This is a genomic window from Dokdonella fugitiva, from assembly GCF_004342425.1.
Lineage (GTDB): Bacteria > Pseudomonadota > Gammaproteobacteria > Xanthomonadales > Rhodanobacteraceae > Dokdonella_A > Dokdonella_A fugitiva.
In genome coordinates this window covers 1-57,671 of sequence record NZ_SLWQ01000006.1, presented here as the reverse complement: position 1 = coordinate 57,671, position 57,671 = coordinate 1, and the positions used below count along the sequence as shown (strand labels likewise).

The window sequence follows — 57,671 nt, the reverse complement described above, 5'->3', positions numbered from 1 at the left end:
TGCGAGCACCGGCGCGGCCGGGTTCATGGCGCGGGTTGCTCGCACTCGATGCGTGCCGCTTCCTCGGCGAGCAGTTCGGGGTGGAGGTCGAACTGGTCGCTGAGCAGCAGTTCGCGTGCGGCGGGTTTCACCTCGATGCGCTCGGCCTGCAGCAGGTCGCCGTCGCGGAACAGTTCGATATAGCTGTCGAGCACGCCGCTGAGCGTGCCTTGCGCCGTGTCCGGCGCGGCGAGCACGAGCTGCAGGCCGAGCGAGCGCAGGTAATCGGTGGTCGCGCGCGCGTTCTGCGCGTCGATCTTGTCGCCGAACTCGTCGAGCAGGATCAGGCCAAGCCCGCCCGGCTGCGATTCGCTCTTGCCGTACGCGGCCGCGAGCGCGGCACCGGCGATCACGTAGAGCGGCGCGCGATGCTCGCCGCCCGAACCCGACCGCATGCGTTCGCTGAGCGTGCCGATCACGCGATCGTCCTGGCGGATCTGCACCTCGAAGCGGAAGAAGCGCCGATAGTCGTCGAGCGGTGAGGCGGCCGCGCGCGCGGCCACGTCGCCTTCCATGAGGTCGCGAAACGCCGGCGGCACTTCGCCCGCGTTGCCGAACAGGTTGTCCTCGCCGCCGACTTCGGCCGCGCGCTGGATGAAGCGGTGCAGGTCGCGGAAATCAGGCAGTACCTCGTAGTGGAACTGGTAGCGCTCGTTGTTGGAAAACGCCGGGCTGCCGCGCAGGGTGCGGTTGAGGGTTCCGATCTGCGCGCGCAACTTGCTGAAGTTGTCGAACAGGGTCGAGGCGACGTTCGCGCGGAAGGTCTCGACCGCGGTCGCGTAGGCCTGTTCGGCTTCGCCCTGGTATTGCACGAGTTCACTGTCGCGCAGGCGCGCCAGTTCGCGTTGCAGCAGGGCGCGCGCAGGGCGCCATTCGTCGGCGGCGAAGTCGAGCGCGAGCGCATGGTCCTTCGCGTACTGTTGCAGCGCGCTCCATGCCTCTGGCAGCACGCGCGCGAGCTGGTGGTCCGCGTCCTGCGCGCGTTCCTCGCAGCGGCGACGGCGCTCCTCGAGCATGTCGAACTTGCCGTCGAGCTCCGCGCGCTGGCGCTCGATGCGGTTCGGGTCGACGTCCGGATGCGCGAAGGCCTCGACCGCGCGGCGCGCGACGAGGTCTTCCTGCGCGCGCAGGCCGTCGAGCAGGCGTTGCGCGTCGGCGACAGCGCGTCCGGCCAATGCTTCTTCGCCGACCAGGCGTTCGACCGCGCGTTCGCTCTCGCCGGCGCGCTCGTGCAGCTCGCGCACGCGTTCGGCGAGGCGCAGCAGGTCCGGGTCGAGCGTCGCTTCGCGATCGTCGAGCGCGTTGCGGTAGCGCTGCGCCACCTGCTGGTGTTCCAGTGCGCGCTGGTGCAGTGCCCGTGCCGTGGCATCCGGATCGGCGAGCTGGGCGAGGCCGCGCTGGCAGTCGTCCGCCCGTCGCACTTCCGGCTCGAGGCGGCGCAGCTCCGCCTCGGCGGCATCGATGTCCTCGCGCAGCGCGCGTGCGCGCGCGCGGTTGTCGGTCGCACCGATCTTGAGGTCGGCCGCGACCGGCAGCCGCAGTCGTTCGATGCTGCCGCCCTTGGCGAGCACGCCGTCGCGGGTAAGGCCCTGGCGGCTGCGCACGAGTTCCGCTTCGGTATCGACGCAGCGCAGCTCGCCCAGCTGGCGGCGCAGGAACGCGAGCGCATCGGCGTCGTCGCCCGCGAGCAGGGCGGCGACGCTGTCGGGCGCAGGCGTCGACGCCTGGTTGGCGCGCGCCTGGCTCGCGAGCGCGAGCTTGACGCCGTACACCGAGCGGCCACCCTGCAGCGAGCGGTAGAGCTGCACCGCGCGCTCCTCGTGCTGCACCGGCACGAGCAATGCCTCGGTATTGCTGCGCAGGTAGGCCTCGATCGCCGGTTGCCAGGCGAGGTCCTTCACGCGCACGAGGTCGCATACCGGTTTCGCCTCGATGCCGGCATCGTGCAGGTAGCCCATGAGGCGCACGGCCTCGGGGTTGAGTTCCGCCTGGCCCGCGGCGAGGCGCTTGTGGTTCTGGCGCGCGGCGCGCAGCCGGTCCTGCGCCTTGTCCATCGCCGCGTGGCGTTCGCGCGCGTGACCGTCCACTGCCGCGACGATCGGCGCCGCGGCCGCGAGCGCCGCATGCGCCTGCGCATGCATGGTCTCGGGCGTCCATGGCAGCGGCGCGTCACCGGGCAGGGCGGCGAGCGCGTCGTACCACGCATCCCATGTCGCCTGCGCATTGGCGAGCATCGCGGCATCGATGGTCGGCAGGGCGAGCCTGCCGGCTTCGCGCAGGCGCTCGCGCACGAACACGATCTCGCGCAGCAGGTCTTTCTTGACCTGCGCGAGGCGTTCCTTGTCGCGCTCGGCGAGCGCGTCGAGCTGCGCCTGCTCGCCGTATCCATGGCTTCCCTGCAGGCGCGCATTGGCCTGGGCATGCTCGTCGCGCGCGAGGTCGCGCGCGCCGCGCGCCTCCTCCAGCGCGCGCCGCGTGGATGCGAAGCGATCTTCGGCGTCGCGCCGCGCGCCCTCCGCCTGCTCGACCTGCTCGGCGAGCAGGTCGCGCTCGTATTCGGCGGCGAGCGCACGGTAGGAAGCGGCGCGCACGGCTTGCGCGGCGATCTTCGCGTACTGCTGCTCGACGCCGTCGGCCGCGTCGATGCGCTGCTTCACCTGTTCGATCTTCTCCTTGATGTCGCGGAAGCTGTCGAGCAGGGCGCGGAAGCGCGCGACGTCGGTCGGCCGGTCCTCGGCGACCAGCGTGCGCACGAACAGGTCGACGTCTTCGACCCGTTGCAGGTTCAAGGCATTCTGGAACGCCTTGCGATAGGCATTGACGTCGGGGTGCGCGGATGGCGACGCGCGCAGGCGGAACAGCAGGTCCTTGACGAAACGCTCGCTCGACGCATGCGTTTCGAGGCCGCTGCCGGCGGCGCGGCAGCGGCTGGCGGCGAGCTCGCGGAAGCGCGCCCATTCGAGCGGCAGCTCGCGCCCTTTCACGCGCTCGACGTGGTCGTCGAGTTCGAGCGCGACGCCGGGCAGGATGTACAGGCCGTACTGCCGATGATCCGGCTCGTCCGCCGAAGCGCCGAGCGCGATGCCTGCGGTCAGCGGCAGGCCGCTCGCTTCGTCGCGGAACACGAGGCTGATGTAGGTCGTCGCGGTGCGGCGCTTGCGGCCGTCCTCGCCGCTGCGGTAGACGCCGAGGCAGTAGTCGCGGATGCTGCGCGCGCGGTGGCTGCCGCCTGCCTGTGCGTTGAAGCGGATGCGGCTGCGGTCGGCACCGAGCAGCACGATCTGCAGCGCGTCGAGCAAGGCGCTCTTGCCGGCACCGTTCGGCGCGATGATCGCGCTGGTCGGGTCGAAACGCAGCGTCTGCGCCTCGAACAGGAAGAACTGCACGAGGTGCACGCTCTCAAGCCGCTGCATCGTCGTCCTCCACGGCGTCTTCGGCGTCGTCGTCGTCGCGATTGTGCTGGTCGAGTCGCTGCAGCCACTGCTCGCCGGCGATCTCGACGATCGCCGGACGCACGCGCAGGTGGAACGGTTGCGGATCGTCGGGCTCGGATTCGACCAGTCTGCATACGCCCCAGCGCTTGAGCGTGCGCGCGAGGTCGCGCAGGTCGCCGACATCCGGCATCGCGCGCGAGGCCAGCGCCTGGTACGCCTCCTGCAGTTCGGGGAGCTCGACCACGACCTCGCCGTGTTCCTCGAGGCGGCCCTGCCGCGCCGCCTCGTCGTAGCGCTGGCGCAGCACGAGCACGAGCAGGGTTTCGGCGAGCGTCACCGGCGTGCCTTCGCCGTGCGTGGGCAGGGCGACGATGTAACGATAGTGCGCATTTCGCTCGAGGCGGATACCGAGCGGCTCGAGCGCGGAGACGAAGTCGCCGAAGTGATCCTCGACGATCGCGTAGGCCGTGCGCGCCATGCGGTCGTTCGCGTAGAGCACCTGTTCGACGACGAGGCGATAGGCGGCGCGCTCGAAGTCCTGCACCGTGTAGAGGCCGTTGGACATCTGGCTGAGGGTGTTCCAGCTGCGTTTCATGCAGTACTCCGCGAGGGCGTGGCGCTGCGCCGGACGATGAAGCGGGGCGCGCGCAACCAGCCGTTGTCGTGTGCCGTCCCCGGGTCGAGCAGTTCGACGCGGAAGCCGCGCAGCAGGCGGTTGAGCGGATCGTCGCGGCGCAGGCCGCCGATGCGGTGGCTGCGCAGCGCGAGGGTGAGCAGGGTCTGCCAGGCGCGCAGGTCCGCGATGGAGGCGATCGACAGTGCATCGGAACCGATCTCGCCGCTCGAGGCGAGATGGCGGCCGACGTAGCGCGCCATGTCCTCCGGCGTGACCAGGCGCGCGCGCTTCATGCGTCGCAGCAGGGACAGCCGCGCGAGTTGCTCGGGCGTCGGCTGCTGCATCGCGTTCGCGCTGCGCGCGATCGGTTGCGGCTTCTGGCGCGGCTGGCGCAGGCGCGTATCGTCCATGAGCGGGCCGGGTGCGACCGGCAGGCGCAGGGCGTCGGCGGGCGCCGCGAGGGCGCCGCGGCAGGCGCGGCGCAGCAGCACGTCGAGCTTGTCCGGTGCGCGCAGGCGGTAGTCGAGGAACGCGAGTGCGCGGCGGTTCGCCTGGCGCACGTCCTCGTCGAGGCGCCCGAGGTACTCGTCGATCCGCTCCAGCTCGCGCAGCCGGCGCAGGCTGCGCTGCAGGCGCAACTCGGCGCGCGCGGCGTCGTTCCCCACGAGATGCTCGCGGTACCAGGCGAGCACGCCGTCGCGCAGCCCCGTTCCTTCGATCTGCGCCGCCATCGCGAGGATCGCGCTGCGCCGCGCGAGCGGATGGTCGGTGCGGTGCAAGTCGGCATAGTCGCCGATGAAGAACTGCCCGACGTAGCGCTCGAACCACTGCCGCGCGAACTGCGCGGTCGTCTCGGCGCGGCTGAGTTCGGGCATGAGGTCGCGTACGGTCAGGCTCATCGACGACAGCGAAACGAGCAGCCGGCGCGCCTGGTCGGCCGCCTCGTCGAGTGCGTCGCCGCTCGCCTTGCCGTCGATCACCTGGCGCAACTGGCTCTCGATCGAACGCACCTTGGCGGCGACGAAGGTCGGGCCCTGTTCGCCGAACTCGATCAGCATCGACAGCAGCTGCGCGACCAGCCGCACCATCGTCACCATCTCGCGCGCGCCGATGCGGTCCTGGCGCAGCCAGCCGGCCGCGCGGAAGCGCTCGTAGATCATGTTCGCGCGCACGTTCAGGGGCGCGTCGGGCGCGTCGCCTTCCTCGCTTTCCCATGGATCGTCACTGAGCAGGTAACGCTCGATCGCCGCGGTGATCTCGCGGCGCGCGATGCCATGGCTCGGCGGCATCGGCGCGTCGGCGCCGAAGAACTCGTCGAACAGCCGGCACAGGATCAGCCAGTAGTGTTCCCGGTTGGGCGATGCGAGCGGGCCGAACAGGCCGGGTGGAACGAGCGAAAACAACGCCGGATGGTCCTTCTCCGTCATGCCGGGGACGTGGCTCCTGTGCGTGCGCCACGGCGGCGCAGGAGCGGTAGGCTACACGGTTTGCCGGCCGGATCGCGCGTCGCGGCCATTGCCCCGGCGAAACGCGTACACTGCGCGCCCGCCGTCGCGCGGCTCCACCCGATACCCGGCATGAACGCACCGACGCCTCCCGACGACGCGCGCAGGATCGCGGCCCTGCGCGCACGCGCCTCGCTGTACGCACTGGTCCGCGCGTTCTTCGCCGCGCGTGGCGTACTCGAGGTCGAGACGCCGATCCTCGGCGAAGCCGGCAACACCGAGCCGAACATCGAGAGCTTCAGTACCCTGTTCAGCGGTCCCGTCGACGCCGGCTTGCGCGAGCGCTGGCTGCGCACGTCGCCCGAGTTCCCGCTCAAGCGCCTGCTCGCCGCGGGGATCGGCGACTGCTACGAACTCGGTCGCGTGTTCCGCAACGGCGAAGCGGGCCGGCGCCACAATCCCGAGTTCACGATGCTCGAGTGGTATCGCGTCGCCTGGGACCACCGCCGCCTTGCCGAGGAGACGATCGAACTCGTGCAGGCCGCGCTGGCCACCACGCAGGGTAGCGTGGAGGTCGTCCGCTGTTCGTACCGGGACCTGTTCGTGCAAAGGCTCGGCGTCGATCCGTTCACTGCATCGATCGATGCGCTGCAGGCGGCGCTGGGTGACGTGCGCATCGACGGCGAGGGGCTTGCGCGCGACGACTGGCTCGACCTGCTGCTCACGCATCGCTTGCAGCCTTCGTTTCCGCGCGATCGCATCACCGTCGTGAACGACTTCCCGCCGAGCCAGGCGGCGCTGGCGAAGATCCGCGACGACGATCCGCCGGTGGCCGAGCGCTTCGAGCTGTACCTGGGCCCGTACGAACTCGCGAACGGTTACCACGAACTCACCGACGCGGCCGAACAGCGCGCGCGTTTCGAGCGCGACAATGCACGCCGGCGCGAGCGCGGCCAACGCGAAATCCCGGTCGACGAGCGCCTGCTGGCCGCCTTGCCGTCGATGCCCGCCTGCGCAGGCGTCGCCCTCGGCATCGAACGCCTGCTCATGTGCCTGGCGCGCACCGACGCGATCGCCGACGTGCTCGCCTTCCCGTTCGCCGACGCGTAGGGGCCAGGGCGGATCGAGCGCGCAGCGCGAGTCCCGCCGCGGCGTGCGGCAGCGTCGGACGTCTTTCAAGCCTGAAACAGGGAGCACACGGAGCCCCCGGCCGCGGCGCGAGCCGCGGCCGGGGCGCGGATCACCGCAATGCCAGTGCGCGCTCGCGGCGCTCCTGCACGCTCATGTCGGCCTGGTTCACGAGCCGGAGGTCGCGCAATTCCCACGGGGCGCCGAGCGCGACGGTGGCGGTGTCGTAGCGCAGTTCGAGCTGGCCATGGCCGGCCTCGAGCCAGGCGGCCGATTGCGCGAGCGCGGCCGGATGCAGCGCGCCGTCCTTGCCCGTGCCGTACAGCACGCCGCTGATGCCGTAGCGACTCGCGACGGTCGCCTGCACGCCGACCGCGAGTGCGATGCCGTTTGCGTCATCGCGCGTGACGCTACCGTCGAGGCGTGCGACGGGCAGGCTGACAGCGAAGGCGGTTTTCGCATCGCGCGGAATCGCGAGCTTGCCGGAGGCGACGCCGAAGGCGTGCACCTCCCACAACCCCGGTCCCCCCGCGTGGGCGACGTCGGGCGTCACGCTCGCGAGATAGCTGCCGTCGCGCTGGCGCACGAAGTCGATCGCCTGACTCGCGCCATCGGGCGCGCTGACGAGTCCGCCGAGCCGGGCGAGGCCGGCCGCGCCCTGCAGGTTGGCGCGGAAGCGCAGCGAATCGCCGCCGGCGATACCGTCACGGTCCGCCGCGAGTTCGAGCACGAGCGTGCTGGCCGGCTCGAACACGTGCACGAGGTAGCTGCCGCGTGCCGTCGGCACCGCGAGTTCGATGCTTCCGGCGGCGACATCGTCGGCGAGGCGGAGCACGGTGCTGCCCTGCGGCACGTCCATGCCGGCGGTGCGCATCGCCTCCGCATCGGCTGCGCTGCGCAACGCCGTCGCATGGTCGAGGCGGCGACCCGCGCTGCGCAGTTCGACGTCCGACGCCGCGATCGTCGCGCCGGCGTTGCCGCCGTGCGGACTCAGTCGCACGACGGCGCCCGGCGCGCTGAGGGCGAGGCGCACGCCGCGCTGCAGTTCATCCTGGCTCGCGTCGATCCAGTATTCACGGCTCTCGGCGACGTGCACGCGCGGTCGTGCATCGAGTGCTTGCGCGGGGTCGAGCGGCCAGGACAGCGCGACGGGCGCCCGGTCGAGGTGCGCCGTGTGGAGTCGCGCCGCTTTCACGGAGTCCAGGTGCGGCGGGACGAGGTCGTGTGGCGCGCGTGCGAGCAATTGCAGCGCTTCGCCTGCGACGGCGTGCGGCGCGAACACGCCGGCGGCGAGCGCGACGGCGACCATGAAGACGCAGTAACGGTGCTGTGCGATGGGCATGGTCGTGTCCTCAGAGGTCGTTGCGCAGGATGGTGTCGAGCCCGAAGCAGGCGCGCCGGCTCTGGTTGTGGCTGAGCGGTTCGCCACCCGCCATGCGCGCGGTGTCGTAGAACCACACACGTCCCGCAGCGGCCGCGCTGCTGCATTCGATGAAGCCGTCCGAGCAACTGTTCAGCCACGCCTGCGTGATCTCGAGGCCGACGTTGAGCGTGTAGCCGCCGCAGTAGCTGTCCGAATCCCACACGGCCGTTTCGACGTCGCTGCCGATCACGTCCCAGAAACCCTTCGGCAGCGCCGGGCGCCCGGACGTGCCGTAGAGGTTGTTCTGGTTGTAATAGGCCATCCAGCTCGTCTGCTGTTGGCGCACCGCGTCGCTCTGGTAGCCGAGCAGCCAGCCGACCGCGTTCTCGAACACGTTGCCGGCGATCACCGCGTTGGCGAGCGGCGTGCCCGCGCTCGACGGCGCGAGCGCGTTGACCCAGCGGATCCTGCTGATGATCGCCGGATAGCGGCTGTCATAGGTCGGGTTCGACATGATCCAGCGCATCACGTTGCCGCCGTTCGAATGCGTGATGACGACGAGATCGGTGATGCCGCGGCTGTTGATGAAGCTGGTCAGCTGGCCGGCGAGGCAGCCGGCCGCGCGGCTGTCCCACATGTACTGGTTGAAGTCGCAGTTGATGACGACGTAGTTGGCCTGGTTGACGAGGCCCTGGCGGACCGAATTGACCATCGCCGGTTGCCAGTAGTCGTTGTACGCATTGGTCTGGCTGCCGGTGCCGTGCACGAAGGCGACGCCAGTGGTGGCGGTGGCCGCGTGCACGGTCGTGGCGGCTGCGGCGAGCAGCAGCGCGAAAGCAGTACGTAGCATGTCCTCTCCCTCCCTGGCCGCGCGGCAGGGCGCGCGACCGTTTTCGGGCCCACGGCGTTTCGTGGCGGAACGCGTCCCTGCGGCCGTCGACGAAGCGGCCGGAGCATGAACGGAAAGCACGCGCCGAACGGGATCTCCCCATTCCGTACGGCCGCGTATTGACGAAGGTATCGTTGTGGAAACGGGACGTCAATTTGCGGGTGCAGCATCGGAGGGCCGAGGGCTGACGGCTGGAGGCCCAAGGGAAAGGGCCGGGGGCCGAGCGCTGAGGCCGCACGGGGCTTGGCGAAGCGGCGTCGCGGATTGGTCGCGCGAGCGCGTTCGCCTGACGGCGTTGCACGCGGGTGCTCGACCATGCCGTTCGCGCTGGGCGGGCCCGCGAGAACGAGTCGAAGCGCCCACGCGACAACCCGCGTGTGCCGCAACGCGGCCCTTCGACTCCGGCCTTCGGCCTGCGCTCGGTGCGAACGGATGAGAGGCTGCGACGCCGATCGCCGAGCGCGATGCGCCTCAGCCCTCGGCGCGCCCGCGCAGCGCCGCCCAGCAGATCACCGCCGCCAGCGCCGCGATGCCACCGGCAGCGAGGAATGCGGTGCGTCCACCATCGACGTGCCAGAGTGCGCCGGCGAGCCAGGCGCCGAGCACGCCACCGCCACCCGACGAGAAACCGTAGAACACGCCTTGCGCGTGCCCGTTCATGCGGCCGGGGAAGAAGCGGGCGAGCAGTTGCATGCAGGCGGCGAACAGCGCCGCGAAGTTGAGGGCGTGGGTCGCCTGGGCGAGCACCATCAGCGGCACGTTTTCCGGCAGCAGGGCGGTGACGCACCAGCGCAGTGCCGCGGACGCGAGTGCGACGAGCAGCACCGTGCGCGCGTCCCAGCGGCCGAAGATGCGCGCCGAGGCGAAGAACAATGCGATCTCGACCGCGACGCCGATCGCCCAGTACGCGCCGAGCGAAGACGGCCGGTAGCCGTGCTGTTCGAGGTAGATCGAGAAGAACGTGTAGTAGGGCCCGAACGACATCTGCGCGAGCAGGGTGACCGCGAAGAACGCGAGGACTTCGGGCCGCAACAGGCGCTCGCGGAAACCGCTGCCGTCGTCGGTCGCGGCGACCGCGGCCTGGCCGTAATCGTTGGCGAAGCTGCTCGCGAGCAGGCCGGCGAACAGGGGCAGCATGAGCCATGGCAGCCAGGTGATCGACACGTGGTCGAACGCGACGCCGAATCCGGCCACGACGGCGATGAAGCCGATCGAACCCCAGACGCGGATCGTGCCGTAGCGTTCGCTGCGCGGGCCGAGATGCGACAGCGTCAACGCCTCGTACTGCGGCATCACCGCGTTCCACGCGAAGCAGAACACCAGCATCGTCGCGAGCAGCCCACCGAACCCGAGCGGCAGCAGGAAAGGCAAGAAACTTGCGAGCGTGATCGCGCAGCCGATGCGCAACCAATGCACCGGCGTCGCCGAACGCGCCGCCAGCCAGCTCCAGCTGCTCGGCGCGACGATGCGCGTGCCGTACCAAAGGCTCATGAGCAGGCTGATCGCGGCGACGTCCTGGCCCCGCGCCTTGAGGAACAGGCTCCAGTACGGCGAGAACGCGCCGAGCGCGGCGTAGTAGGCGAGATAGAAGCTCGCGAGACGGCGCGCGGGAATGGGGTCGATGCTCATGCGGATCCTTCCGCGCCCGTGCAGCCGGCGCCGTGCGGCTTCAGAACTCGAGCTCCACGGCCGCGCACAGGTAGTCGATCATCGGCGCGATGCGCTTGTAGGCGTCGACGACGTGCGGCAGCAGTTCGTCCGAACAGGCGAGCGCGTCGTCGAACGGCTGCCCCGCGGCGTAGTTCTTGCGCTTGAGGTCCTCGACGAGTTCGTGCGCGGGGTCGACGCCGCGTGGCGGCCGCACGAGGCTCTCGCCGTAGAACTCGAACTGCTCGCGGAATGCCTTGCCGTGCGTCGCCTTCTTCCATGCCGCCGGATTGCCTTCGAGGAATTCGCGCACCTTCTTCAGGGTCGCCGGTTCCGGGTGCCAGATGCCACCTCCCGCGAAGCAATCCCCGGGCTGGATGTGCAGGTAGAACGACGGCGCCTCGATCTCGCGCCGGCGTTCGTGCGCGAAACGTGCACCGGCCCAGGTCTTGTACGGCGTCTTGTCGTTCGCGAAGCGCGTGTCGCGGTGGATGCGGAACAGCGAGCCGCCCTGCGCGCGTGGATCGGCGACGTAGCGCGGGCTGATCTTCGCCAGCGGTGCCTGCAGGTCGCCGATGAAGCGCAGGAACGGCTGGCGCAGCACGTCCTCGTAGCGCGACTTGTTCGCCGCGAACCAGGCGCGGTTGTTGTTGCGCGCGAGGTCGCGCAGGAACTTGAACGTCGCGGCGGAAAAGTAGGTCGTGGCCAAGGCGGCGAAGCGGGGCAGGCGGAAACCGCCATTGTAGGGCGTGCGGCGGTCGGGTGGCGCGCACTCAGAGTTCGCGGCCCCAGCGTTCGAGCGCATCGAGCAGTGGCACGTGCGCGGCCGGCAGGCCGGGCATCGCGCGCAGGCGTGCGATCGTCGCGAAATACTCCTCGCGCGTGAGCGCGGTCATCGGCGTCGCCGTGTCGAGCCGGCGGCGACGGAAGCCTTCCCAGCGCTCGTGTTCGATCGCATCGAGCGTTTCTGGCCAGTTGCGCGCGCGGTAGCGGAACAGCAGTTCGGGATAGCGCGGATCGCGGAACGGGAACGCGCGGGAACCGAGTTGCTCCGGCGGCGTCTGGCGCACGGCGCGGAACAGGCGCTTGTCCGCTTCCGATGGAAAACCTTCGTACAAGGCGAGCTCGGGATCGGTCGCCGCGGCCGGCGTGCGCACGGTTGCGAATACCCGCTGCAGCTTTTCGGCGAGGCCGTCGGCGGTGCGAAGCCGTGCGAGATGTGCCTGGGCGCGATCCGGGTCGAGCGCGATGCGCGCGAGGTCGACGCCCTTGAGCACGCCGAGCGGCGCGAGCGCGGGCGAGCGATTGGCGTGGATCGCCTTGAGCGGAATGCGTTCGACGCCTTCGGGCAGGTCCGCGCGCGGGGTGAATACGCGATCGGCGATCTCGTCGGATTCGAGTTCGAGCAGCGCGGACGGATCAGCCTCGAGGTCGTAGGCGATCACCGCGTTCGGTTGCGTCGGGTGCTGGGCGAGCGGCGCGATGATCGCGATGCAGCCGCGGCTGGCGGGATAGCGGGAAGACACGTGCAGCAAAGGCGTCATGCGCGGGACGTCGAGCAGCTCGAACGCGCGCTGCTTGCGCCGCAGCGCGAAGTAGAAGTCCCACAGGCGCGGCTGGCGCACGCGCAGCAGGCGGGCGAGGCCGATCAGCGCTTCCACGTCCGACACCGCATCGTGCGCGCGCGCCTGGGTGATGCGGTTGGCGCTGGCGAGGTGCTCGAGGCGGAAGCTCGGCGAGCCGTCTTCGCGGAGCGGCCATTCGATGCCGTCGGGGCGCAGCGCATAGCTCATGCGCGCGAGGTCGATGAGGTCCCAGCGCGAATTGCCGTCCTTCCACTCGCGTTCGTACGGATCGTGGAAATTGCGGTAGAGCAGGTTGCGCGTGAATTCGTCGTCGAAGCGCAGCGAGTTGTAGCCGACGTTGCAGGTGCCGGGTTCGGCCATCTGCTCGTTGACGCGCGCGGCGAACTCCGCCTCGATCACGCCGTCGCGCTGCATCTGCTGCGGCGTGATGCCGGTGATGAGGCAGGCCTCCGGATGCGGCAGCACGTCGCTCGCCGGGCGGCAGAAGAACGAAATCGGTTCGCCCACCGGCTCGAGGTCGAGCGTGGTGCGGATCGCGGCGAACTGGGCCGGGCGGTCGCGGCGCGGATCGGCGCCGGTGGTCTCGTAGTCGTGCCAGAGGAAGGTCTGCGTCATCGAGCGCAGCATAACGCAGGGTTTCCTCGCGCCGGGGCCTTGCTAGACTCTGCGATACGCCGCCAGGAACGACTGCATGCGAACCCCGGACGAGAACAACCTGATCTGGATCGACCTGGAGATGACCGGGCTCGATCCGGACACCGATTCGATCCTGGAGATCGCCACGGTCGTCACCGACAAGGATCTCAATGTCCTTGCCGAAGGCCCCGAGTTCGCGATCGGCCATCCGCTCGAGCGGCTCGAGGCGATGGACGACTGGAACCGCAACCAGCATCGCAAGTCGGGGCTCTGGCAGCGCGTGCTCGATTCGAACATCGACCTGGCGACGGCCGAAGCGTTGACGATGGAATTCCTCGTGCAGTGGGTGCCGCCGGGCAAATCGCCGATGTGCGGCAATTCGATCTGCCAGGATCGCCGCTTCCTGCATCGCCTGATGCCGCGGCTCGAGCGCTTCTTCCACTACCGCAACCTCGACGTCTCGACGATCAAGGAGCTGGCGCGCCGCTGGGCGCCGGAAGTCAGCCGCGGCTTCACCAAGGATTCGGCGCATACGGCGCTCAGCGACGTGCGCGATTCGATCGCGGAGCTGTACTACTACCGTCCGTTCATGGGACGCCTTGCAGGTACGCTCGAAGCACCCTGAGCAAGCGCCCGATGCCCGCGCCGAGCACGGCGGTCCCGACGGGACATGCTGGCGAAAAAGCGTGACGCGGAGCACAAGAACGGGTACTTTGCGCGCTGTCGCACTGGCCGAAATGGGGAGCCGGCGGCGGGTCTGGGGGTCGCCCTCGCGGCGACGGCGCAAAGCGCAACTTGGGGAAAATCGCGTGACGTGCACGTTCCGACGTTCGTTGTGGATGGCGGCCGCTGCCGCGTTCGTTTTCATTTCCGGCTTCGCGGCGGAACCCGCGCAGGCGAGGGCACGGCCCAAAGCCGTGTCGTCGGCCCCATTCGAATTCGTGACGCTGCCGGTAACCGACGAGCAGAAGGGCGTTGCACCCACGCGGCTTCCGTCATCGGCTGGCCCGCAGGTCGCGTACGCGCCGTCGTCACCGCTCGGCCAAGGGTTCGGCGGGGAGGTCGAACCGAACGGTACGAGCGCGACCGCGACGCCGCTTGCCGGCAACAACGTGGTCGTGCACGCGAATCTCACTCCGAACGGCGATGTCGACTTCTTCTCGTTCAACGCCAACGCGGGTGATCGCGTCTACGCGGCGCTGATGACCTCCGGCTCGGCCGGCAGCAGCACCGACAGCCAGCTGACCCTGCTCGCCTCGGATGGCACCACGACGATCGAATTCGACGACGACAACGGCACCTTCGCCGCGCTCTCCTCGTCGATCGCGGGAGCGACGATCCCGACCACCGGCACCTATTTTCTCAAGGTCAACGACTTCACCGCGGGCACGACGTCGGAGCGCGGCTATGACTTGCACCTGCGCGTGCAGAGCGGCGCGCCGACGCCGGAAGTGGAGGGCAACGACACGCCCGCGACCGCCACTCCGCTGCCGGCCAACGGCTGGGTCAGCGGCGCGCGCAATCCGGCCGCGGCGACCGAGCAGGACTGGTACAGCCTCAACCTCAATGCCGGCGACACCGTCTACCTTGCGCTCGATCTCGACCCCGAGCGCGATGGCGTCAGCTGGAACGGCCGCCTCGGCTTCGCGCTGTTCGGCGACGCCGGCAACCAGATCCTCGTCGTCGACGATGCCGGCACCGGCGACGTCACGCCGAACCCGAACATCCCATCGGAGGCGATGTTCTTCACGGTAAAGGACGCCGGCACGTACTTCGCGTTCGTCGATTCGGCCAGCGCGGCCGTCGGCGGGCCGACCGCGACCTATCACCTCAGCGTCACCGTGCACCCGCACGTCGACGAGGGCGTGAACTGCACGACGTACACGAGCACCGACGTGCCGAAGGCGATAGGGCCCGGCACGGGCCTCGTCAGCTCGACCATCACGATCCCGGGCAATCCGCGCATCGCCGACGTCGACGTCGCGATCAACCTCAATCACGCGGTGATGCAGGACGTCGATGCGCACCTGCGTTCGCCGGCCGGGAACGACATCGGCTTGTTCACCGACATCGGCGCGGCGGCGACCGGCGGCCAGCAGGTGATGGACGTCGTATTCGACGACGAAGCGGCGATCCCGCCCGCGTTCACCGTGTTTAAGGGCACCCAGCTCAAGCCCGAGAACAATTCTACGGCAGGCACGGCCAACGCGTCGGGCGCCTATCGCCTCGCTGCATTCGACGGCGAAAACGCGGGCGGTACCTGGACGCTCGACCTGCGCGACGACACCGCCGGCGCGAACGGCGGCACGCTCAACGCGTGGTCGCTGCGCGTCTGCGAAGCGCCGCCGCCACCGGCGTGCCGGCGGGATTCGCGGCGCAGACCGTGTATGGCACCGATTTCGAATCGGGCGCGGCGGGCTTCACGCATTCGGGCGCGCAGGACGAGTGGGAGCTCGGCCTTCCGGCGACCGCGGCGACGACGACGGCGAATCCGATCGCCGCCTTCAACACGTGCAACAGCGGCGTCAATTGCTGGAAGACCGACCTCGACAACACCTACGACGCGTCGTCGTCGCAGGACCTGCTGTCGCCGCCGATCGACCTGTCCGGCCTGTCTCCGCCGATCGTCGTGACCTGGGCGCAGCGCCACCAGATCGAAACCGCGAACTTCGACCATTACTTCGTCGACGCGCAGCAGGTCGGCGGCGCGACGCCGGTGCGCCTGTACGAATGGCTCGACCCGACGCCGATCAGCGCATCCGGGGGCACGGGCAATCCGCAGGTCAATATCGGTGGCAGCTACGGCTGGGGCGTCATTTCGCGCCGCGCCGACAGCCTCGCGGGGCTCAACGCCGAACTGCGCTTCCACCTCGACAGCGACACCACCGTGCAGTTCGCCGGTGCCGCGATCGACGACGTGAGCGTGACCGGTTGCCGCGCGCTGTCGTCGGACCTTTCGATCACCAAGACCGACGGCGTCGGCACGGCGACGCCGGGTGGAAGCGTGACCTACACGATCAACGCCGGCAATGCCGGCCCCGATGCGGTCAGCGGCGCGACCGTCGCCGACACGTTCCCGGCGATCAATACCTGCACCTGGACCTGCGTCGGCGCCGGCGGCGGCACCTGCACCGCTTCGGGCAGCGGCAACATCAACGATCCCGTCGACCTGCCGGTCGGCGGCAGCGTGACCTACACCGCGAGCTGCGCGATCAGCGCCTCGGCGACCGGCACGCTGAGCAACACGGCGACGGTCAGTTCCGCCGTGACGGATCCCGATCCCGCCAACAACAGCGCGACCGACACCGATACGCTCACGCCGAACGCGGACATCTCGATCACGAAGACCGACGGCGTGACGACGGCGACGCCGGGCGGCAGCGTGACCTACACGATCACTGCGTCCAACGCGGGGCCCAGCAATGCGCCCGGCAGCACCGTCGCCGACACGTTCCCGGCGAGCGAGACCTGCACCTGGACCTGCGTCGGCGCCGGTGGCGGCACCTGCACTGCGGCGGGCAGCGGCAACATCAACGACGTGACGAACCTGCCTGCGGGCGGCAGCGTCACGTACACGGCGAGCTGCGCGGTATCGGCCGCGGCGACGGGCACGCTCGGCAATACCGCGACTGCAGCGGCTCCGCCCGGCGTCACCGACCCGAATCCGACCAACAACAGCGCGACCGACACCGACACGCTGACGCCGAACGCGGACATCTCGATCACGAAGACCGACGGCGTGACGACGGCGACGCCGGGCGGCAGCGTGACCTACACGATCACGGCGTCCAATGCGGGCCCGAGCAATGCAAACGGCGCGACCGTCGCCGACACGTTCCCGGCCAGTGAAACCTGCACCTGGACCTGCGTCGGCGCGGGCGGCGGCACCTGTACCGCGTCGGGCAGCGGCAACGTCAACGACGTGACCAACCTGCCTGCAGGCGGCAGCGTCACCTACACCGCGTCATGCACGGTGTCGGCGGCCGCCAGCGGCACCCTCGCGAACACGGCGACCGTCACTGCGCCCGCCGGCACGACCGATCCGAATCCGGCGGACAACAGTGCGACGGATACCGACGCGCTCGTGGCCACGGCCGACGTCTCGATCACGAAGACCGACGGCGTCACCAGCGCGACCGCTGGCGGCAACGTGACGTACACGATCACCGCATCGAACGCGGGTCCGAGCAACGCGCCGGGCAGCACCGTCGCCGATACGTTCCCCGCGAGCGAAACCTGCACCTGGACCTGCGTCGGTGCGGGCGGCGGCACCTGCACCGCGGCGGGCAGCGGCAACATCGCCGACACGACGAACCTGCCGGCAGGCGGCAGCGTGACGTACACGGCGAGCTGCGCGATCTCCGCGTCGGCGACGGGCAGCCTCGTCAACACAGCCACCGTCACCGCGGGCAGCGCGACCGATCCCAACCCGGGCAACAACAGCGCCACCGACACCGACGCGCTTGGCGCCTCGGCCGACCTGTCGATCACCAAGACGGATGGCGTCACCAGCGTGACCGCGGGTGGCAGCGTGACCTATACGATCACGGCATCCAACGCCGGCCCGAGCAACGCGAGCGGTGCGACCGTCGCCGATACATTCCCCGCGGACGAAACCTGTACCTGGACCTGCGTCGGTGCGGGCGGCGGCACCTGCACCGCGGCGGGCAGCGGCAACATCGCCGACACGACGAACCTGCCGGTGGGCGGCAGCGTCACGTACACGGCCAGTTGCGCGGTGTCGGCGTCGGCAAGCGGCAGCCTGGGCAACACGGCGACGATCGCGGCGCCCGCCGGCACCACCGATACGAATCCGGCGAACAACAGCGCAACCGACGTCGACACGGTCAATCCGGCTGGTGCGGACGTCGGCGCGACGAAGGTGGTTTCCGGCGTGTTCGCGCCGGGCACGACGGTCACGTACGCGGTCGTTCTCACGAATGGTGGCGGCGCCCAGGGCGACAATCCGGGTGACGAGTTCACCGACGTGCTGCCGGCGGGCCTCGCGCTCGTTTCCGCCACCGCGACGGGCGGCACGGCGGTCGCGACGGTCGGCACGAACACGGTGACGTGGAACGGTGCGATCCCGGCGGGTGGCAGCGTGACGATCACGATCACCGCGACGATCGACGCCTCGGCGAGCGGCACGATCAGCAACCAGGGCACGGTGGCCTACGACAGCGACGCCAACGGCACCAACGATGCGGCGCGACCGACCGATGACCCGTCGCTGGGAGGTGCGAGCGATCCGACTTCGTTCGTCGTCGGCGGCAGCATCGCCGACCTGTCGATCACCAAGACCGACGGCGTCACGGGCGTCACGGCGGGTGGCAGCACGACTTACACGATCGTCGCCGCCAATGCGGGCCCGAGCGATGCGATCGGCGCGAGCGTCACCGACACGTTCCCGCTCGGCGAGACCTGCACGTGGACGTGCGCCGGCGCCGGCGGTGGCGCCTGCGCCGCCTCCGGCAGCGGCGACATCGCCGACACCGTGGACGTCCCCGCGGGCGGTAGCGTGACGTACACGGCGACCTGCGCGATCGCGGCGTCGGCGAGCGGCACGCTTGTCAACACCGCGAGCATCGCCGCACCCGCGGGTGCGACCGACCCGAATCCGGCCGACAACAGCGCGACCGACGTCGACAGCGTGACGCTCGTGCCGGGTGCGGCGGTGGCTGCGACGAAGACGGTCGCGGCCGGCAGCGGCGGATTCACGCCGGGCTCGACGGTGACCTACACGATCGTGCTCACGAATTCAGGTGCGGGCGCGCAAGGCGACAACCCGGGCAGCGAATTCACCGACACACTGCCGGCTGGCGTGGGCTATGTCGCGGCGACCGCGAGCAGCGGCACCGTCGGCTTCGGACCGGGGACGCTCGTGCACTGGGACGGCGCGATTCCCGCCGGCGGCAGCGTCACGATCACGATCACCGCGACCGTCGTCGCGACGAGCGGCACGGTCGTGAACCAGGGCTTCGTGTCGTACGACGGCGATGGTGACGGCAGCAACGAGAGTTCGGCCCCGACCGACGATCCGGCGGGCGCAGGCGCGGCCGATCCGACCGCGTTCGCGGTCGCCGCTGCACAGGGCGAGACGATGCCGGTACCGGCGCTCGATCGCTTCGCGATGCTGCTGCTGATCGGCGCGCTCTTCACGTTGGCCTGGCGTTCGCGTCGGCAGACGCGCGGATGAGCTTGCGCGCGACGATGTGACGATGGGTGGGCCGATGGCCCACCCGCGTCACGCGCGTTCGGCAGCGAGCGGGTGACGTCCCGGCACGCTGCCGTCATTCCCGCGGAAGCGGAAATCCCCAGGGACGAAGCATCCTGCGCACGAAAGCGCATGTCGTCCAGTGCACCGGCCGTCAATGGAAATCGCGCGAGGCGAACGCGAGTTCCGGCAGCAGCATGCTGTAGTCGTGCAGTCGCCTGGCGATCAGGTGGTGCACGCCGTCGCTCGCTTCGAGCACGCCGTCCACGGCCATCACCGTCGCCTCGAGCAGCACGCGGTGCTGGCGTTCGGCGAGCGCGCGCCAGACGACGACGTTGACGATGCCGGTCTCGTCCTCGAGCGTGACGAAGGTGACGCCTTTCGCCGTGCCCGGATGCTGGCGCACGGTCACCAGCCCGGCGCACCGCAGGCTGCGGCCGCGGTTCACCGCATCCAGGGTGATCCGCGCGGGCGACACGCGACGGCGCGACAGTTCGGCGCGCACGAGGGCGAGCGGATGCCCGTCCAGTGACAATCCGAGCGTGGCATAGTCGGTCAGCACGTCCTCGCGCACCGAAGGCTCGCGCAGTTCGACCGCTTGTTCCTGCAATGCCGCCGCCGCGAGCACAGGCAGCGGTATCTCGGCACCGGCGCTGTCCCAGCGCGCACGGTAGCGGTGCCCGCTGAGCGACTGCAGCGCGCCTGCGTCGGCGAGCCGCGCCCGTTCCGCCGCCGTGACCGCTGCCCGCCGCGTCATGTCGTCGACGTCGGCGAACGCTCTTTGCCGGCGTGCAGCGACGAGACGTGCGGCGAGTCCTTCGGACATGCCGCGCACCTGGCGGAAGCCGAGGCGCAGCGCGATCGGGTCCATGCCGTGCACCACGGCTGCGGCGGGTAGCGGTACGAGCGTGCAGTCCCACTCGCTCGCGGCGACGTCGACCGGCAGTACGCGCACGCCGTGCGCGCGCGCATCCTGGATCAGCTGCGAGGGCTGGTAGAACCCCATCGGTTGCGAGTTGAGCAAGGCGCAAGTGAACGCGGCCGGGTGATGGCACTTGAGCCATGACGAAGCCCAGGCGAGCAGGGCGAAACTCGCTGCGTGCGATTCCGGGAAACCGTATTCGCCGAACCCCTGGATCTGCTGGAAGATGCGCTCGAAATACGCTTCCTCGTAGCCGCGCTCGATCATGCCGTCGCGGATGCGATCGTGGAAATGGCCGAGGCCGCCACGGCGCTTCCAGGCCGCCATCGCACGGCGCAACTGGTCGGCTTCGCCGGGCGTGAAGCCGGCGACGACCTGGATGAGCTTCATCACCTGTTCCTGGAAGATCGGCACGCCGAGCGTGCGCTCGAGCGCATCGCGCACTTTCGAGCCACCGCTGCCGCTCTCGCGCTCGAAGCGCGACTGCGGGTAGTCGATCGGTTCGAGTCCCTTGCGGCGGCGCAGGTACGGATGGACCATGTCGCCCTGGATCGGGCCTGGCCGGACGATTGCGACTTCGACGACGAGGTCGTAGAACGTGCGCGGCTGCAGTCGCGGCAGCATCGACATCTGCGCTCGCGACTCGATCTGGAACACGCCGATCGTGTCGGCGCGGCAGATCATGTCGTATACCGCATCGATGTGCCCGTCGCCCCGGTCCTCGCCTTGCGGGATGTCGTGCAATGCGGGCCGCGCGCCGTGGTACGGATGTCGCCACAAACCGTGCCGGTGCAACAGGTCGAGGCATTTGCGGATGCAGGTGAGCATGCCGAGCGCGAGCACGTCGACCTTGAGCAGGCGCATTTCCTCCAGATCATCCTTGTCCCACTGGATGATCGTGCGCTCGGGCATCGCCGCGTTCTCGACCGGCACGAGGTGGTGCAGCGGTCGTTCCGAGATCACGAAGCCGCCGACATGCTGCGACAGGTGGCGCGGGAAGCCGCGCAATTCGGCGGCGAGCGTGAAAAGTTTCCGCAATACGGGGCTCGACGGGTCGAAACCCTGCTCGCGCAGCACGGTTTCGAACGGCTGGCCGCTGCGCACGCGCGAGAACATCCCGCCGAGGGCGTCGATCTGGTCATCCGGCACGCCGAGCGCGCGGCCGACGTCCCGGATCGCGCTCTTGCTGCGATAGCTGATCACGGTCGCGGCGAGCGCGGCGCGTTCGCGACCGTATTTGCCGAAGATGTGCTGGATCACTTCCTCGCGGCGCTCGTGCTCGAAGTCGACGTCGATGTCCGGAGGCTCGTTGCGCTCCTCGGAAAGGAAGCGCTCGAACAGCAGGTTGCCGTTGTCGGGATTCACCGCGGTAATGCCGAGGCAATAGCAGACGGCCGAATTGGCGGAAGAGCCGCGGCCCTGACACAGGATCGGCGGCTCCTGCGCACGCGCCCACGAGACGATTTCCTCCACGGTGAGGAAGAAATGCTCGTAGCGGAGCTTTTCGATGAGCGCGAGCTCCTTCTCGACCTGGATGCGCACGGCCTCCGGTATCCGTTGCGGCCAGTGCCTGGCGGCGCCTTGCCAGGTGAGCGCGCGCAGGTGGGTGATCGCGTCGAGGCCTTCCGGCACGAGTTCACGCGGGTAGCGGTAGTTGAGCTTGCGCAGGTCGAGCTTGCAGCGCGCGGCGATGCGCAGCGTTTCGGCGAGCATCCCGGCAGGGTAGAGGGTGGCGAGATCATCGATGCGGCGCAGATGCCGCTCGCCATTCGGGAACAAGGCATGGCCGGCCTCGGCCACGGTGCAGCCGAGGCGGATCGCGGTCATCACGTCCTGCAGTGCGCGTCGGCGGCGCACGTGCATGTGCACGCCGCCGGCCGCTACGGGCGTGAGCGCATGGCGCTCGGCGAGCGCGCGCAACTGTTCGAAGCGCGCATCATCGCCGTTGCCGCGATGCCGTTCGATCGCGAGCCAGGCGCGTCCGGCGAACCGGCGCGCGACCCAGGCGGCGTGATCATCGTCGTTCGCCGCGTCGCCAGGTACCCACAGCACGAGCACGCCGTCGCCCAGGCGTTCGGCGTCGGCGCGCGCCAGCCGGTATTCACCCTTCGCGCTGCAGCGCCGCCCGGTCGTGATCAGCCGGCACAGGTCCGAATAACCGTCTTCGTTCGCCGCGAGCAGGACCATGCGCGGCCCGTCCTCGAGCTGCACTTCGCTGCCGACGACGAGCCGGACGCCGGATTCTTCCGCCGCCTGCAACGCCCGCACGATGCCGGCGAGGGAGCATTCATCGGTGATCGCGAGCGCGGCATAGCCGAGTTTCCGCGCGCGTTCGAACAATTCGATCGCGCTCGATGCGCCGCGTTGGAACGAGAAGTTCGACAGGCAGTGGAGCTCGGCGTAGCGCGGTTGCGCCGGCATCGTCGCCGGCGGGATGTCGCCGCCGGCGGCTGGGCGATCGGCGGTCGCCGCATCGGCATTGCCGCCCGGCGAGCGGCGACGCAGCTTGTGCAGACCGCTGCGCGGATCGTCTTCGGCCGCATCGATGGCGGGCAAACCCGGTTCGAGGGGCGCGCGCAGGCGGCGGCGTTTCGGTGGGCGCGGCGGTGCGTTCACGCGAACCAGCCCTGCAAGGTCCATGGCGCATCACGATCCGGCGCGCACCCGGTGGCGATGAACGCCCAGGCACGCTGGCCGTCGCGCGTCTCGATGATGTAGTAGTCGCGGCGTTGGTCGTGCTCGTCCCACCAGCCGCTTTCGATGCGTTCGGGACCGGCCAGCACGCGCGCCGGCCGGCCACGCAGGGGGAGTGGGCGTTGCAACAACCAGAACGGGCGCGCCGCCGGTGCCGCGGTCGGGGCGGGCGGTCGCGCGCCGAGCGGGACGAAGCGCGAGGCGCGATCGGGGCGATGGTCGGCGACGCAGGCGAGGCCCTGCAGCGCCGCATCGCCGAGGCGCGCGCGCAGGCGTTCGACCAGTGCGGGCCAGTCGAATTGTTCGTGGCGGTTCGTCTCGAACAGGTCGCGATGCAGCGGGCACAGCGGCGGCAGGTCGTCGGCACGCAGGGCGAGCGCATGCACCGGAGCGACGAGTTCGACGCGCTCGAGCCGCGCGCGCGCGAGTTCGAGCAGCGATGCCGCGTCCCGCTGCGGAGCGAGCAGGCCGACCTCGATGCGCGTGAGTGCATCGCGCTCGTGCCCCAGTTCGAGGATGAAGCGTTGCACGCCGCCGTCGCGCGCAGCGAGGAACTGCGCGAACTCGCGCACGAGGCGCTGCAGCGGGAACACGAGCGCGCCGTGCGAGTCGATGCCGTACCCGAATTCGATGCGGCGTGCATAACGCGGTGGCGGCTGCCAGCGCGGCAGCGTTTCCGCGACGAGGCCGCGCATGCGATCGAGGTGGTCGAGCGCGCGCTGCCCGATGCGACGCGCGAGTTCGGCGCGTGGCAGGCGGAACAGGTCGCCGAGCGTGCGCATGCCCATGCCGTACAGGGTCGCGATGGTCTTCGCCTCGAAACCGCCGGCGACGATCGGGGCGGCCTCGAGCGCGAGTGGCAACTGCGCGAGCGCCGGCAGGGCGATCGTCGAACGGCAGGCGGTGAACACGCGTGCCGCGGTCGCGGTCGGCGCGGCGGCCAGGACGCAGGTGTAACCGAGCCGGTCGATGTCCGCGCGGATCCGGCGCTCGAGCGCGGGCCAGCCGCCGAACAGCTTCAGGCTCGCGCCGACCTCGAGGAACAGCGTGTCGGGTGGAGCGATGCTGACATCGGCGCTGTAACGATAGGCATGATCGGCGAGCGAGGCGAGCGCGTGGCGCTCGGCCGATTCATCACGTGGCGTGACGGCGAGGCGGGGGCAGAGCAGTTGCGCGCTCGCGAGCGGCTGCTGCGCGCGCACGCCGGCCTTGCCGGCGGCCGCATTCGCGAGCACGACATGGCGTCGTTGCTGCGGGCCGTCGACGATCGCATGGGGCCGATCGACCGGCACGTCGGAATGAAGCGCCTCCAGCGCCAGCCGGGGGTAGTGCAGGCAGGCCCAGAACACGCATGCCTCGGTGCATCAGGCACGCAGCCCGAGCGCATGGGCCTGTTCACCGAAACGGCCGCGGCATTTGATGATTTCCAGGCGTGGCTCCATCGCGCCGGGTTCGAGGCGCAGCCGCAACGCGGCCGGGCTCGCTTCGTGCGCGGCGGACAGCGGCCGGAACACGAAACCGAACGTGCCGCCGGTTTCCGCGGCGAGCTGCAGGCGGCGCAACTGGCGATAGTCCGAGCGTGGCAGCCAGTTCAGCACGGCGCCGCAGCAACCGGCGCGCAGGCACTGCTCCGCGGTCCAGTGCGTGTCGGTAGCGGACGCATCGATGTGCACGAGCTGGGCGAGATCGACGCCCGCGGCGGCGAGGGCGGGTGCATAGGGGGCGTACGGTGGCGCCACCAGCACGACGCGCTTGCGCGCCTGGGTCAAGGTCGCGAGTGCGGGCAGCAGCAGGCTGCATTCGCCGAGGCCATCCTGAGCGACGAGGATTTCACTGAGTGCGCCGCGTGGCCAACCACCACCGGGCAGCAGGGCATCGAGGTCGGCAATGCCGGTCGGCAGCGCATCGCTGCGCGGTGCCTTCGCGGTGCCGCGGCGCCAGATGCCTGGGTGGCGTAACACGTCGGCGAGCGCGGTTTCGTCGCGGCGTGGCGGTGTCGCCGCAGCGGCGCGTGGCGCGGCCGGAACGACGGTCGGAGCGAACAGCGGATAGTCGCCGGTGCTCGATACGGGTTCGGAAAGATTCGTCGTGAACATGCCGGTTTCATCCCTGGCGCAGTCGATCGGAGGGAGCAGGGCGGATCAGGCCGACGTAGACGCCTTCGATCGCGAAGGCCTGCCGCTGCGGATCGACGTCGATCGGCGCGAAGTCGGCATTCGCGGGCAACAGGCGGATGCGGTCACCGCGCCGTTCGAGCTGCTTGACGGTGACCTCGTCGTCGAGGCGCGCGACCACGATGCGGCCATGCGCAGCGGTCTGCGTGCGATGCACGGCGATGAGGTCGCCGTCGAGGATGCCGGCGTCGCGCATGCTGGCGCCGATGACGCGAAGCAGGTAGTCCGCGCGCGGACGGAACATCTCCGGATCGACGCCGTGTTCGGCTTCGATGTTCTCCGCGGCGAGGATGGGGCTGCCGGCGGCAACCCGGCCGACGAGGGGAAGCCGGGTTGCCGCAGGCGCCCGCGAGCGAAGCGGGAGGCGCAGGCCGCGATGATGGGGCGAGCGCTCGAGGGCACCCTTGCGAACCAGCGCCTCCACATAATCCTGCGCTGAGCTATGGCTTGCAAGCCCAAGATTTTCCGCGATTTCCCGCAGGCTTGGCGCGCAGTCATAGCGCTCGAAATGCTGCCGGATGCAGTCGAGTACGCGACGCTGGTTGGTGGTCAGGCGTAGATCGTCCATGAGTGCGAATGTACGTACATTAGTACGTATCCGCAAGGCCTCATCGCCTGGCCTCGTGACCTTGGCCGCGCAAGGCTTTTCCCGGAACGCGGCGGTGTCGCCGGTTCCGCTCGCCTCGACGGCGGGGTTGCTTCCGGCTTTCGCCGAAAATGACGGCATTTGCCTCGCCACCGAGGCGAGCGGAACCTCGCGCCGGCGCCGTGCCCGATCAAGAAGCCTTGCGCGCCGGGAGCCGATGTCTTCAGGCTGACGGAAAAAAGACCCCGGCACGAGGCCGGGGTCGGAGTGTCGCAGCACGCCGGATCACGGCGTTGCGATGATCACGGCGTGATCGTGCCCTTCAGCGAAACGCCCGAGAACGCCGAGTAGGCGCGCACGTTCACGTAGTAGGTGCCCGCCGTCGGCGAGTTGAAGGTGCAGGTCTCGCTGTTGCCGGACAGGTACGGACGGCAGTCGTAGGTCGACGTCGTCGGCGCGCTGCCACGGCGGACGTACATGTCCGCGTCGCCGGTGCCGCCCGAGATCGTGAACACGACCTTGCTCTGGCCAGCCGGAACGACGAGCGTGTAGTTCGGCGAAGTCGTGCCCGTGGCCTGCGCCGCGAGCGTGACGGGCACGCCGCTGGTCAGCACCGTGCCACCACCACCGCCGCCGCCACCCGTGCTGTAGCTGCCGGTCAGGCTCATGCCCGAGTAGGTGCTGTAGGCGTGCACGAGCACGTAGTACTTGCCCGTCTGCGCCGTCGTGATGTTGCACGTCTCGTTGTTGCCCGACGCCCACGAGCGGCAATCGTAGCTCGACGTCGTCGGCGCACTGCCGAACTTGACGTAGAGGTCCGCATCGCCCGAGCCACCCGACGTGACGAACTTGAGGCCCGTCGCCCCCGCCGGGACGTCGAGCGTGTACAGCTTGTCGCTGCCGGTCGCACCGGAGATGCCGGTGACCGCGACGCCATTGGTCAGCGCGACCGGCGTGCCACCACCGCCGCCGCCACCGCCGCCGTTGCAGCTCACGCCGACCGCCGCGAACGCGGCGGTGACGTCCGCCTTGACGAAGCCGAGGTCGGTCGCGGCGGTTTCGACGCCGCAGGCGCCACTGTTGAACGTGCTCGACGGCGTCCAGTACAGGCTGTTGGCGCGCGCGAACGACTTGAACGCCTTGACCGTGTCCCAGCCCGAGGTCTTGGCGAGCGTGCAGAACGCCTTGTTGTAGACGCCCGAGGAGTAGTGCACGTCGAGTCCGCTGTAATAGTTCGCGGCGTTGTCGATCGAGCCGCCGTCCTGGGTCGGGTTGCACATGTAGCGCAGCGCGCCGGACGCCTTGAACACTTCCGGACCGACGAGGAAGTCGTTCGTGCCCTTCCAGTAATACTCGGTCGCCTCGCCGCCCATGTCGGAGAACGCCTCGTTCATGCCGCCGGACTGGCCGGAATAGGTGAGGTTGGAATGCTGTTCGGTGAAACCGTGCGAGACTTCGTGGCCGGCGACGTCGGCGCTGACGAGCGGGTAGAACGTGCTGGCGCCGTCACCGAAGCTCATCTTCGAACCGTCCCAGAACGCGTTCTCGTAGCCCGAGCTGTAGTGCGTGCGCATGACCAGCTGGAAGGTCAGCGCCTTCACGCCCATGTACGCGTTGTACATGTTCTGGATCACGCCGCCGAAGAAGTGCGCGTCGTTGAGCGGCGAGTACGCACCGTTGATCGACTTCACCGTGTTGCGCGGGCAGGTGTAGGAGAACGCGGTCGTGCTCGTCGTGCCGCCGTTGAGGTTCACCGTCTTGACGTCGGTGTTGTTCATCGTGCACGTCGAGCCGCTCTGCGCGACGTCGAGGTAGCCGTAGCGGCCGCCCGAACCCCATTCGTACTGCCCGGTCTTGGCATTGCCGCCGGGACCGGTGCCGATCGTCGCGGTGGTGAGGCCGTCCCAGCGCTCGATCACGTTGCCGCTCTGCGCATCGATGATCACGAAAGGACGACGCGGCTCGCCGCCGCCGACCTTGTCGGCGAAGAACGAAACCACGTAGACGAGCCGGGCGTAGCCCTTGTCGTCGACATGGATCATCTGGCGCGATTCCTCGCGTTCCACCTGCATGTTGCGCGCGAGGCGTTCGCCCGCCTTGGCGATCGAGAGCGCCTTCGCGGCGGTCAGGTTCGCCTTGGCGGCGCCGAGGTCGGCGGCGAGGCCATTGACCTGGCGGCCGAACAGGTTCAGCACTTCGCCCTTGCCGTTCTCGGTGACGACGACGTGCTCGCCCCACACCGGAATGCCGCGGAAGGTCTGCTGGTAGCGGAAATGGCGCGTACCGTCCGCCTCGTCGACGACTGCGAGCGGCTCGAGCGCCGAGCCGCCCTCGAGGCCGAGCATCTCGGCATGGCGGTCTTCGGCTTTTGCGGCCACGCCGATGCCGGCGACTGCGCGGGCATAGGTGGAATTCAACGCTTTCGTATCGTGTCCATGCACATCCACCACGGTGGCGGCGGAAGCAGGCGCGGCGAACATCGCAAGAAACAATGGTGACAGAGCAACTGCCGCCGACAGGCGGCGCTTCGTCTTGATCACGGATTGACTCCCCAGCAGATGACGGATGGTTGAAGCCGCCTTCGGCGGCCGCGGATACCACGAGTCACTGGGGCGACCGCGTGCACGAGCACACGCGCAGGACGCACACACAGGAGCAGGCGTCCCTCAACGCCTGGCACGAAACACGACGGTTCTCCCCAGAACCGCGCTTGTGGCCCCTCTCTGAACCCAAGCGCGGGCGGCACCGTAGCAGCGCCCGCGGCGAAAGTAATGCTGCGTGGCAGCGAAAAACGTTTTCATCCGCGTGCGCGGGGATGACGAATCGTCATGACGATATGCATCATGCGGAATGGCTGCCTGTCACGCAGGCGCGCGACGACCGGCTCGGCCTCGGCAGGGGCGAGCGATGGCGCGCGCGACCGACGCGCGCGCCTTCCCCGCAGGTGCGTGCAGTCGCGCTCGCGCAAGCCGATGTCGCGCAAGGCGCATCGGCCGATGCCGATCAGCCCGCCTTGTGCTTGGCGAGCTTGAGCCAGGTATCGACGACGGTGTCGGGATTGAGGGAAACCGATTCGATCCCCTCGTCCATCAGCCATTCGGCGAGGTCGGGATGGTCGCTCGGGCCCTGGCCGCAGATGCCGACGTACTTGCCCTTCGCGCGCGCGGTCCTGATCGCCATCGACAGCATCTTCTTGACCGCCGGGTCGCGTTCGTCGAACAGGTTGGCGACGATGCCCGAATCGCGGTCGAGGCCGAGCGTGAGCTGGGTGAGGTCGTTCGAGCCGATCGAATAGCCGTCGAAGATCTCGAGGAACTCCTCGGCGAGCAGCGCGTTGGACGGCACCTCGCACATCATGATGATCTTGAGGCCGTCCTTGCCCTGCTCGAGGCCGTTCTTCTTCAGCACCTCGATCACCTTGCGGCCTTCCTCGAGCGTGCGCACGAACGGGATCATCACCCACGCGTTGGCGAGACCCATCGTCTCGCGCACCTTCTTCATCGCGCGGCATTCGAGCGCGAACGCCTCGGCGAAGCTCGGATCGACGTAGCGGCTAGCGCCACGGAAGCCGATCATCGGGTTCTCCTCGTGCGGCTCGTAGCGCTTGCCGCCGATGAGGTTGGCGTATTCGTTCGACTTGAAGTCGGACAGGCGCACGATCACCGGGTTCGGCGCGAACGCCGCGGTGATCGTCGCGATGCCTTCGGCGAGGCGGTCGACGTAGAAATCGACCGGGCTCGCGTAGCCGGCGATGCGCTCGTCGATCTGGCGCTTCGTGTCGGCGTCCTGCCTGTCGTATTCGAGCAGCGCCTTCGGATGCACCGCGATGTGGCTCGCGATGATCATCTCGAGGCGGGCGAGGCCGACGCCCGCGTTCGGCAGCATCGCGAAGTCGAACGCGCGCTCCGGGTTGGCGACATTCATCATGATCTTCAGCGGTGCCGGCGGCATCGCGCCGAGGTCGGCGGTGACGCGGTCGAACTCGAGGCGGCCTTCGTAGATGAAGCCGGTGTCACCCTCGGCGCACGAGATCGTCACGTCCTGGCCGTCGGTGATCGCGTCGAGCGCGTTGCCGGTGCCGACCACCGCGGGCACGCCGAGCTCGCGCGCGATGATCGCCGCGTGGCAGGTGCGTCCGCCGCGGTTGGTGACGATCGCGGCGGCACGCTTCATCACCGGTTCCCAGTCCGGGTCGGTCATGTCGGCGACGAGCACGTCGCCGGGCTCGACCCGGTTCATGTCCTTGATCGAGCGGATCACGCGCGCCTTGCCGGCGCCGATCTTCTGGCCGATCGAGCGGCCTTCCGCGAGCACCTTGCCGCGCGCCTTGAGCTGGAAGCGCTCGATCTGCGTCGCGCGCGCGCGCGACTTCACCGTCTCCGGGCGCGCCTGCAGGATGTAGATCTTGCCGGTGTGGCCGTCCTTGCCCCACTCGATGTCCATCGGACGGCCGTAGTGCTTCTCGATGATCAGTGCCTGCTTCGCCAGTGCATGCACGTCCTCGTCGGTGATGCAGAAACGCGCGCGATCGGCCTGCGGCGTTTCTTCGATCGTGACGCGCTCGCCGGCCTTGTTCGAGTACACCATGCGTTGCTGCTTGGAGCCGATCTGCCGGCGCAGGATCGCGGGCTTGCCCTGTTCGAGGGTCGGCTTGTAGACGTAGAACTCGTCCGGATTGACCGCGCCCTGCACGACCATTTCGCCGAGGCCGTAGCTCGCGGTGACGAACACCGCGTCGCGGAAACCCGATTCGGTGTCGAGCGTGAACAGCACGCCCGACGCGCCGACGTCGGAGCGCACCATGAGCTGCACGCCGGCGGAGAGGAACACGTCCTCGTGCTTGAAGCCGTGGTGCACGCGGTAGGCGATCGCGCGATCGTTGTAGAGGGAGGCGAACACCTCCTTGACCTTGTGCAGCACGTCCTCGATGCCGGAGACGTTGAGGAAGGTTTCCTGCTGGCCTGCGAACGAGGCGTCCGGGAGGTCCTCGGCGGTGGCCGACGAGCGCACGGCGACGGCGATGTCGGTGGTGCCGGCGTCCTTGCACAGCTGGGCGTAGGCGTCGCGGATCGCCTGGTCGAGGTCGGCGGGCAGGGCGGTGTCGACGATCCAGCCGCGGATCTCGGTACCGGCCGCGACCAGCGCGTCGACGTCCTCGACGTCGAGCGTGGCGAGGCGGTCCTGGATGCGGCGGGCGAGGCCGCTCTTCTCGAGGTAGGACTGGAACGCCTGCGCCGTCGTCGCGAAACCGCCCGGCACCGACACGCCGAGCTTGGCGAGGTTGCCGATCATCTCGCCGAGCGAGGCGTTCTTGCCGCCGACCTTGCCGAGGTCGGACATGCGCAGCTCATCGAGCCAAAGGACCAGGTCGCTCAAGGGGATACTCCGTGGGAAGAGAAGGCCGCTTTGCGGCAGCGCGCAATTTTCGGGCTTTGGCGCGGTTCCGGCAAGCCGAGCCTGCCCCGGCAAGGCCTGCGGCGCGGGCGGAGCGCGGAAACCGGGCTGCTTCCCGTAGACTCGCCGGCGACAGACGCCCCGGGAGCCCCATGCGCCGCACGATCTTCTACGTCTCCGACGGTACCGGCATCACCGCCGAAACGATCGGCCACAGCGTGCTCACCCAGTTCGATTCGGTCGAGTTCGACACCTACCGCATCCCGTTCGTCGATGGCGAGGACAAGGCGCGCGCGGCGACCGTGCGCATCCGCACCGCCTATGCGCAGAGCGGCGCGCGGCCGATCGTCGTCAACACGATCATGGACCAGAAGCTCAGCGACATCGTCGCCGAGAGCGGCGCGCTCATGCTCGATGTCTTCGCGCCGTTCATCGGCCCGCTCGAGGCGGAGCTCGGCACGATGCGCTCGCCGCGCGTCGGCAAGGCGCACGGGCTGACCGACTTCACCGAGTACGAGGCGCGCATCAACGCGACCAACTACGCGCTCAGCCACGACGACGGCATCGACGTGAACTACGGCGACGCCGACGTGATCCTGGTCGGCGTGTCGCGCGTGGGCAAGACGCCGACCTGCCTTTACATGGCCTTGCACTACGGCGTACGGGCGGCGAACTACCCGCTGACCGAGGAGGACCTCGAGCGGCTCGAGTTGCCGCGCCGCCTGCTGCCGTACCGCTCGCGCCTGTACGGCCTGACGATCGAGCCGCAGCGCCTGGCCCAGGTGCGCCAGGCGCGCCGCCCGGGCAGCCGCTACGCCGAACTCAAGCAATGCCGCTGGGAACTCGGCCAGGCGGACAAGCTGTTCCGCCGCGACGCGATCCCGGTGCAGAACACCACCCATACCTCGATCGAGGAGATCGCGAGCAAGATCCTCGCCGAACTCGGCATCGAGAAGCACATGTTCTGAGTCCCTGGCCGTACGCACGCGCGGTGCGGGGCAGGTATCCTCGGGCTCCCGGCGCTGGGGCGCCATGTTCCTGGGGGAAGCACCATGTTCCATGACCTGCGCGCGCGCCATGCGCGCTTCCGGCCGCTCGCGGCCGCGGTCGGCATTGCACTGGCCGGCATCACCGCGCCGCTGCATGCCGATGCCACCGAGCGCGTGCCCTATACGATCCTGCTGCACGGCGAGCCGGTCGCGGTCTACCACGGCGGCGTCGCCGGCTTCGCCGCGCCGCCGCGCATCGCGCTCGGCCGCAAGGCGGGTCGTCCGGACCTGCGTTCGCAGCCGGCGAAGGCCTATGCCGACTACCTGCAGCAGCGCCAGGGCGCCTTCGTCGCCGACCTCGAGCGCACGCTCGGGCGTCCGCTCGAGGTCATCGCGAAGATGCAGCACGCCCTCAACGGCGTCATCGTCGAGCTCGACGACGACGAGGCGGCGCGCATCGCGCAGCGCAGCGACGTCGAGCTCGTCGAACGCGAGCGCATGCTCGAACTCGACACCGACCGTGGCCCCTCGTTCATCGGTGCGCCGTCGATCTGGGACGGCAGCGCGAGCGACGGGATCCCGACCAAGGGCGAGGGCATCGTCGTCGCCGACCTCGACACCGGCATCAACTGGCAGAGTCCCGCGTTCGCCGCGATCGGGCCGATCGACGGCTTCGTGCACACCAATCCACTGGGCGCCGGCAACTACCTCGGCCTGTGCGGCCCGACGCCGCCGAATGCCGACGCCGGCCGCTGCAACGACAAGCTCATCGGCATGTACAACTTCACGTCGACGTCGTCGACGCGCAGCGCCGAGGACCTCGACGGCCATGGCTCGCACACGGCCAGCACGATCGTCGGAAACCACTGGCAGGCCCCGTTCGGCGGCGGCTCGTTCCAGGTCTCGGGCGTCGCGCCGCATGCCTCGGTGATCGCGTACAAGGTCTGCACTTCGGGGTGCAGCACGAGCGCTTCGTCGCAGGCGGTCAACCAGGCGGTCGTCGACGGTGCGGATGTCCTCAACTTCTCGATCAGCGGTGGCGTGAGCCCATGGTCGGATTCGGTGTCGATCGCGTTCCGCAACGCGGTCGGCGCGGGCATGTTCGTCGCGGCGTCGGCCGGCAACGACGGCCCGGTCGCGGGTTCGGTGAACCACGTCGAACCGTGGGTGGAGACGGTGGCAGCCTCGACCAAGGACAACGTCGTTGCGTTCCGCTTCGATCTCGTCGGCCCGGGCACGCCACCGCCGGAGACGCAGGGCCTGCCGCTGCGCCCGGCGGCGCCGCCGCTCCCGACCGCGGACATCGTCGCCGCGCCGATCGTGCGCAGCCCGACGTTCGCCGACGGCAGCAACGACGGCTGCTCCGCGTTCCCCGCCGACACGTTCACGGGCGAAGCGCCCGTCGATCCCGACATCGTCTTCGCCGACGGCTTCGACGGTGCGATCGCGCCCGCGCGCGTGGGCGCGATCGCCGTGCTCGCGCTCGACCAGAACGCGAGCAATTGCGGCAGCGTCGCGCGGCGCGCGGCCGCGCTCGCCGCGGGCGCCATCGGCGTGATCTTCGTCGATCGCGACTTCATCAACCTCGGCGCCAGCGACACCTCATGGTCGATGCTGCGTGCCGACTGGGACGCCGCGTGGGCGCAGATCCAGACCGATCCCGCGCACGCGACCGCCTCGCTGCTGTTGCCGGCGGCGTCGTACGCGCAGCGCGGCGACGTCGTCGCCGATTTCAGCTCGCGCGGCCCTCGCGCCAACAGCGGCCAGTACCTCATCAAGCCGAACATCACCGCGCCCGGCGTCGACATCCTCGCTTCGTACGCGGCGAACGCAGGCGGGGCGAACGCGACCGCACTGGAGAACGGCACGTCGATGTCGAGCCCGCACACGACGGGCGCCGCCGCCTTGCTGCGTGCCGTGCATCCGGACTGGACGCCGACCGAGGTGCGCTCCGCGCTCAACATGACGGCCAAGCTCGACGGACTGATCCGCGCAGACGGCAGCGGCGTGGACGTGTGGGACCTCGGTTCGGGCCGCGTCGACCTTACCCGCGCATCGCTCGCGGGCCTCGTGCTCGATGAGACCGTGGCGAACTTCCTCGCCGCGAACCCCGGCTCGGGCGGTACCCTGGCGACGCTGAACCTCGCCGAGTTCACCAGCGCGAATTGCGCGACGACGTGCTCGTTCACGCGCACGGTGCGCAGCCCGATCGTGTCCGCCCAGGTCTACACGATCACGTTCTCGGGCCTGCCTGCCGGCACGGTCACGACGACGACGCCGAACCTGGCGGTCGCCGGGGGCGCGACGGCGTCGTTCTCGATCGAGGTGGATGGCTCGGCCTTGCCGGCCGGCTGGAATTTCGGCCAGGTCACCCTCACGCCGGACAATGCCGTGCAGCCGGTGCTGCACATGCCGATCGCGATCCGTCGTTGAGTATCGCGCGCCGCGGCGGAAGCTTCCGTCGCGGCGCTTCGGCTGGGCACGATCCCCGCGGCGCGCATTGCGCTTTCGGCGGGGAACCCCATCTTACCCGTCCCGCAGCCGCCCGCATAAGTCTGTGCGCGCCGGGTTGCCCCGCCTATGATGGGTCCATGTCCGCCGTACTCGAACGACCGCAATCGCTGCTGCCGAGCCGCTTCTCGTGGCTGATGGGGCTCTATTCGGAGAACTACCACCGGCTCGCGCGGTTGTTCGCGCCGCAGGATCTCGCGATCGGCAGCTACCGCTCGTCGCTCGACGACGGCCTCGACGTGCGCCTCGACGTGCTCGAACGCCATCGCTACACGCTCGACCTGCACCTGACCTACTGCTTCGTCGACGAGGATACCGGCGAGGCGGCACCCTCCGCGCAATTGCGCATGTACCACGACGCGCACATGGCCGAAGTGCTCGACTGTCGCGCGGACCGCCGCCTGGTGCGCGCGATCGGCCCGCTGCAGCCGGCACGCAGCGTGTTCCAGCAGCGCGTGCGCATGAGTTCGTTCCTCAACCGCTGGCTCGAATACCTCGCCGAACAGGGGCATTCGATCGGCACGCTCGAGCCCGCGTCCGGCCTGCCGACGAGCCTCGTCCCGCGGTTCACGCATTCATAGCCGGCAAGCCCGCCCGAATCGCGTATGCAAGGGGGCCGATGCGTCCGTGCGTGGTCGGGTAGGGCGGTGCGCGCATCGCGCGTGCCGCCGCTTCGGGTGTGAGGCTTCGGCGGACCTCGCCGCCGCGCGGCTCGGTCCTCCCCTACGTGCTTGCGAGGCGAAGCGCGTGTTGGAAATCGGTGGCGAAGCGCAGCGTCGTGCCGTCTTCGACGACGCCCATCTGGGCCAGGATGGCCGCCGGCTGTTCGCGCAGGCCGGAGAGGATCACGCCGATGCCCTGGCGGCGGCAGCGCTCGATCATCTGCGTCAACGCGGTGACGCCGGATGCATCGATGAGCGGCACGAGGCGCATGCGCAGGATGAACTGGCGCGGCGGTTTCGGGAACTGGTTGAGCACGTCGTCGAGACGGTTGGCCACCGCGAAGAACAGCGGGCCGGAAATCTGGAACGCCTCGACGCCGGGCGGCAATTGCGCGCGCTGGTCGTCGGAGGCCGGGTCGTCGGCCCTGTCTTCCTCGATCAGCGAGACGTTCGATTCCATCGCGACGACCTCGCTCATGCGATGCATGAACAGGAATGCCGCGAGCACGATGCCCACTTCGATCGCGACCGTGAGGTCGAACACCACGGTCAGCACGAACGTGAGCACGAGCACCACGCGGTCGCCGACCGGCCCGCTCATGAGGTGGCGGAAGCTCTCGATCTCCGCCATGTTCCAGGCGACGACGACGAGGATCGCGGCGAGCGTGGCGAGTGGCACCCAGGCCATCAGCGGCGCGAGCGCAAGCATGAAAACGAGCAGGAACAGCGCGTGCATGACGCCCGCGACAGGCGTGCGCGCGCCCGCGCGCACGTTGGTCGCGGTGCGCGCGAGGGCGCCGGTGGCCGGCAGGCCGCCGAACAGCGCCGAGGCCGCGTTGGCGACGCCCTGCGCGACGAGTTCGCAGTTGGAGCGGTGCCGCCCGCCGATCATGCCGTCGGCGACGACCGCGGATAGCAGCGATTCGACGCCGGCGAGGAACGCGATCGTGAACGAACTCGGGAACAGTTCCAACGTGCGCTCGAACGGGATGGGCGGGATCGCGAACGCGGGCAATGCGCTCGGGATCTCGCCGAAGCGCGAGCCGATCGTCTCGATAGAGGGATGGACCAGCGCGACGAACACGACGCCGAGCCCGACGCTGATCAGGAACCCGGGCAGGGCGGGGCGCCAGCGCCGCAGCAGCACGATGAACGCGACCGTCGCGACCGACAGCGCGGCAGCGGCCGGCGTCCACGTCGATGCGGAATGGAAGTAGGTTTCCCAGCGCGCGAAGAACTCGCCTGGCACCTTGTCCAGATGCAGTCCGAGCAGGTCCTTGACCTGACTCGAGAAGATGCTGACGGCGATGCCGGCCGTGAAGCCGGTGATGACAGGCTTCGGGATGTACTTGAGCAGCGTGCCGATGCGCAGCACGCCCGCCGCGATCAGCATGAAACCCGCGAGCAGCGTGCAGAGGATCAGCCCGCCGTAGCCGAACTTCTCGATCACGTTGAAGACCACGGGCACGAACGCCGCGGTCGGGCCGCCGATCTGCACGCGAGAACCGCCGAGCAGCGAAATCAGCAGGCCGGCGACGATCGCGGTGTGCAGGCCCTTCTCCGGGCTCGCGCCGGAGGCAATCGCGAGCGCCATCGACAACGGCAATGCGACGATCGATACGGTCAGGCCGGCCAGCGCGTCGCGGCGGAAATCGGCGACGCCATATCCGCCCTTCAGCAGCGTGAAGAGCTTGGGGACATACAGCGCGATGACGCGTTGATCGATCGGCATGCGTGACCGGAACGGCCTGTCCCGTGGAGGACGGGAAGATGGCGCTGCCGGCGAGTATACGTGGGCGCGCCGGCGCATGAACGTGCCCGGTCGATGCTCCACCGGGCAGGTTCGCCTGTCACCGAGGCTGCGGTCCCCACCGGGGCGGCTCGCGCGCAAGGCGTGACAGGCGGCGCGGCGGGCAGTACCCGCGACGGCTGCCTGCCCGCTCGGGCGCCTGCGAGATCGTGATCTTGCGACTGGCCGTTTCGCCTTCTTCCGGCAGCGTGACCGACAGGATGCCCTTGTCGTAGCGCGCAGCCCTTTCGTGCCGTCGACTTCGCCGGGCAGCGGGAACATGCGGCGTGCCTTGCCGTGGCGGCACGCGACTGTAGTGGTCCCCGGCGTCACTGTTTCGTGCCGTCCCTTGTCGACTCAATGCCGCAGGAAGAGCGGAATGCGCGCTTGCGCGAGAACGTGCCGGGTGGCGCCGCCGAAGATCCATTCGCTGAAGCGCGCACGCCCGTAGGCCCCCATCACCAGCAGGTCGGCGCGACATTCCGACGCGGCTTCCAGCAACGCCGCGCCGGCGTCCGCGTCACTCGCATCGAGTTCGCGATCCTCGACGTGCAGCCCATGCCCGCGCAGGTACGTCCCGAGGTCGAATTCCGGCTTCCAGCCGACCGTCAACGGTTGTTCGCGTGGCTTGCCGGAGAGGACGACGATGCGGCCGGCAGCGGCGAGGATCGGCAGCGCCGCATGGATCGCACGGATGGCTTCGGGCGAATGGTTCCAGCCGAGCGCCACGCATTGCGCGCGCGCCGTCGAGCAGGTCGGCGGCGTGACGATGCAGGGCAGGTGGCTGCGCAGGACGAGGTTGCCCAGGGCCTGCGCCGAACCCCAGTTGCTCTTCTCGTCGCGGCCGAGCACGAGCACGTCGTGCCAGTTGCCAATTCGCGCGAGCACGTCCGGGACGTCCCCCTCCGCGACCTCCCATAGCGCCGAGCGCGCACCAAGCGCGCGCGCCTGCGCCTCGAAAGCGCTGCGCCGCGCGCACGCCTCCTCCTTGACCTGGCGGAGTTCCTCGACGATGCGCGAGAGCAACTGCGGGGCATCGTAGGGAGACACCATCATGTACGGCGACGCGACGACGTGCACGCCGGTCAGGTGTCCCGAGAACGCAGCCGCGAGGCCGGCCGCGTACTCCATGCCCGGCGTCCACGAGGAGTAGTTGTCGGCATGGGCGAGGATGTCCTTCATGACGCAGTCTCCGCTCGACGATGCGGGGCACCGTATCCCCGTGCGGGCGCGTCGATGCTGATCTGGATCAATCAGCAGGATGCTGGCCGTCAGCGCTCGGCAGGGCTGCGTGCGACGGCTGCGGCGCCCGACGAAGCTTCGCAATCGCCGCAGTGCCGGTGGCGCCCGCGGCGAAACCGGGCATCCCGGCCGTCATGCGGGTTGCCCGCAGGCCAGCCCTTGGCGTCGTACTACCTGTGGCGGAGCAAGTTCGGCGGCCTGAGCGTGCCGGAGGCGAAGCGGCTGAAGGAGCTGGAGACGGAGAACGGTCGCCTGAAGAAGCTGCTGGCCGAACAGGTGCTCGAGAACGAAGTGATCAAGGAAGCGCTGCGAAAAAAGTGGTGAGCGCACCGGCGCGTAGAGAGCTGGTGCGGACGATGACGACGGGGGGCCTGAGCGAACGTCGGGCGCTGGCGGTGGCCGGCATGAGCGCGAGCGCGTTGCGCTATTCGCCACGCCCGGACCGGAATGTGGCGTTGCGCGAGAGGATCATCGAGCTGGCGCACCGGCATCGCCGCTACGGCGTCGGGATGATCCACCTCAAACTGCGCCAGGCCGGCGAGAAGGCGAACTACAAGCGCGTCGAGCGGCTTTACCGCGAGGCGCGGTTGCAGGTCCGCCGGCGCAAGCGCAAGAAGGTCCCGATGGGGTCGCGTTCTCGAGCGTCTGGCGCTGAGCCGAGGTCTGGCGAAGGTCATACGCACAGACAACGGCAAGGAGTTCTGCGGCAAGGCCATGGTGACGTGGGCGCACGGCCGCGGCGTGCGGCTGCGCCTCATCGAGCCCGGCAAGCCGAACCAGAACGCCTACATCGAGTCGTTCAACGGCCGCCTGCGCGATGAGTGCCTCAACGAGCACTGGTTCACGCATCTATTGCACGCCCGTACCGTCATTGAGCAGTGGCGCCGCGAGTACAACGAGGAACGACCGAAGCAGGCCTTGGGCGGCCTGACGCCGGCTGCGCATGCGAAGCAGTTGGCGGCGAAAGCCGCTACGATCGAACCCGGACTCTAGATCCGGCCACTACTCAAAGCGGGGGGACGTCGCCTAAGCCCACCGTGCCGCTCCGGGTTCTAAAGGGGGAAGAATATGAAGCAGCAAGAGCTGCGGCAAATGTCTCCAATCGGGCGCTCCATCGAGCAGACTCTGGCCTAGCCGGCCAGCAAATTCATGAAATTCAACCGGTAAAATTTGGCGGTAGTCCTACAGACCTTGCAAACAAGATCCCGCTCAGTGCGCCCGACCACGCTAAGTACACGGTATGGTGGAGAGGTCTGCAACGTGATGTGGAGGGTAAACCCTGACAATGATCGCTCCGGATATTTGGAATCGTGTGTCTTCGGGTCTTGTTCTCTCGGTCCCTGCATTGGAGGCGGAGATTGCTTCTGCAGAAGCGGAGCTCGGCATCCGTCTCCCAATGGAATATCGGGAATTTCTTCAAAAAACAAATGGCGCCGAAGGGGCTATTGGAGCAAATGAGTACATTTCCTTATGGCCTGTTGGGAGACTGAAAGAGCTAAATGATGCTTACGAAGTGGATTCGTATGCAAGAGGCTTCTTAGTAGTAGGTTCAAACGGCGGTGGCGAGGCTTACGCGTTCGATATGCTCGGTGATTCTTGCTCTATCAGCGCGCTTCCATTCGTTGGGTTGAGTCGCGAAGAGGCCAGATTGATAGGCAAAGATTTTTGGGCCTTCCTTGATAACTTGTGGCATGCGTAAAAGCCGCGGAATTAGCCACTTCGGCAAAGAAATATGTGAGGCCATCCCCGTGATTTTTGGGGGTGACCCGACTGCTCTGTCGAATAAAGTTGTGCTAACAAGAGCGGAGCACATCCGGACTCGCCTCTACCGCACAGGGCACGATCTGCGTCTCGTCGTGAACAACGGCCCGAGCGGCAACGAAGCCGGCGTCGTCGACAAGGCGCTGGTCAAGTTGATCGCCAGATGTCGGCGTTGGTACGAGCAGATCACGACCGGCCAGCGGTCCTCCCTACGCGAGATCGCCCAGGCCGAGAAGCTTGACGAGCGCTACATCGCGCGCATCCTCTACGGCTCGCTGCTCGCGCCGGACATCATCGAGAAGGTGCTTCAAGGCCGGCAGCCGGTCACCTTCACGGTGAAATCGCTGAAGCGCGCGCCGCCGCTGGATTGGGACGAGCAGCGCCGCCTCTACGGCATGCCCCGCTGAGGGCCTCGGCATCGGGGTTCGCGTGTCTGCGCATCCGTCGAGGAGCAGGCACCCAAGATAACCTTCGCGTCATTGCCGACCCAGTGAAAGCGACCGGACCCCGGAAATCGGCTCCGAGAGACGATCGTCCGATTCCGGCGAAAGAGGGCGGGGAAGGGCCGGGGAGAGTCCGGTCGCGATCGCGGAAATCGCTGCACGTGGCCCAAAACAAAACCGGGTTGGAGACGAAGTCTCCAACCCGGCGGGTGTGTGGCGGAGCGGACGGGACTCGAACCCGCGACCTCCGGCGTGACAGGCCAGCATTCTAACCAGCTGAACTACCGCTCCGCGTTTTTCTGCAACTCGCGCACGTCCTGTGCGTTTTCACTTCCTGTCGCCCTTCACCTTATGGCGTCCCCAAGGGGATTCGAACCCCTGTTACTGCCGTGAAAGGGCGGTGTCCTAGGCCTCTAGACGATGGGGACGCTTAGGAAAACCGAACCTGTCTGGTGGAGCCAGCCGGGATCGAACCGGCGACCTCTACAATGCCATTGTAGCGCTCTCCCAGCTGAGCTATGGCCCCGAGAGAGCGCGAGAGAATAGTGGGCGATCGCGCGTTCGTCAACTCATCGCGGAAGTTTTTTTCGCGCGACCGAACAAACCGCCGCCACGCGCATCGGCCTGGCTTTCGCCCTCGATGTAACCGACCGCATTGTAGGCATTGATGAAGTTGGCGACGTCGGCCGCGCTCGCCCCGCTCTGCGCGGCGATTTCGTCGACGGTCGCGGCCTGCTTGAGCATGACCGTCGCGATGCGGAAATGCTTCGGGAACTCGCGCTCGCTCTGCGGCCAGCGCGAGAGCTTGTAATGGCCGCGTGGATCGAGCCCGGCTTCGAGCTGGCCGTCGTTGCCGACGAGGTGGACGAGCCATTTCAGGCGCGAGAACGGCTGCGCGGCGAGCGCGCCGGCCTGCTTCGTGTAATCGGCCTCGCCAGTCACCTGGATCTCGCCGTGGCCGATCGTGCGCGTGCACCAGGGCGTGATCGCCTTGAGGTTGCCGGCCGATCGCCAGGTCTGCTCGTGCGTGTCGATGAAGAGGTCGGGAAGCCCGTTCGCCTGCAGGTGCAAGCGACCCGGCAGGGGCGAATTCGCGCCGATGAGGTCGGCCAGGTGCAGCGTACGGCCATGTTCGACGGGCGTGTAGGCCGGTGCGGCGGGGGCCTGCGGTGCGCGCGGCGCAGCGGCTGCGGGCGCGGGCGCCGGCACGGGCTGCCGCGCGGGCGGCGGAACGTGCGCGGAGGCAGCCGGCTTGGCTGCCGCAGCCGGGGCCGCGGCCGGAGTCGGTTCCGCGGCGGGTTTCGCGCGCGTGGGGGCGGCGACGGGCGCACCGGCGAGGTGCGCGCCGACGCGATTCAGCGTCTCGACGAGGCCCGCCGCGTCGACCGGCGTGCGTACGGCGAATTCGTAGGATTCCGGCGTCGCGGTCAGCGCGGCGACGAGGCGGCCGCTGCCCTGCGCCTTGAGCCAGTCCATGTGTCCATAGACCGAATCGGTTTCGATCAGCAGCAGCTCCGCGCCGACGTAGTCGCCGATGCGCCAGCGTGCGTCGAGGCGGGTGCGCTGCTCGTCGAGCAGGGCGTGGATGCGGGCGCTGACATCGGCCGGCGCGCCGACGACGCACACGGTATGGAGTTTCGGAGTGTTCAAGGGCGGCTTCCCGTAGAGCGAGCACGACGGTGATAGCAAGGACCATGCCTGCGAGGATGAACCCGGCAGGCATCGGGAAGTGTGCGCCATTCCTCATCGGCTGGCACGATTCTGACGATCAGTGTCAGGCTTGGACGGGCTCGGCGCCCGCTTCGACCACGCGATTCCGCTCGCGCTGCTGCATCGTCCACAATTGGGCGTAGCGTCCGCCCTGCGCGAGCAGTTCGTCATGGCTGCCGCGTTCGACCACGCGGCCCTGCTCGAGCACCAGGATCTGGTCGGCGTCGACGATCGTCGACAGGCGGTGGGCGATGACCAGGGTGGTGCGCCCGCGCGCGATGCCGTCGAGCTCGCCCTGGATGATCTTCTCGGTACGGGTGTCGAGCGCACTGGTCGCTTCGTCGAAGACGAGGATCGCCGGGTTCTTGAGCAGCGTACGCGCGATCGCGACGCGCTGCTTCTCGCCGCCGGAGAGCTTGAGGCCGCGTTCGCCGACGCCGGTGTCGTAGCCCTGTGGCAGTGATTCGATGAAGGCGTGGATGTGCGCGGCCTTGGCCGCGGCGATGACTTCCTCGCGCGTCGCGTCCGGCCGGCCGTAGGCGATGTTGTAGTAGATCGAATCGTTGAACAGCACGGTGTCCTGCGGGACGATGCCGATCGCCGCGCGCAGCGACTGCTGCGACACCGAGCGGATGTCCTGGCCGTCGATGGTGATGCGTCCGCGGCTGGCGTCGTAGAAGCGGAACAGCAGCCGCGCCAGCGTGGACTTGCCCGCGCCGGTCGTGCCGACCACCGCGAGCGTCTTGCCCGCGGGGATGCGGAAGTCCACGTCGGCCAGGATCGGCCGGTCCGGCGAATAGTGGAAGTCGACGTGTTCGAAGCGCACCTCGCCGCCGCCGACCACGAGAGCAGGCGCTCCCGGCGCGTCCTCGACCTCGCGCACCTCGGCGAGCAGCACGAACATGCGCTCGATGTTGGTGAGTGCCTGCTTGACCTCGCGATAGACCATGCCGAGGTAGTTGAGCGGAATCGACAGCTGGATCAGGAACGCGTTGACGAGCACGAAGTCGCCGAGCGTCATCGTGCCGGCGACGACGCCGCTCGCGGCGCGCCAGAGCAACAGGGTGAGGCCGATCGCGACGATGCCGGCCTGGCCGACGTTGAGCACGGCGAGCGTCTTGAGGCTCTTGACGGTCGCATCCTCGAGCTTGACCAGGCTCGCGTCGTAGCGGCCGAATTCGTGCCGCTCGTTGCCGAAGTACTTCACCGTCTCGTAGTTGAGCAGCGAATCGACCGCGCGCTCGTTGGCCTCGGTATCGGCCGCGTTCGCCGCGCGGTAGTAGCGCATTCGCCACTCGGTGATCGAGAACGTGAAGGTGATGTACGCGACCAGCGTGCCGAGGGTGATCGCGGCGAAGCTCCAGTCGAAGCGCGTGATGAGGATGCCGCAGACGAGCACGACCTCGAGCAGGGTCGGCAGGATCGTGTAGATCGTCCAGTCGAGCAGGTCCGATGTCGCGGTCATGCCGCGTTCGACGTCGCGCGAGACGCCGCCGGTGCGGCGGTCGAGGTGGAAGCGCAGCGACAGCGCGTGCAGGTGCTCGAACACGCGCAAGGTGATGTTGCGCGAGGTGCGTGCAAGCACGCGGGCGAAGACGATCTGGCGCAGCTCCTGGAACATCGAACTCGACAGGCGCAGCGCGCCGTACGCCATCAGCAGCATGAGCGGGATCAACAGCGGTTTCGGCGTGAGGTCGAGCGCGTCGATGAGGCGCTGCATGATCAAGGGCACGCCGACGTTGGCGAGCTTGGCAGCGACGAGGAACAGCAGGGCGACGCCGACGCGCAGGCGGTAGCGCCACACTTCGGGCCAGAGACGGCGCAGTATCGACAACGTGCTCGCGGAGCGGGATTCGGTCATGGGGTCCGGGGCTGAGGATTCGCTGAACGGCACCACATGGGGACGCCGCGGTGCATGGGCAATGCAGGGTAGCAGCGGCGCTATGATCCTGCCTTCGATGATTGCAGGAGAAGAACATGCGTGACTTCGCCATTCCGTGCGCGACGGCCCTGTTGCTGTTCGTCGGCGTCGCCCGAGCGGCCGATCCGGCGGCGCCCATCGCGGCGCTCGCGCGCGAAAAAGCGCCGGCCGGTGCGCGCGTGTTCTTCATCGAACCGAAGGATGGCGCGACCGTCGGCCAGGACGTGCAGGTCAAGTTCGGAGTCGAAGGGATCGCCATTGCCCCCGCGACCGAGGGCAAGGAAGGCACGGGCCATCATCATCTGCTCGTCGACGGCAAGGAACTGCCGCCGCTCGACGCGCCGATTCCCAACGACGCGACCCACAAGCATTACGGCAAGGGCCAGACCGAAGACACGATCCATCTCGAGCCCGGCACGCACACCCTGCAGCTCGATCTCGGTGATGCCCGCCACGTGCAATTCGACCCGCCGATCGTCTCGCCGAAGATCACGATCCACGTGAAGTAACGAGGGCATCGCGCCGGCGGTCACACCCGGCCGTGGCGCGTGCCGCGGCAGACCTAGAGCTGGGGCTCCGTCCTGGCAGCGAGCGCTTCGGCGCGACGCTGCCGGGCGACCTGCGCCTCGCGGCGCGCGATGTACAGGCTCGCGCCGATCACGATCGCGGCGCCGGCCGCGGTCCACCCATCGACGCGTTCGTCGAACAGCAGCCAGGCGAGCACCGACACGATCACGAGCTGCAGGTAGCTCAGCGGTGCCAGCGTCGACGCTTCGGCCAGGCGCAGCGCGTGCGTCCACAGGTACTGGCCGAGCGTGCCGAGCATGCCGATGACGACGAGCAGTGGCCACAGCGATGCCGGCGGTGACTGCCAGACCGCGAGCGCGAACGGCAGCGAGAGTGGCACCCACAGCCACGTGGTGAGCAGCACGATCGTGTCGGGTGGATCGCTGCGGGAGAGGAACTTGATGCTGATCGTGACCGCGCCGGTCGAGGCGGCGGCGAGCAGCGCGACGAGGCTGGCCGCGGTGAAGCCGTCGGTGCCCGGCCGCACGATCACCAGCACGCCGATGAAACCCGCGACGACCGCGCTCCAGCGGCGCATGCGCACGATCTCGCCGAGGAACAGCACCGCGCCGATGGTCACGAACAGCGGCGACGAATACGACAGCGCGATCGCCTGCGCGAGCGGCAGGTGGGCGATGGCCCAGAAACCGGCGAGCATGCCGAGCGTGCCGATCGCGCAGCGCACGACGTAGAACCGGAGCCGGTCGGTGTGCAGCGCGCGCATGCCATGGCGCGCCAGCAGCGGCGCGGTCGCGAGCGCGCCGAAGAAGCTGCGGAAGAATGCGATCTCGAAAGCATGCAGGCCGTGCGACGCGTAGCGGATCAGGATCGCCATGAGGCCGAAGCTGGTCGCGCTCGCCACCATCAGCAATGCGGCACGCGCGGGCAGGGGATTGGCAGGAGGCACCGCGGCGGCGGCGGGAAGGCTCACGATCGCGGTCGCAGGGGAACGAGGGCGCGCAGTCTAGCAGGATCGCGCGAGCTGCCGGCGAGGCGAAAGGTCAATGCGTCGTGCCACCGCTGGTCGCGAGGTCCTCTTGCACAGCGAGCGCGCACTCGATCGCGGCGTGAATGCCTTCGATCATCGTCGCCAGCGCCATGCTCGGCTGCCCGGGCTGGCGCGCCGCCTGCTGCGGCAGCCACGGCACGTGCACGAAGCCGCCGCGCGCCTCGGGCAGGCGCGTCGCAAGCAGGTGCGCGAGTGCGAAGAACACCTGGTTGCAGACGAACGAACCCGCGCTCAGCGACGGCGCAGCCGGGATGCCGCGCGTGCGCAGTTCCGCGACGATCGCCTTGGCCGGCAGGTTCGTGAAGTACGCGGCGGGCGCACCGGCGACGACGGGCACGTCGATCGGCTGCAGCCCGTCGTTGTCGGCGATGCGCGCGTCGACGAGGTTCACCGCGATGCGCTCGAGCGAGATCTCGCTGCGCCCGCCCGCCTGGCCGAGGGCGAGCACGAGCATGGGCCGATGGCGCTCGACGAGGTCCTCGAGCATCGGCACGGTCGCGGCGAACGATACCGGCAACACGCTGCCGACGACGCGATGCGCGGCGATTGTCGCGCCGTCGAGCGCGCGGACGATCTCCTGCGACGGATTGACGGCCTCGCCGCCGAACGGCTCGAAGCCGGTCAGCAGCACGCGTGGCTCGGCGGGATGCGGGTGGGACATCGGCCGCGGTTCAGTCCACGTCGAACGACTGCAGTTCGACCGGCGTGCTCGGCAGCACGACGATCGTGCCGCGCATGCCGCTCGTCGGCGTGCCGTGCGTCTCGCAGTAATAGCCGATCGTGCCCGCGCTCGGGAACGTGCGGCTGAAGTGCCAGATGTTGCCCGCGGCGGCGCCATTGCCACCCTGGCCATCGCCGTCGCAGCCGTTGGCGCAGCGGAACGAATTGTCGTCGGCCTTCACGTTGTGGGTGCCGCCGCTGTTGCGGAAGGTGACGCTGTCGCCGGCGGCGATCGTCAACTCGGCTGGATTGAACGTCTGGCCCGGACCGACCAGCACGAGGTAGTCGCCGGCACGGGCCGGCACGGCGGGCAGGGCGCAGAGGGCGAGCAGGGGCAGCAGGCGCATCGACGCAGGGTACGCCATCGGCGCGGCGATGCAACGGCCGTCGACCGCTGCGCGCCCCCACGGTGTACGAAATCTCCGACACGGCGCGGCGCCCGCTTCGCACACGCCGACGCGTCGTTCGTGCGACGACGCCGGCGAGGCGCGGGCGCACAGTGCTCGGCAGGAACAGCGATGGATCGCGGCAAGGACGCACTTTGGCTCCGCCACGGGGCAGCACGACGCAGGATGCGTCGTCGACGGTCGGGCAACCGGCCGCAGGCACCGGAAACGGCGGGAGTCCGCGTCCGGCCGACACGGCGTCGCGGCAATGTGCGCGACGCCGCCTGATGCGCGCAGCGGCACCTGGCCGGGCGCGCGGAGGTCCCGATGATGAAGCACGCGCCACTGCATCTGGATGCCTTGCAGGCCGGTATCGTCCGCAGGCTCGCCGAGCACGCCTGCTCGGACCTGTGCGAACCCGCATGCTTGCGTCGCAGCGACGACAGGCTTGCGCGGGCCCGGGTGATCCATGCAGCGCTGTCGACGCGCCGACGCTTCAAGGCGCTGTATGAACGCAGTCGCGAGTTGCAGACCGCGCTCGAGCGGTTCAAGGCGCGGCGCGCGCAGATCCGCGGCACGTGAACGCGCCCCCGACCGAGGACGGCGTGTCCGGCAGCGTCGCGCTGGTCGTGCTCGCGATCTGCTGCGCGATGATGGCGGTGCTGCTCGTGCTCGCCTCGACCTGAGTGAGGCTGCCGCCGCAAGGATCAATGCGGCTTGTACTGCCCGCGGCGGCATCGCCCACGATTCCGCAGGATCAAGCCGCGCAGCGTCGGATCCGGCGCTGCACGCCTCGAGCCGCCCCCCAAGCGTTGCCGCCCGCGGGCTCCAGCGCCGTCGAGCCGGGCGCGCCGCGCCACTCAGTGCGACCGGCGGATCACGCCGCGGCGGACCAGCAGGTCGACGATCGCGCTCGCCGACTCCTCCGGCGACTGCTCCATCGTGCGCAGGTGCAATTCGGGCGCGGCCGGCACCTCGTAGGGTGAATCGATGCCGGTGAAGTTCTTGAGCTCGCCGCGGCGTGCCTTCTTGTAGAGCCCCTTCGGATCGCGCTGCTCCACCACCGCGAGCGGCGTATCGACGAAGATCTCGATGAATTCGCCGTCCTCGACCATGCCGCGTGCGAGCTGGCGCTCGGAGCGGAATGGCGAGATGAACGCGGTGATGACGATGAGGCCGGCATCGACCATGAGCCTGGCGACTTCGCCGATGCGACGGATGTTCTCGACGCGGTCGGCGTCGGTGAAGCCGAGGTCCTTGCTGAGGCCGTGGCGCACGTTGTCGCCGTCGAGCAGGTAGGTGCGCGCGCCGAGCGCGTGCAGCTGGCGCTCGACGATGTTCGCGATCGTCGACTTGCCGCTGCCGGACAGGCCGGTCAACCAGAGCACGCACGGCGAATGCCCGTTCTGCCGGATGCGCGCCTGCTTGTCGACTTCGACCGCCTGCCAGTGGATGTTCTGCGACCGGCGCAGCGCGAAGTGCAACAGCCCCGCGCCGACGGTCTGGTTCGTATAGCGGTCGATGACGATGAAGCTGCCCATGTCGCGGTTCGACGCGTACGGATCGAACGCGACCGCGCGGTCGAGCGTGAGGTTGGCGACGCCGATGCCGTTGAGTTCGAGCGTCTTTGCCGCGAGATGCTCGAGGCTGTTGACGTCGACGACGTACTTCGGCTGGCCGAACGATGCGCCGAGCGTGGTGGCGCCAAGCTTCACGAGGTAGGGGCGGCCGGGCAGCATCGGCGCGTCGGCCATCCAGACGAGCGTCGCCTCGAACTGGTCGGCGAGGCCGGCCGGGTCGCCGGCCGCGCAGATCACGTCGCCGCGGCTGATGTCGATGTCGTCGGTGAGCGTGAGCGTGACCGATTGGCCCGAGCGCGCCTCGGCGAGATCGCCGTCGAACGTGACGATGCGCGCGACCGTCGACGTTCGTCCCGACGGCAGCACGCGCACCGCGTCGCCGGGTCGCACGCGGCCGCCGAGGATGCGGCCGGAATAGCCGCGGAAGTCGAGATCGGGACGGTTCACCCATTGCACCGGCAGGCGCAACGGGCCCGACGCGTCGTCGCCACCGACATCGACGGTTTCGAGGTGCTGCAGCAGGCTCGGGCCGCGGTACCACGGCGTGCGCGCGCTCGGCGAGGAGAGATTGTCGCCGCGCAGCGCGGACAGCGGTATCGCGACGACGTCCTCGATGCCGAGCTGCGCCGCGAACGCGCGGTAGTCGCGTTCGATCGACTCGAACACCTCCTGCGACCAGTCGACGAGGTCGAGCTTGTTGACCGCGAGGACGATCCGGCGGATGCCGACGAGCGAAACGAGATAGCTGTGCCGGCGCGTCTGCGTGAGCAGGCCCTTGCGCGCGTCGACGAGGATGACCGCGAGGTCGGCGGTCGACGCGCCGGTGATCATGTTGCGCGTGTACTGCTCGTGCCCGGGCGTGTCGGCGACGATGAACTTGCGCTTCTCGGTCACGAAGAAGCGGTAGGCGACGTCGATCGTGATGCCTTGCTCGCGTTCGGCGCCGAGGCCGTCGAGCAACAGCGCGAAGTCGAGCTCGTCGCCCTGTGTGCCGAACTTGCGCGAATCGCCCTCGAGCGCGGCGAGCTGGTCGTCGAACAACGCCTTCGATTCGTGCAGCAGGCGCCCGATCAGCGTGCTCTTGCCGTCGTCGACGCTGCCGCAGGTGATGAAGCGGAGCAGGCCCTTCGCCTGCTGCGCGATGAGATAGGCTTCGACGTCCTCGAAGCGGCCTTCGGCGTTCATCAGAAATACCCCTCGGCCTTCTTCTTCTCCATCGACGCGCCCGCATCCTGGTCGATCAGGCGGCCCTGGCGCTCGCTCGTGCGCGCGACGAGCATCTCGCGGATGATCGCGGGCAGGGTGTCGGCGTCGGACTCGATCGCGCCGGTAAGCGGGTAGCAGCCGAGCGTGCGGAAGCGCACGCGGCGCAGCATCGGCGTTTCGCCTTCGCGCAGCGGGAAGCGCTCGTCGTCGACCATCACGAGGGTGCCGTCGCGCTCGACGACGGGACGTTCGGCGGCGAGGTACAACGGCACGATCGGGATTCGTTCGGCGACGATGTATTGCCAGATGTCGAGCTCGGTCCAGTTCGAGAGCGGGAACACGCGGATGCTCTCGCCCTTGTTCTTGCGCGCGTTGTAGAGGCGCCAGAGCTCGGGGCGCTGGTTCTTCGGGTCCCACTGGTGCTGCGCCGAGCGGAACGAGAACACGCGCTCCTTCGCGCGCGACTTCTCCTCGTCGCGGCGCGCGCCGCCGAAGGCGAGGTCGAAGCCATGCTGGTCGAGCGCCTGCTTGAGGCCCTGCGTCTTCCAGATGTCGGTGTGCAGCGCCGAGCCGTGCGTGAACGGGTTGATGCCCAGGCGCAGCGCTTCCGGATTGCGATGCACGATGAGTTCCTGCCCCGACTCGCGCGCCATGCGGTCGCGCAGCTCGTACATCGCGCGGAACTTCCAGGTCGTGTCGACGTGCAGCAGCGGGAACGGCGGGCGCGACGGGAAGAATGCCTTGCGCGCGAGGTGCAGCATGACCGAGCTGTCCTTGCCGATCGAATAGAGCATGACCGGGCGCTCCGACTCGGCGACCGCCTCGCGCAGGATGTCGATGCTCTCGGCTTCGAGGCGTTGCAGGTGGGTCAGCGCGGTCATCGGTTCGGACGTCGAGCGAAAACGCGAGTTTACGGCGTGCCGCGGGCGCGCGGCCATGCCGGGCCGGCATGTCCTAAGAACGTGGCCGGGCTGGCGCAGCCGACGCGGCCGCGCCGCACGCCGGGTGGTCACTTCCAGTCGTTCCTGGGGCCCTCGGCAGGGCGAGCAGGAGCCGCGCTGCCGCGGCAACGACGATGCTCAATGCGTCCGCACCTTTCCTAGGGCGCCCGGCGCAGCGCGAGCACCGCATTGAGGCCGCCGAACGCGAACGAGTTGCTGATCGCCGCGCGCACCGGGCGCTCGCGCGCCGCGTTGGCGACGTAATCGAGGTCGCATCCGGGGTCGGGGTCGATGAAGTTCATCGTCGGCGGCAGCACGCCGTCGCGCAGCGCACCGATCGTCGCGACGAGCTCGATCGCGCCGGCAGCGCCGAGCGCATGCCCGTGCATCGACTTCGTCGACGACACCGCGAGCGCATCGGCGTGTGCGCCGAAAACGCGCCGGATCGCCTTGCTTTCGGTCGGGTCGTTCGCCGGCGTGCCGGTGCCGTGCGCGTTGATGTAACCGACCTCGTCGACGCCGATGCCGCCGTCGGCGAGCGCGCGCGTGATCGCCTTCGCCGCGCCGGCTTCCGACGGGAACACGATGTCGCCGGCGTCGGCCGACATGCCCGCACCGGCGAATTCCGCGAGGATCGTCGCGCCGCGCCGCTGCGCGCGTTCGAGCGTCTCGAGCACGAACACCGCGGCGCCTTCGCCGAGCACCATGCCGCGGCGCTGTTTCGAGAATGGCCGGCAGGTGTCGTCGGCCATCACGCGCATCGCTTCCCAGGCGCGGATCACGCCGAGCGTGATGCACGCCTCGCTGCCGCCGGCGACCGCGGCGTCGGCGACGCCGCTGCGCACCATGTGGAACGCCTGCGCGAGCGCGTGGTTGGCCGAAGCGCACGCGCTCGAGGTCGCGAACGAGGGCCCGGTCAGCTTGTGTTCGATGCAGATCTGGCTCGCCGGCGCGTTGGCCATCAGTCGCACGATGGTCAGCGGATGGGTGCGCGGGTTGTTTTCCCCGTACAGGCGGCGGGACGCCTCGTCGTGGGTCTGCTCGCCGCCGACGCCCGTGCCGATGACGACCGCGGTGTTCTCGCCGAGGCCCTCGGCGGCGAAGTCGAGGCCGGACTGGGCGATCGCCTCGCGCGCGGCGACCAGCGCCAGCTGCGACACGCGGTCGAACAGGATCAGCTTCTTCTCTTCGAAGTGCGCGAGCGGATCGAAACCCTGCACCTCGGCGGCGATGCCGAAGCGCAGGCCGTCGCGCGGCATGCTCGTGATCGGGCCGATCGCGACGCGGCCTTCGCGCATCGCGGACCAGGTGGAGATGGCATCGAGGCCGAGCGGGGTGACCGCGCCCATGCCGGTGATGACGACGCGCTGCATGCGGGTGCCGCGCACCTCAGGGCGCCGGCTGCGTCGCCTGCTCGGCCAGCAGCCTTTCGACCGTCTCGACCAGGCCCTTGACGGACTCGGTGTCGAATTGCGGGTCGCGGTCGGGCATCGTGATCTTGAAGTGGTCTTCGATCTCGAAAATGATCTGCACCGCGTCGAGCGACTGGATCTCGAGGTCCTTCAAGGTCGCCTCGGGCGTGATGCGGGCGCGATCGATGCCCGATTCCTTGGCGATGATGTCGAACACGGTGTCCTGCACGCTGCTCATTCACGTCTCCTCGGATTCGTCGCGCATCGACGGCGGCGACGCGGGCAGCCGGATGATCGCCGGGCGTGCCACGTTGTTCAAGCGGCAGGCGATGGCGTTTCGACTTGCAGCGCCCGCGCGGGCATACTGCGCCGCCCGCATCGCACGCCAGCAGGAACCGATGTCCGCCACCGTCGTCATGCTCTGGCTGGCCAACATAGTGCTCGATACTTTCGGGCAACTTTCGTTCAAGGCGGCCGCCGCGGGAGCGGACCTCGGCGAAGGACTCGCGCGCTGGAAGGCGATGGCGCGGCGGCCGTGGATCTGGTCCGGCATCGCCTGCTACGTAGGCGAGTTCCTCGTCTGGCTCGCCTTCCTCTCGCTGGTGCCGTTGTCCGAAGGCGTGCTGCTCGGCTCGATCAACATCGTCGCGGTGATGATCGCGGGGCGCCTGCTGTTCGCCGAGAAGCTCTCGCCGATGCGCACGTTCGGCATCCTGCTCATCGCAGCCGGCGTCGCCGTCGTCGGCATCGGGGGTTGAGGATGAGGCGCTTCTATCTGGTCGGCTTCCTCGTGCTCGTCTGCTTCGACACCTTCGCGCAGATCTGCTTCAAGCTCACCGCGAACCATGCGATGCCGCCGGAGGCGAACCTCGCATGGGTGCTGCGCGTGCTGGCCTCGCCGTGGGTGTACTGCGCGATCGCCTGCTACATCGGCGCGTTCGTGACCTGGATGACCCTGCTCGAACACGCGCCGATCGGTCCCGCGTTCGCCGCCTCGCACCTCGAGGTGGTCAGCGTGATGGTGCTGTCGGTGGTGCTGTTCAACGAACGCATCGGCACGCCGCAATGGATCGGCAGCGCGCTCATCATCGCCGGCATCGTCTGCCTCGCGATCAGCGAAACCGATGGCGATCCGCCGCCCGCGCCGCACTGAAGCGCCGCCGACCGCGGGGTTGCCCCCGCGCTGGGGCGACCTCTGGCCGTTCGCGCCGCGACAAGGCAGCCTCGAACGCCGGGCCGCCGCGTTCATCGGCGCCGACGAGGTCCAGGCCGAGTGCTCGGGCACCGCGGCGCTCGTCGTCGCGCTCACCACGCTGCATCGCCTCAGCGGCCGCCGCGTCGTGGTCGTGCCGGCGTACACCTGCCCGCTGGTCGCGATCGCGGTCGCCCATTGCGGCCTCGAACTGCGCCTGTGCGACCTCGCGCCGGGCTCGATCGACTTCGACGCGCAGGCGCTCGCGCGAGCCTGCGACCGCGACGTGCTCGCGCTGGTGCCGACGCACCTCGGCGGACGCGTCGCCGATGTCGCGGCCGCCGTCGCGCTCGCGCACGCGGCCGGGGCATTCGTGATCGAGGACGCCGCGCAGGCGTTCGGCGCGCGTCGCGGGCGCGTGTCGGTCGGCCTCGACGGCGACGCCGGCTTCTTCAGCCTCGCGGTCGGCAAGGGCCTGACGACCTACGAAGGTGGGCTGCTCGTGAGCGCGGACGCGAGCCTGCGGCGCGAGCTGCGCCGCACGAGCCGCGAGATCGTGCCGTGGAGACCGGCCTGGGAGCTGCGCCGGTCGTTCGAGCTGCTTGCCTACCACGCCTGTTACCGACCGTCGTTGTTGCGCTTCGCTTACGGCGCGCCACTGCGCCGTGCGCTGCGCCGCGGCGACCCGGTCGCTGCGGTCGGCGACGATTTTCCGCTACGCATTCCGCTGCACACGCTCGGCCGCTGGCGCCGAAACGTCGGCGCACGCGCATTCGCGCGCTGGCCCGCATTCGTCGCCGAGGGAGCACTGCGCGCGCGGCGCCGGCACGCGCGGCTCGCCGCAATCGGGGATATCGACGTGCTCGGCGATGCAGGCGATGCGAACGGCACCTGGCCGTTCTTCATCGTGCGGATGCCGGACGAGGCCACGCGCGATCGAGTACTCGCGCGGCTCTGGGGCGAAGGACGCGGCGTCAGCCGCCTGTTCATCCATGCCTTGCCGGATTACGCCTACCTGCGCGACGTGGTCGCGCCGGCCGACGTGCCGAATGCGCGCCGCTTCGCTGCAACGACGTTGACCATCTCGAACAGCCCGTGGCTCGCCGATGCCGACTTCGAAGCCGTGTGTTCGGTGATCGAGCTCGTGCTGCAGGAGCGCCCGGGCGGCACCTGACCCGGCGTCCGTCATCCGCCTGTCGCATACCGTGGTCATGCTGGCACGGCAACCCGGGGCCGGCCGGCAAACGAACCGGATTGCTGCGCCGCATCAATGCGTTCGCGTTTTGGCCGGTAGACTTCGCGGGCTGCGGTTGCTGCGCAGCCCATCTGCAGGGGAATATCGTGATGCCGTTCCAGTCCAAGCGCTCGCGCCAGGCGCGAGTCGATCGTCACTTCGTTCCAAGTTTCGCCGCGGCCGTCGGCGCATTGCTGCTGGCGGCGTTGGCAAGCCCCGCGCTGGCATCGCCCAGTGGCGTGGTGATATCCGCTTTCCAGGTCCGCGGCAGCGTTGGCGCGGGCGACGAATTCGTCGAACTGCACAACACCAGCGCCAGCACGGTCACCATCGGGGGGTGGAAGCTGCAAGGCTGTGCGAACGGTTCGCCCGGCAACGCGAGCGACCGCGTGACGGTGCCGGCGGGCGTCGCGCTGCAGGCGGGCCAGTACTTCCTGCTCACGGGAAGTGGCTATACCGGAACGGTCACGACGGATCTTTCCTGGGGCGCCACCGGCATTTCGGATTTCGGTTCGACGAGTTTCGCCGGTATCCAGATCCTCGACGCATCGAGCACGAAGCAGGACGGCGTCGGCGCTCCGTCGAGTCCGTGTCGTGAAGGCACGGGCATCACGACGCCGGGCAGCGGCTCCGTGTTCGCTTTCGTGCGCACGCAGGATACCGACGTCAATTCGGCGGACTTCACGGGTCCGCAGTCGTATACCCCGCACAACTCCGCGGGCGTTGCCCCGAACCTCAGCATCAACGACGTATCGGTCAACGAAGGCGACGCCGGAACGACGACCGCGACGTTCACGGTCAGCCTGTCGCAGCCGGCAGGCCCGGGCGGCGTCACGTTCGACATCGCGACGGCCGACGGCACCGCGAGCGCGGGCAGCGACTACGTCGCGAACTCGCTGACCGGCCAGACGATTCCCGCCGGCAGCACGACCTATACGTTCGACGTCACGATCAACGGCGATACCGTGCCGGAACAGAACGAGACGTTCTTCGTCAACGTGACCAACGTCACCGGTGCGACCGTCACGGACGGGCAGGGCCAGGGCACGATCGTCGACAACGACGCGCCGCACCTGTCGATCGCGGATGTCTCGCACAACGAGGGCAACGCGGGTACGACGAGCTACACGTTCACCGTGTCGCTGACCCAGCCGGCAGGTCCCGCTGGCGTGACGTTCGACATCGCGACCGCCGACGGCAGCGCGACGGCACCATCCGATTACACGCAGAAGGCGCTGACGGCGCAGACGATCCCGGCGGGCAGCACGATCTACGCGTTCACCGTCCTCGTCAACGGCGACACGACCAGCGAACCGGACGAGACGTTCAACGTCAACGTCAGCAACGTCGTCAACGCGTCGGTCGACGATGCCCAGGCGGTCGGCACGATCGTCAACGACGACGTGACGAAGATCCACGACGTGCAGGGCATCGGCGCCGCGTCGCCGATGGTGGGCGCGACCGTGACCATCGAAGGCGTGGTCACCGCCGAGTTCCTCGGCTCGGCCAAGCTCAGCGGCTTCTTCCTGCAGGAAGAGGACGCCGACATCGATGCCGACCCGAATACATCCGAAGCGGTCTTCGTGTTCTGCACGCCGTGTGCGGCGGGTGCGGTCGCGGAAGGCCAGCGCGTGCGCGTGACCGGCCTGGTCAGCGAGTTCTTCGACATGACGGAAGTGTCTCCACCGGCGGCCGCGAACGTGGTCGTCACCGACGGCGGCAACCATCTCGCAGAAGTCACGCCGGCGACGATCTCGCTGCCCGTCGTCGGCGACATCAACGCGTTCTATGAGGCGCGCGAAGCGATGCTCGTCACCTTCGCCGACACGCTGACGATCTCCGAATTCTTCGAACTGCCGCGCTACGGCCAGATCGAGCTGCTGCAGGGCGGCCGATCGCGCACGTTCACCGAGGACAACGCCCCGAGCGTCGCAGGCCTCGCCGCGCACCTGGACAACCTCGCGCGTCGTCGCGTCATCCTCGACGACGACAACAACGTGCAGAATTCCGTGCTCGCGCAGCCGAACGGCCAGCAGGCGATGTACTGGCCGCACCAGAACGGCGGTTTCGGCGTCGGCACCCAGGGCGTCGACTATTTCCGCGGCGGCGACACGATTTCCGGCCTCACCGGCGTGCTGCACTGGTCGTTCGCGGGGCTGTCCGGCACCGATGCCTGGCGCATCCGCCCGACGGTCGCGCATCCGGTCACGTTCACGCCGGTGAACACGCGCCCGGCGACGCCGCCGGACGTCGGCGGGGCGATCCGCGTCGTCGGCATGAACCTGCTCAACTACTTCACGACGATCGACACGACGTCGTCGAACAACAGCGGCCCGTGCGGGCCCGGCGGCACGCTCGACTGCCGCGGTGCCGACAGCAACGCCGAGCTCGATCGCCAGCGCGAGCGCGCGTCGATCGTGATCTGCACGCTCAACCCCGACGTCGCCGCGTTCATGGAACTCGAGAACACGACGCCGAGCGCGACGATCGACGACCTGCTGGGCGCGGTGAACGCGCGCTGCGGCGGCACGCATCCGTATGCGGCGGCAAGCACGGGCGGCACGCTCGGCACCGACGCGATCCGCGTGCAGATCGTCTATCGCACGGGTGTGGTGGCGATGGTCGGCTCGCCGCTGGTCGACAACGATCCGATCCACGATCGCCCGCCTACCGCGCAGACGTTCGACGTCGTCGACGCCGCGAACGCCGCGTTCGGCAAGCGTTTCACGGTCGTCGCCAACCATCTCAAGTCGAAGGGCAGCTGCCCGGCCAGCGGCGTCGACGCCGATCAGGGCGACGGCCAGGGCTGTTGGGCGTCCAAGCGTACGCAGCAGGCCAACCGCACGATGACCTGGATCAACAATACGGTGATCCCGGCCGCCAGCGATCCGGACGTGCTCCTGCTCGGCGACTTCAATTCGTACGCGAGCGAAGCGCCCATCGCCGCCCTCGCGGCCGGCGGCTACGCCGACATGGAGACCGTGCTGCACGGCACGAACGCGTACTCGTACCAGTTCGACGGTGAGCTCGGCCACCTCGATTACGCGCTCGCCAACGCGAGCCTGCAGCCGCAGATCACCGGCGCGGACGCCTGGCACATCAATTCCGACGAAGTGCCTTCGTTCGACTACAACGACGAGATCCGCGACACCGGCGAAGCGGCGCAGGAGGAGAAGCCGGACGGATCGGCGCTGACGCCTCCGCGCGTGGTCTGGGAACCGGGCACGCCGTATCGCGCGTCCGATCATGATCCTGTGCTGGTCGGCCTGTTCGGCACGACGCAGCATACGGTCACGGCCGTCGTCGGCACGGGCACGGGCACGATCACGCCGCCGAGCGCGGTGGTGAACGACGGCGCGACGACGGCCTTCACGGTGACCGCGGGTGCCGGTTTCCACATCGACACGGTGACGGGTTGCGGCGGTTCGCTCGCCGGCAACACCTACACGACAGGCGCGATCACGGCGGACTGCACGGTCACGGCGAACTTCGCGGTGAACACGACGCCGCAGCCGGCGTTCTTCAACGCTGCGCTGACGACGAGCAGCCCGACGTTCGCCAACCCGGGCGGCTCGACGTCGGGTACGGGCGTGCAGTACTACTGTGCGCAGGAGTTCACGGTGGACACC

General features: G+C 68.9%; 42 protein-coding genes, 3 tRNA genes and 2 pseudogenes (1 of these 47 running past the window's edge). 16 read left to right on the top strand and 31 right to left on the bottom strand.

The window, feature by feature from the left end; genetic code table 11:
* The 4 genes in view from EV148_RS11610 to EV148_RS11595 are tightly spaced (each overlapping or abutting the next) and all read right to left on the bottom strand, a layout consistent with a single transcriptional unit that may run on beyond the window.
* On the bottom strand, window positions 1-27 hold the 5' end (the start) of the coding sequence (locus EV148_RS11610; protein ID WP_131998338.1) for a Wadjet anti-phage system protein JetD domain-containing protein. It extends 1,179 nt beyond the left edge of the window; 27 of the gene's 1,206 nt are visible here — the first part of the coding sequence; the start codon lies at window positions 25-27; its stop codon lies beyond the left edge, outside the window.
* A complete protein-coding gene (locus tag EV148_RS11605; protein WP_131998335.1) occupies window positions 24-3,452 on the bottom strand; it encodes an SbcC/MukB-like Walker B domain-containing protein in 3,429 nt (1,142 codons plus the stop codon). Before EV148_RS11605 ends, EV148_RS11610 begins: the two co-directional genes overlap by 4 nt.
* Complete coding sequence (locus EV148_RS11600; protein ID WP_131998332.1) at window positions 3,439-4,068, bottom strand: DUF4194 domain-containing protein; 630 nt, start codon at window positions 4,066-4,068, stop codon at window positions 3,439-3,441. Before EV148_RS11600 ends, EV148_RS11605 begins: the two co-directional genes overlap by 14 nt.
* On the bottom strand, window positions 4,065-5,516 hold the full coding sequence (locus EV148_RS11595) for a Wadjet anti-phage system protein JetA family protein (protein WP_131998329.1): 1,452 nt from the start codon (window positions 5,514-5,516) through the stop codon (window positions 4,065-4,067). The genes EV148_RS11600 and EV148_RS11595 overlap by 4 nt, the downstream gene beginning before the upstream one ends.
* 150 nt (window positions 5,517-5,666) lie before the next feature.
* Between EV148_RS11595 and epmA the strand changes: the two genes are divergently transcribed.
* Window positions 5,667-6,644, top strand: coding sequence for an EF-P lysine aminoacylase EpmA (gene epmA / locus EV148_RS11590; RefSeq protein ID WP_131998326.1), 978 nt, complete (start codon window positions 5,667-5,669; stop codon window positions 6,642-6,644).
* 130 nt (window positions 6,645-6,774) lie between these two features.
* Here epmA and EV148_RS11585 read toward each other — a convergent pair whose 3' ends face one another.
* From EV148_RS11585 to sbcB, 5 genes are all read right to left on the bottom strand, one after another.
* Complete coding sequence (locus EV148_RS11585; RefSeq protein WP_131998323.1) at window positions 6,775-8,004, bottom strand: DUF4785 domain-containing protein; 1,230 nt, start codon at window positions 8,002-8,004, stop codon at window positions 6,775-6,777.
* A 10-nt stretch (window positions 8,005-8,014) separates the two neighbouring features.
* A complete protein-coding gene (locus EV148_RS11580) occupies window positions 8,015-8,875 on the bottom strand; it encodes a hypothetical protein (protein ID WP_131998320.1) in 861 nt (286 codons plus the stop codon).
* Between the two features lie 510 nt (window positions 8,876-9,385).
* Window positions 9,386-10,543, bottom strand: a complete 1,158-nt coding sequence (locus tag EV148_RS11575) for an MFS transporter (RefSeq protein WP_131998317.1) — start codon at window positions 10,541-10,543, stop codon at window positions 9,386-9,388.
* A gap of 40 nt (window positions 10,544-10,583) precedes the next feature.
* Window positions 10,584-11,270, bottom strand: a complete 687-nt coding sequence (locus EV148_RS11570; RefSeq protein WP_131998314.1) for a DUF2461 domain-containing protein — start codon at window positions 11,268-11,270, stop codon at window positions 10,584-10,586.
* Between the two features lie 64 nt (window positions 11,271-11,334).
* On the bottom strand, window positions 11,335-12,774 hold the full coding sequence (gene sbcB, locus EV148_RS11565; RefSeq protein ID WP_241988066.1) for an exodeoxyribonuclease I: 1,440 nt from the start codon (window positions 12,772-12,774) through the stop codon (window positions 11,335-11,337).
* 64 nt (window positions 12,775-12,838) lie between these two features.
* Here sbcB and orn point away from each other — a divergent pair, with 64 nt between their 5' ends.
* The 3 genes from orn (at window position 12,839) to EV148_RS18925 (ending at window position 18,979) form a co-directional block, all read left to right on the top strand.
* On the top strand, window positions 12,839-13,408 hold the full coding sequence (orn, locus tag EV148_RS11560; RefSeq protein WP_131998311.1) for an oligoribonuclease: 570 nt from the start codon (window positions 12,839-12,841) through the stop codon (window positions 13,406-13,408).
* A 292-nt stretch (window positions 13,409-13,700) separates the two neighbouring features.
* The gene (locus EV148_RS11555; RefSeq protein WP_158287440.1) at window positions 13,701-15,416 is read left to right on the top strand and encodes a proprotein convertase P-domain-containing protein; all 1,716 of its coding nucleotides are present in this window, start codon (window positions 13,701-13,703) and stop codon (window positions 15,414-15,416) included.
* Window positions 15,413-18,979 (top strand): beta strand repeat-containing protein, encoded by a 3,567-nt coding sequence (locus tag EV148_RS18925; RefSeq protein ID WP_310734980.1) that lies wholly within the window; start codon window positions 15,413-15,415, stop codon window positions 18,977-18,979. Before EV148_RS11555 ends, EV148_RS18925 begins: the two co-directional genes overlap by 4 nt.
* A gap of 172 nt (window positions 18,980-19,151) precedes the next feature.
* On the opposite strand, the gene EV148_RS11545 is transcribed toward EV148_RS18925, so the two are convergent.
* The 7 genes from EV148_RS11545 to ppsA all read right to left on the bottom strand — a co-directional run bounded on the left by EV148_RS11545 (window position 19,152) and on the right by ppsA (window position 30,749).
* Entirely contained in the window at window positions 19,152-22,340 is a 3,189-nt protein-coding gene (locus EV148_RS11545) for an error-prone DNA polymerase (RefSeq protein ID WP_131998749.1), read from the bottom strand.
* Window positions 22,341-22,531: 191 nt separating this feature from the next.
* Complete coding sequence (locus EV148_RS11540) at window positions 22,532-23,962, bottom strand: Y-family DNA polymerase (protein WP_131998302.1); 1,431 nt, start codon at window positions 23,960-23,962, stop codon at window positions 22,532-22,534.
* Between the two features lie 15 nt (window positions 23,963-23,977).
* Window positions 23,978-24,709, bottom strand: coding sequence for a translesion DNA synthesis-associated protein ImuA (gene imuA / locus EV148_RS11535; RefSeq protein WP_131998299.1), 732 nt, complete (start codon window positions 24,707-24,709; stop codon window positions 23,978-23,980).
* A 7-nt stretch (window positions 24,710-24,716) separates the two neighbouring features.
* Window positions 24,717-25,652 (bottom strand): transcriptional repressor LexA, encoded by a 936-nt coding sequence (gene lexA, locus EV148_RS11530; protein ID WP_241988065.1) that lies wholly within the window; start codon window positions 25,650-25,652, stop codon window positions 24,717-24,719.
* Window positions 25,653-25,675: 23 nt separating this feature from the next.
* Entirely contained in the window at window positions 25,676-27,790 is a 2,115-nt protein-coding gene (locus EV148_RS11525) for a M4 family metallopeptidase (protein WP_241988064.1), read from the bottom strand.
* Window positions 27,791-28,170: 380 nt separating this feature from the next.
* A complete protein-coding gene (locus EV148_RS11520; protein WP_131998295.1) occupies window positions 28,171-28,356 on the bottom strand; it encodes a hypothetical protein in 186 nt (61 codons plus the stop codon).
* Between the two features lie 20 nt (window positions 28,357-28,376).
* Window positions 28,377-30,749 (bottom strand): phosphoenolpyruvate synthase, encoded by a 2,373-nt coding sequence (gene ppsA / locus EV148_RS11515; RefSeq protein WP_131998292.1) that lies wholly within the window; start codon window positions 30,747-30,749, stop codon window positions 28,377-28,379.
* Between the two features lie 170 nt (window positions 30,750-30,919).
* Between ppsA and ppsR the strand changes: the two genes are divergently transcribed.
* The 3 genes from ppsR (at window position 30,920) to EV148_RS11500 (ending at window position 34,848) form a co-directional block, all read left to right on the top strand.
* Complete coding sequence (gene ppsR / locus EV148_RS11510) at window positions 30,920-31,735, top strand: posphoenolpyruvate synthetase regulatory kinase/phosphorylase PpsR (RefSeq protein WP_131998289.1); 816 nt, start codon at window positions 30,920-30,922, stop codon at window positions 31,733-31,735.
* Window positions 31,736-31,819: 84 nt separating this feature from the next.
* Complete coding sequence (locus tag EV148_RS11505) at window positions 31,820-34,189, top strand: S8 family serine peptidase (protein ID WP_131998287.1); 2,370 nt, start codon at window positions 31,820-31,822, stop codon at window positions 34,187-34,189.
* Between the two features lie 158 nt (window positions 34,190-34,347).
* Entirely contained in the window at window positions 34,348-34,848 is a 501-nt protein-coding gene (locus tag EV148_RS11500; protein WP_131998284.1) for a DUF1249 domain-containing protein, read from the top strand.
* A gap of 142 nt (window positions 34,849-34,990) precedes the next feature.
* Here EV148_RS11500 and EV148_RS11495 read toward each other — a convergent pair whose 3' ends face one another.
* Complete coding sequence (locus EV148_RS11495) at window positions 34,991-36,661, bottom strand: SulP family inorganic anion transporter (protein WP_131998281.1); 1,671 nt, start codon at window positions 36,659-36,661, stop codon at window positions 34,991-34,993.
* A 414-nt stretch (window positions 36,662-37,075) separates the two neighbouring features.
* Window positions 37,076-37,900: a universal stress protein gene (locus EV148_RS11490; RefSeq protein ID WP_131998278.1), complete on the bottom strand. Its 825-nt coding sequence runs from the start codon at window positions 37,898-37,900 to the stop codon at window positions 37,076-37,078.
* A 222-nt stretch (window positions 37,901-38,122) separates the two neighbouring features.
* Here EV148_RS11490 and EV148_RS11485 point away from each other — a divergent pair.
* From EV148_RS11485 to EV148_RS11475, 3 genes and pseudogenes are all read left to right on the top strand, one after another.
* Window positions 38,123-38,953: pseudogene (locus EV148_RS11485) on the top strand (integrase core domain-containing protein); the annotation flags it as partial.
* Window positions 38,954-39,245: 292 nt separating this feature from the next.
* On the top strand, window positions 39,246-39,659 hold the full coding sequence (locus EV148_RS11480) for an SMI1/KNR4 family protein (RefSeq protein ID WP_131998275.1): 414 nt from the start codon (window positions 39,246-39,248) through the stop codon (window positions 39,657-39,659).
* Window positions 39,660-39,816: 157 nt separating this feature from the next.
* Complete coding sequence (locus EV148_RS11475; protein ID WP_131998273.1) at window positions 39,817-40,128, top strand: hypothetical protein; 312 nt, start codon at window positions 39,817-39,819, stop codon at window positions 40,126-40,128.
* A gap of 250 nt (window positions 40,129-40,378) precedes the next feature.
* On the opposite strand, the gene EV148_RS11470 is transcribed toward EV148_RS11475, so the two are convergent.
* The 5 genes from EV148_RS11470 to EV148_RS11450 form a co-directional block, all read right to left on the bottom strand.
* Window positions 40,379-40,455 (bottom strand) — tRNA-Asp (locus EV148_RS11470).
* Window positions 40,456-40,516: 61 nt separating this feature from the next.
* Window positions 40,517-40,592 (bottom strand) — tRNA-Glu (locus EV148_RS11465).
* A 22-nt stretch (window positions 40,593-40,614) separates the two neighbouring features.
* Window positions 40,615-40,690, bottom strand: a tRNA-Ala gene (locus tag EV148_RS11460).
* Window positions 40,691-40,728: 38 nt separating this feature from the next.
* Window positions 40,729-41,814 (bottom strand): hypothetical protein, encoded by a 1,086-nt coding sequence (locus EV148_RS11455; RefSeq protein WP_131998270.1) that lies wholly within the window; start codon window positions 41,812-41,814, stop codon window positions 40,729-40,731.
* A 124-nt stretch (window positions 41,815-41,938) separates the two neighbouring features.
* Window positions 41,939-43,735, bottom strand: a complete 1,797-nt coding sequence (locus EV148_RS11450; protein ID WP_131998267.1) for an ABCB family ABC transporter ATP-binding protein/permease — start codon at window positions 43,733-43,735, stop codon at window positions 41,939-41,941.
* Window positions 43,736-43,851: 116 nt separating this feature from the next.
* On the opposite strand from EV148_RS11450, the gene EV148_RS11445 reads away from it, so the two are divergent.
* The gene (locus EV148_RS11445; RefSeq protein ID WP_131998264.1) at window positions 43,852-44,304 is read left to right on the top strand and encodes a DUF4399 domain-containing protein; all 453 of its coding nucleotides are present in this window, start codon (window positions 43,852-43,854) and stop codon (window positions 44,302-44,304) included.
* 53 nt (window positions 44,305-44,357) lie between these two features.
* Here the strand turns inward: EV148_RS11445 and EV148_RS11440 are convergent, their stop codons facing one another.
* The 3 genes from EV148_RS11440 to EV148_RS18515 all read right to left on the bottom strand — a co-directional run bounded on the left by EV148_RS11440 (window position 44,358) and on the right by EV148_RS18515 (window position 46,456).
* Window positions 44,358-45,227, bottom strand: a complete 870-nt coding sequence (locus EV148_RS11440; protein ID WP_131998743.1) for a DMT family transporter — start codon at window positions 45,225-45,227, stop codon at window positions 44,358-44,360.
* Between the two features lie 136 nt (window positions 45,228-45,363).
* Window positions 45,364-46,032 (bottom strand): pyroglutamyl-peptidase I, encoded by a 669-nt coding sequence (pcp, locus tag EV148_RS11435; RefSeq protein WP_131998261.1) that lies wholly within the window; start codon window positions 46,030-46,032, stop codon window positions 45,364-45,366.
* 10 nt (window positions 46,033-46,042) lie between these two features.
* A complete protein-coding gene (locus EV148_RS18515; protein ID WP_158287439.1) occupies window positions 46,043-46,456 on the bottom strand; it encodes a cupredoxin domain-containing protein in 414 nt (137 codons plus the stop codon).
* Between the two features lie 348 nt (window positions 46,457-46,804).
* Between EV148_RS18515 and EV148_RS18510 the strand changes: the two genes are divergently transcribed.
* Window positions 46,805-47,059, top strand: a complete 255-nt coding sequence (locus EV148_RS18510) for a hypothetical protein (protein ID WP_158287438.1) — start codon at window positions 46,805-46,807, stop codon at window positions 47,057-47,059.
* Window positions 47,060-47,337: 278 nt separating this feature from the next.
* Here the strand turns inward: EV148_RS18510 and cysN are convergent, their stop codons facing one another.
* From cysN to EV148_RS18695, 5 genes are all read right to left on the bottom strand, one after another.
* Window positions 47,338-49,242 (bottom strand): sulfate adenylyltransferase subunit CysN, encoded by a 1,905-nt coding sequence (gene cysN, locus EV148_RS11425; protein WP_131998255.1) that lies wholly within the window; start codon window positions 49,240-49,242, stop codon window positions 47,338-47,340.
* Window positions 49,242-50,144, bottom strand: coding sequence for a sulfate adenylyltransferase subunit CysD (gene cysD / locus EV148_RS11420; protein ID WP_131998252.1), 903 nt, complete (start codon window positions 50,142-50,144; stop codon window positions 49,242-49,244). The genes cysN and cysD overlap by 1 nt, the downstream gene beginning before the upstream one ends.
* Window positions 50,145-50,362: 218 nt before the next feature.
* On the bottom strand, window positions 50,363-51,577 hold the full coding sequence (locus tag EV148_RS11415) for a beta-ketoacyl-[acyl-carrier-protein] synthase family protein (protein WP_131998249.1): 1,215 nt from the start codon (window positions 51,575-51,577) through the stop codon (window positions 50,363-50,365).
* A gap of 16 nt (window positions 51,578-51,593) precedes the next feature.
* Window positions 51,594-51,854, bottom strand: coding sequence for an acyl carrier protein (locus EV148_RS11410; protein ID WP_131998246.1), 261 nt, complete (start codon window positions 51,852-51,854; stop codon window positions 51,594-51,596).
* Complete coding sequence (locus EV148_RS18695) at window positions 51,855-52,034, bottom strand: hypothetical protein (protein ID WP_199222778.1); 180 nt, start codon at window positions 52,032-52,034, stop codon at window positions 51,855-51,857.
* Between EV148_RS18695 and EV148_RS11405 the strand changes: the two genes are divergently transcribed.
* The 4 genes and pseudogenes from EV148_RS11405 to EV148_RS11390 form a co-directional block, all read left to right on the top strand.
* The gene (locus EV148_RS11405) at window positions 52,015-52,374 is read left to right on the top strand and encodes a DMT family transporter (protein ID WP_241988063.1); all 360 of its coding nucleotides are present in this window, start codon (window positions 52,015-52,017) and stop codon (window positions 52,372-52,374) included. The two genes, EV148_RS18695 and EV148_RS11405, sit on opposite strands and share 20 nt — an antisense overlap.
* Window positions 52,375-52,376: 2 nt before the next feature.
* Window positions 52,377-52,769 (top strand): DMT family transporter, encoded by a 393-nt coding sequence (locus EV148_RS11400; RefSeq protein ID WP_131998243.1) that lies wholly within the window; start codon window positions 52,377-52,379, stop codon window positions 52,767-52,769.
* A complete protein-coding gene (locus tag EV148_RS11395; RefSeq protein ID WP_131998240.1) occupies window positions 52,741-53,982 on the top strand; it encodes a DegT/DnrJ/EryC1/StrS family aminotransferase in 1,242 nt (413 codons plus the stop codon). Before EV148_RS11400 ends, EV148_RS11395 begins: the two co-directional genes overlap by 29 nt.
* Window positions 53,983-54,281: 299 nt before the next feature.
* Window positions 54,282-57,671: pseudogene (locus EV148_RS11390) on the top strand (ExeM/NucH family extracellular endonuclease); the annotation flags it as partial.

Bases quoted from the DNA above. Each gene is read 5' to 3' on its own strand.
- EV148_RS11500 (WP_131998284.1), top strand. From the start codon at position 34,348: ATGTCCGCCGTACTCGAACGACCGCAATCGCTGCTGCCGAGCCGCTTC.
- imuA (WP_131998299.1), bottom strand. From the start codon at position 24,709: ATGTTCACGACGAATCTTTCCGAACCCGTATCGAGCACCGGCGACTAT.
- EV148_RS11405 (WP_241988063.1), top strand. From the start codon at position 52,015: ATGTCCGCCACCGTCGTCATGCTCTGGCTGGCCAACATAGTGCTCGAT.
- ppsR (WP_131998289.1), top strand. From the start codon at position 30,920: ATGCGCCGCACGATCTTCTACGTCTCCGACGGTACCGGCATCACCGCC.
- EV148_RS11445 (WP_131998264.1), top strand. From the start codon at position 43,852: ATGCGTGACTTCGCCATTCCGTGCGCGACGGCCCTGTTGCTGTTCGTC.
- EV148_RS18510 (WP_158287438.1), top strand. From the start codon at position 46,805: ATGATGAAGCACGCGCCACTGCATCTGGATGCCTTGCAGGCCGGTATC.
- EV148_RS11480 (WP_131998275.1), top strand. From the start codon at position 39,246: ATGATCGCTCCGGATATTTGGAATCGTGTGTCTTCGGGTCTTGTTCTC.
- EV148_RS11505 (WP_131998287.1), top strand. From the start codon at position 31,820: ATGTTCCATGACCTGCGCGCGCGCCATGCGCGCTTCCGGCCGCTCGCG.
- orn (WP_131998311.1), top strand. From the start codon at position 12,839: ATGCGAACCCCGGACGAGAACAACCTGATCTGGATCGACCTGGAGATG.
- EV148_RS11580 (WP_131998320.1), bottom strand. From the start codon at position 8,875: ATGCTACGTACTGCTTTCGCGCTGCTGCTCGCCGCAGCCGCCACGACC.
- sbcB (WP_241988066.1), bottom strand. From the start codon at position 12,774: ATGCTGCGCTCGATGACGCAGACCTTCCTCTGGCACGACTACGAGACC.
- cysN (WP_131998255.1), bottom strand. From the start codon at position 49,242: ATGAACGCCGAAGGCCGCTTCGAGGACGTCGAAGCCTATCTCATCGCG.
- cysD (WP_131998252.1), bottom strand. From the start codon at position 50,144: ATGACCGCGCTGACCCACCTGCAACGCCTCGAAGCCGAGAGCATCGAC.
- EV148_RS11600 (WP_131998332.1), bottom strand. From the start codon at position 4,068: ATGAAACGCAGCTGGAACACCCTCAGCCAGATGTCCAACGGCCTCTAC.
- EV148_RS11605 (WP_131998335.1), bottom strand. From the start codon at position 3,452: ATGCAGCGGCTTGAGAGCGTGCACCTCGTGCAGTTCTTCCTGTTCGAG.
- EV148_RS11585 (WP_131998323.1), bottom strand. From the start codon at position 8,004: ATGCCCATCGCACAGCACCGTTACTGCGTCTTCATGGTCGCCGTCGCG.
- EV148_RS11415 (WP_131998249.1), bottom strand. From the start codon at position 51,577: ATGCAGCGCGTCGTCATCACCGGCATGGGCGCGGTCACCCCGCTCGGC.
- epmA (WP_131998326.1), top strand. From the start codon at position 5,667: ATGAACGCACCGACGCCTCCCGACGACGCGCGCAGGATCGCGGCCCTG.
- EV148_RS18695 (WP_199222778.1), bottom strand. From the start codon at position 52,034: ATGACGACGGTGGCGGACATCGGTTCCTGCTGGCGTGCGATGCGGGCG.
- EV148_RS11400 (WP_131998243.1), top strand. From the start codon at position 52,377: ATGAGGCGCTTCTATCTGGTCGGCTTCCTCGTGCTCGTCTGCTTCGAC.
- EV148_RS18515 (WP_158287439.1), bottom strand. From the start codon at position 46,456: ATGGCGTACCCTGCGTCGATGCGCCTGCTGCCCCTGCTCGCCCTCTGC.
- EV148_RS11490 (WP_131998278.1), bottom strand. From the start codon at position 37,900: ATGAAGGACATCCTCGCCCATGCCGACAACTACTCCTCGTGGACGCCG.
- pcp (WP_131998261.1), bottom strand. From the start codon at position 46,032: ATGTCCCACCCGCATCCCGCCGAGCCACGCGTGCTGCTGACCGGCTTC.
- EV148_RS11495 (WP_131998281.1), bottom strand. From the start codon at position 36,661: ATGCCGATCGATCAACGCGTCATCGCGCTGTATGTCCCCAAGCTCTTC.
- EV148_RS11440 (WP_131998743.1), bottom strand. From the start codon at position 45,227: ATGGTGGCGAGCGCGACCAGCTTCGGCCTCATGGCGATCCTGATCCGC.
- EV148_RS11575 (WP_131998317.1), bottom strand. From the start codon at position 10,543: ATGAGCATCGACCCCATTCCCGCGCGCCGTCTCGCGAGCTTCTATCTC.
- EV148_RS11595 (WP_131998329.1), bottom strand. From the start codon at position 5,516: ATGACGGAGAAGGACCATCCGGCGTTGTTTTCGCTCGTTCCACCCGGC.
- EV148_RS11410 (WP_131998246.1), bottom strand. From the start codon at position 51,854: ATGAGCAGCGTGCAGGACACCGTGTTCGACATCATCGCCAAGGAATCG.
- EV148_RS11395 (WP_131998240.1), top strand. From the start codon at position 52,741: ATGGCGATCCGCCGCCCGCGCCGCACTGAAGCGCCGCCGACCGCGGGG.
- EV148_RS11545 (WP_131998749.1), bottom strand. From the start codon at position 22,340: ATGCCGGCGCAACCGCGCTACGCCGAGCTCCACTGCCTGTCGAACTTC.
- EV148_RS11450 (WP_131998267.1), bottom strand. From the start codon at position 43,735: ATGACCGAATCCCGCTCCGCGAGCACGTTGTCGATACTGCGCCGTCTC.